We start from the raw sequence: 44,685 nt of genomic DNA, 5'->3' as shown, positions 1-44,685 counted from the left end.
TGTGCCTTTTGAGCGTTTGGTGGAGGTGTTGAATCCGACGCGTTCGCAGGCGCGTCATCCGTTGTTCCAGGTGATGCTCTCCTTCCAGAACCTGCAGCAGACCAGCCTGGAACTGCCGGGCCTCACGGTGCACGGCCTCGAATACGAGGACGACCTGGCGAAGTTCGACCTGCAGCTGATGGTGCAGGAAACGACGGACGCTGCGGGTGAACCCGCGGGAATGTCGGCTGCGTTCTCGTACTCGACGGATTTGTTCGATCGAGCCACGATCGCCGAGTTTGCGCGGCGGTTGGATCGGGTGCTGGCGGCTGTGGTCGCCGATGCCGAGGTAGCGGTGGGTGATATCGACCTGCTGGGTGCCGAGGAACGATCGCTGGTGCTGCATCGGTGGAATGCCACTGAGTACATGATTGATCCGGCGACGTTGGTGTCGTTGTTCGAGGCGCAGGTGGAGCGGACGCCGGATGCGGTCGCGGTCACCTTCGAGGGGACGAGTCTGTCCTATGCGGAGTTCGCGGTGCAGGCGCGGCGCCTCGCGCGCTGGTTGATCGCCGAAGGTGTGGGTCCGGAATCGCTTGTCGCGCTGGGTATGCGGCGTTCGACTGAGCTGGTTGTGGCGATGTATGCGGTGGTGGTTTCCGGTGGTGGGTATGTGCCGGTCGATCCGGATCATCCGGTCGAGCGCATCGCTCACGTTCTCGATACTGCGGCACCGGTGTGTGTGTTGACCACCTCCGGTGACGGGTTGGTGTTGCCGGAGTCGGTGCGTCGGGTGGAGATCGACACCCTGGATGTGTCGGGGTTCTCCGATGCTCCGGTGACGGATACGGACCGGCTCGCGCCGTTGCGCCCCGATAACACGGCCTACGTCATCTACACCTCCGGCTCGACCGGTCGCCCCAAAGGCGTTGCGGTATCGCATGCGGCGATCGTGAACCGGTTGGTGTGGATGCATGCCCAGTACGGTTTGACCGCCGGTGATGTGGTGTTGCAGAAGACGCCTGCCACCTTCGATGTGTCGGTGTGGGAGTTCTTCTGGCCGTTGCAGGTTGGTGCGCGGCTGGTGGTCGCCACCCCGGATGGTCATCGTGATCCGGCTTATCTGGCGCGGTTGATCACGGACGAGGGTGTCACGACGGCGCATTTCGTGCCGTCGATGCTGGCGGTGTTCGTTGCTGATCTGCGGGTCGGTGAATGTGGCGGTCTGCGTAATGTTTTCGCTTCTGGTGAGGCGTTGCCCGCGCCGACCGCGCAGCGGTTGCGTGAGTTGACCGGTGCGTTGTTGCACAACCTGTACGGGCCGACCGAGGCCGCGGTCGACGTGACCTTCCACGAGGTCGTCGACGCGGACACGGTGGTGGTGCCGATCGGTCGTCCGGTGTTCAACACCCAGGTGTATGTGCTCGACGCGCGGCTGCACCCGGTCGCGCCAGGCGTGCCCGGCGAGTTGTATCTGGCCGGTGAGCAGCTGGCGCGCGGCTACGTGCGGCAGCCGGAGCTGACTTCGGATCGGTTCGTGGCCAACCCGTTCGCCGACGGTGAGCGGATGTACCGCACCGGCGACCTGGTCCGCTGGCTTGCTCCGGTCGGCGAGGATTCGGGCGCCACTGGTGAGCTGGAGTACTTGGGCCGCACCGACTTCCAGGTGAAGGTGCGTGGTCTGCGCATCGAGCTCGGCGACATCGAATCCGCGCTCATTGCCCAGGAGTCGGTCGCCCAAGCGGTGGTGGTGGTGCGTGAGGACGAGCGCACCGGCGCGCAGCTGGTCGCCTACCTGGTCGCCGCCGATGCGGAGATCGACACCGACGCACTGCGGGCGACGCTGGCGGCGCTGCTGCCGAGCTACATGGTCCCATCGGCCTTCGTGACCTTGGCCGCGTTCCCGCTCAACGCCTCGGGCAAGCTGGATCGGAAAGCGTTGCCGCAGCCAGTGTTCGAGGTGCGCGGGTTCCGCGCGCCGGTGACGCCGGTGCAGGAGATCGTCGCCGGTGTGTTCGCCGACCTGCTCGGTGTCGACCGGGTCGGCCTCGATGACGATTTCTTCTCGCTCGGCGGCAATTCGCTCATCGCGACGCGGGTGACCGCGCGGCTCGGTGTGGCGCTGGACGCCGAGGTGCCGTTGCGGGCGTTGTTCGATGCCTCCACCGTGGAGGCGTTGGCCACCCGGCTCGAATCGCACACCGGTCAGGGCGCGCGTGCGCGGTTGGTGCCGCGGGCGCGGTCGGCGGATGAGCTGGTGCCGCTGTCGTTCGCGCAACAGCGCATGTGGTTCCTCAACCAGTTCGACAAGTCGTCCTCTGCTTACAATCTGCCGCTAGCGATCCGTCTGACGGGCGAACTCGACACCGCCGCACTGGAATCGGCGCTGTTCGACGTGGTGCGCAGGCACGAGTCGCTGCGCACCCGCTACCCCGAGCACGGCGGCACCCCGGTGCAGGTCGTGCAGTCGGCCGAGCAACTCGCCGTTGAACTGCCCGTCTATCCGATCTCGGAGGACCAGCTGGTTGCTGCGGCGACCGACTTTGTCGACAGCGGTTTCGACGTGGCCGAGCGAGTGCCGGTGCGAGCCAGGCTGTTCCAAATGCAGGCCGATCAGCACGTGCTGGTCGTTGTCGTGCATCACATTGCCGCTGACGGTTTCTCGATGCGTCCGCTGGCGCGTGATGTGATGACCGCCTATGTCGCGCGTACTCAGGGTGCGGCGCCGGAGTGGGTGCCGTTGCCGGTCCAGTACGCCGACTTCGCGGTGTGGCAGCGCGAGGTGCTCGGCACCGAGGACGATCCGGAATCGTTGCTGGCCAAGCAGGTTGCCTATTGGCAGCAGGCCATGGCGGGCAGCCCCGAGGAACTCACGCTGCCGACCGACCGGCCGCGTCCCGCGATCGCCTCGTACCGCGGTGCCACCGTGACGACCACATTGCCGGTCGAACTGATCAGCGCACTCGAGGGTGTCGCCCGCGCACAGGGCGTGTCGTTGTTCATGGTGACGCACGCTGCTTTGGCGGTGCTGCTCGGCCGTCTGGCGGGCACCGATGATGTCGCGGTCGGTACGCCGGTCGCGGGGCGTGGTGAGGCCGCACTTGACGATCTGGTCGGCATGTTCGTCAACACCCTGGTGCTGCGCACCAAGCTCGAACTCGCCGAGTCGTTCAGCACACTGCTCGCGCACGCACGCCACCAGGATCTCGAGGCATTCGGCCATGCTGATGTGCCGTTCGAGCGGCTGGTCGAGTTGCTGGCGCCGGAACGCTCGCAGGCGCGTAACCCTCTGTTCCAGGTGATGCTCGCGTTCCAGAACCTGGACCGCGCCAACCTGGAGCTGCCCGGATTGGCTGTCTCGGAGCTGGAAGTCGAGACCTCGACCTCGCGCTTCGACCTGCAGTTCACCCTCTCGGAAGTCCCAGCCGAGGATGCCGCCGCCGTCCGGTCCGCTGGCATGGCGGTCACCTTGACCTATGCCACCGACCTTTTCGACGAGTCCACCGCCGAAGCGATGCTGCGCCAGTGGACCCGGGTGCTGACCGCCGTCGCCGCCGACGCCGAGGTGACCGTCGGTGATATTCCGCTGCTCGATGCCGCAGAGACGGCGCGAGAACTGGTGGGCTGGAACGAATCGCGGCGTGAGCTGGGTCAGGGCGCCACCCTGGTGGAAGTGTTCGCCGATCAGGTGGAACGGACCCCGGACGCGATCGCGGTGACCTACGAGGGGACAAGTCTGTCCTATGCCGATCTTGCACGCCGGGTGCACCGTTTGGCGCACCGTTTGGTCGAGGCGGGTGTCGGCCCGGAAGTTCTTGTCGCAGTAGGCATTCCTAGGTCGCTTGACCTGTTGGTCGCGATCTACGCGGTCCTCGAGGCAGGCGGTGGGTATGTGCCGCTGGATCTGGAACAGCCTGCCGAACGGATCGAATACGTGCTGGCGACAGCGAATCCGGCGTGTGTGCTGACCACCTCGGCGGCTGCCGGAGCGTTGCCGCCGCGCGAGTCCGTGCTCGTCGTGGACACGCTCGATGTGTCGGCGTACCCGGCGACGCCGCTGACCGATGCGGATCGGCGTGCGCCGTTGCGTCCGTCGCACCCGGCGTATGCGATCTTCACCTCGGGCTCGACCGGTAGGCCGAAGGGTGTGCTGGTGCCGCACTCGGCGGTGGTGAACCAGATCCGGTGGATTACCGGCGAATACGGCATCGACGCCGCGGACATCGTCCTGTTCAAGACGCCGGTGACTTTCGATGTGTCGGTGTGGGAGTTGTTCGGCCCGTTGGTCGTTGGTGGTCGTGTGGTGGTTGCAGCGCCGGACGGTCATCGTGATCCGCAGTACCTGGCCACGGTGATCGCCGAGCAGCAGGTCACCATGACCTCGTTCGTGCCGTCGATGCTCGCGGTCTTCGCAGGCGCGGTCGAAGGTGCGGCGTTGTCGTCGCTGCGGGCGGTGCTGGTGGCTGGTGAGGCGTTCACCTCCGACACCGCCGCCGCGTTCGGCCGGGTGAGTTCTGCCGTGCTGTACAACCTGTATGGCCCGACGGAGTTCACCGTGCATGCCACGCATGCGCCCGCGGCCGGGGTTGTCGGCGCGGTTCCGATCGGTAAGCCGGTGTGGAACGCGCAAGCGTATGTGCTGGATGCGCGGTTGCACCCGGTGCCGATCGGTGTCGCTGGTGAGCTGTACCTGGCCGGTGACCAGCTGGCGCGTGGTTATCTCGGTCGTGCCGATTTGACCGCGGACCGGTTCGTGGCCGCCCCGTACGGCGACCAGGGTGCGCGGATGTACCGCACTGGCGACTTGGTGCGCCGCGGTCTCGATGGTGCGATCACTTATCTGGGTCGTACCGATTTCCAGGTGAAGCTGCGCGGTATGCGGATCGAGCTCGGTGAGATCGAATCCGCGCTCACCGCACACGAATCGGTGAAGCAAGCTGTTGTCGTCGTGGTCGCGCACGCGGGTACCGACCAGCTCGTCAGCTATGTCGTCCCGGCCGCCGAGCAGGTGGTGGATATCGCCGCGCTGCGTGCGTATCTGGCGGGTCGCTTGCAGTCGCACATGGTGCCTTCGGTGCTGATGGTGCTGGATGAGCTGCCGTTGAATGCGAACGGCAAGTTGGATCGTCGTGCGTTGCCGGAGCCGGTGTTCAGCACCGAGACGGCCTATCGCGCGCCGCGTAATCCGGTCGAGCAGCTGATCGCTGAACTGTTTGCCGAGGTGCTCGGTTCGGAGCGGGTGGGTGTCGATGATTCGTTCTTCGCGCTCGGCGGTGATTCGATCGTGTCGATTCAGCTGGTGTCGCGTGCGAAAGCGCGTGGTGTGCTGTTCTCGGCGCGTGACGTATTCGAGCAGCGCACCGTCGCCGGTTTGGCTGTCGTCGCGGAAACCGCTGCGGCACAGACGGACTCGGTGCCGGTACTTCAGGAACTGCCGGGTGGCGGCGTCGGCACCAGGCCGCTGACCCCGGTGGAACACTTCATGGTGGCGCGCCCGGGTTCCTACCGCCGGTTCCATCAGGCGGTGTCGCTGGGCCTGCCCGTCGGTATCGATCGGGCGGGGATCGCGGCGACGGTCGCGGCGGTCATTGATCGGCACGACATGCTGCGCGCGCAGCTCGTTCGACACGAGGGTTCCGCGTGGAGCGTTGAGACTGCGGCGGCCGGCGTGGTCGAGGTGGACGCGCTGATCGACCACACCGGATTCGACGCCGACACATCCGACGCCGAGCTGGTCGAGATCGCCGCTGCGGCATTGGATGCCACCCTGGATCGGTTGGATCCGGAAGCGGGCGTGGTGATCCGGTTCGTGTGGCTGGAACCGGTCACCGCGGCGGACGGCGAAGCCGGTGCCACGGATCGGGCCGGGTACTTGATCGTGGTCGCGCATCACCTGGTGGTGGATGGCGTGTCCTGGCGTGTGCTGGTGCCGGACTTCGTCGCGGCGTGGGGCCAGCTGACTGCCGGGCAGCACCCGCAGCTGGCGGCACCGGTGACGAGCATGCGCACCTGGGCGCATGCACTCGAGCAGGCGGCCGTCGACCGGGCCGGGGACCTGGAGTTCTGGCGCGGTGTGGTCGACGGGCCGGACCCGTTGCTGTCTGCGCGGGCATTCGACCCGGCCATCGACGTGGCGGGCGTGGTCGACACGGTTCGAGTCGAGGTGTCGGCGGAAGTCACTCAGTCCCTGTTGACCACGGTTCCCGCGCTGTTCCACGGCGGTGTCAACGATGGCCTGCTGACCGCATTGGCGGTGGCGGTCGCGTCGTGGCGTAACCAGTTGGGTATCGCCGAGGATTCCGCGCTGATCCGCCTCGAGGGCCACGGCCGCGAAGAAGCAGTGGTGCCCGGCGCCGATCTGTCGCGCACCGTCGGTTGGTTCACCGCGATCTTCCCCGTGCGATTCGACCTGGCGGGCATCGACATCGATGCCGCGCTGGCGGGCGGTGCCGAGATGGGCCGTGCTATCAAGGCGGTCAAGGAACAGTTGCTTGCCGTGCCCGATCGTGGTGTCGGCTACGGACTGTTGCGCTATGTGAACGCGGACACCGCGACATCGCTGCCAGACCGGATGCCGGGGCAGATCAGCTTCAACTACCTCGGCCGGTTCGCCGAGAGCGCGGTGCCGGAGGCGCTGCGTGGCTTCGGCTGGCTGCCCGCGCCCGAACTCGCGGACCTGGTCGGCGCGGATGACGCGGATATGCCTGCGATGGCGCCGCTGGACATCAACGCGGGTGTCGACAACGACCGGCTCGGTGCCAGGATCACTTATCCGACAACGCTGTTCGATGCCGAGCAGGTTGCCGAATTCGCCGGACTGTTCGTGCGAGCGCTGGAAGCGGTTGCGCGGCATGCGGATACGGTCGATGCGGGTGGTTACACGCCGTCGGACTTCCCGCTCGTACGCAGCACACAGGCCGATATCGACACCTGGGAGCGGCAATTCCCCGCACTCACCGACGCGTGGTCGTTGTCGCCGCTGCAGGCAGGTCTACTCTTCCACGCACAACTCGCCGCGACCTCGGTGGACGTGTACACCTCGCAGGCAGTGCTGACCCTGACCGGGCGGCTGTCCGCGACCAGACTGCGGTCGGCCGCACAGGCGCTGGTCGATCGGTACGACAACCTGCGCACCGCGTTCGTCACCGACGCGCACGGCAACCCGGTGCAGCTGGTCCTCGACGGCGTCCAGGTGGCCTGGTCCGAAATTGATCGCCGGTCGACCGGTGAAGCGGACGACCTGATCGAGGCCGATCGCTTGCAGCGGTTCGACCTGACCGCACCGCCGTTGATCCGGTTCACGCTGATCCAGGTCGGCGCGGCCGAGTGGTCGTTGGTGGTGTCGAACCATCACATCCTGCTCGACGGCTGGTCGATGCCGTTGCTCATGCGCGATCTGCTGGTGCTGTACGCCACTAACGCCGATGCCGCCGGACTGCCTCCGGTGCGGTCCTACCGGTACTTCCTGGATTGGGTGGCGCAGCAGGATCGTGCCGCCTCGCTAGAGGCGTGGACCCGTGCACTGCAAGGTGTTTCGGAGCCGACGCTGCTGGCGAATCCGCACACCGGGCGTGAGATCACCACGCTGTCCGACGAGTACCGGTTCGAGCTGGACGAGGCCGTAACCGGCGGCGTCACCGCGCTGGCCGCGGAGCTGGGTGTCACCGTGAATACGGTGCTGCAGGCGGCGTGGGGTCTGGTGCTGGGCCGGTCGACCGGCCAGCAGGAGGTTGTGTTCGGTACCACCGTTTCTGGCCGTCCGGCTGAGTTGAACGGTGTGGAGAACATGGTCGGTTTGTTCATCAACACCGTGCCGGTGCGGGTGGCCTTCGATCCGGCGGAGCCTGCGCGGGCGTTGCTCGCGCGCTTGCAGGGTGAGCAGGCTGATCTGTTGGACCACCATCACATCGGCTTGACCGAGATCCAGACCGCGACTGGTGTGGGTGGTCTGTTCGACACGTTGATGGTGTTCGAGTCGTATCCGGTTGACGCCGAAGGGATCCGGGCCCAAGCCGCCGACATCGACGGCATGGCAGTCGCCGGCCTCGAGGTCGCCGACGCCACCCACTATCCGCTGACACTGATCGCCTCGCTGGATTCGCAGCTGCGGGTGCGGGCCAGCTACCTCAGCGATCTGTTCGATGCGGACAGCGTGGCCAGGGTCGCCGAGCGGCTCGTTCGGGTCTTGACCGCGCTCGCCGCGGCATCGGACGCGCCCGTTGGGGACATCGACCTGCTCGGTGCGACTGAGCGTTCGAATGTGCTGGAGCACTGGGTGTCGTCCGGCAGTGATGGCGGCACGGGTCTGTTCGCTGAGCCGACCACCACGCTGTCGTCGCTGGTCGATGCGGCGGTGGCGGCGCACGGCGACCGGGTCGCGGTGCGGTTCGGCGACGACGGCTTGACCTATGCGCAGCTCGATCAGCGTGCAAATCAGTTGGCGCGCAAGCTGATCGCCAAGGGTGCGGGCCCGGGTCAGCTGGTCGCGGTGCTGCTGCCGCGATCGCTGGATCTGGTGGTGGCACTGCTCGCGGTGGTGAAGTCCGGTGCGGGTTATGTGCCGATCGATCCGTCCTATCCTGCGGATCGCATCACCTACGTGCTCTCGGACGCCGCGCCGTCGAGTGTGATCGTCGACGGCAGCGTGGACACCGCGCTGCTCGACGGTTTGACGGTCGTGTCGATGGATGGTTTCGGTGTGGAGACCGGTGATCTGGTGGATGCGGGCGAGGGCTCGATCACCGATGCCGATCGGATCGCGCCGCTGCGTGCCGGGAATACCGCTTACGTGATCTACACCTCGGGGTCGACGGGCCGTCCGAAGGGTGTTGTTGTGTCGCATCGGAATGTGGTGTCGCTGTTCGCCAACACCGATCGCGAGTTCGGTTTCGGGCCTGAGGATGTGTGGACGTTGTTCCACTCCAGTGCCTTCGACTTCTCCGTCTGGGAACTCTGGGGCGCGCTGTTGTACGGCGGTACTTCGGTGGTGGTGGACTATTTCGTGTCGCGTTCGCCCGAGCAGTTCCTCGAGCTGCTGCATCGCGAGCGGGTGACGGTGCTCAACCAGACCCCGTCGGCGTTCTATCAACTGGTGGAAGCCGACCGGAACGCCAGTATCGCAACACCTTTGGCATTGCGATACGTGGTATTCGGTGGTGAGGCCCTCGACCTGCGTCGCCTCAGCGACTGGATGGCCCGCCACGGCGACGGATCGCCCGGCGCGACCGGGCCGCGCCTGGTCAACATGTACGGCATCACCGAGACCACCGTGCATGTGACGCATCGCGTGCTCGACGTCGAAACGGTCGCTGCGGCAACCGGTTCGGTGATCGGGCGGGCGATCGCGGGCTTGTCGGTCTACGTGCTCGACACCCGCCTGCATCCGGTGCCGATCGGCGTCCCGGGCGAAATGTATGTGGCCGGGCCGCAAGTGACCGACGGCTATCTGGGGCGCCTGGACCTGATGGCGGCGCGGTTCGTCGCCAATCCGTTCGGCGAGCCGGGCAGCAGGCTGTACCGTTCCGGCGACCTGGGGCGCTGGAACGAGCAAGGCGAGCTGGAACACCTCGGCCGCGCCGACGATCAGGTGAAAGTCCGCGGTTTCCGCATCGAGCTCGGCGAGATCGAGGCCGCGCTGCTGGCGCTGGACGAGGTGGCGCAGGCCGCGGTCATTGTGCGCTCGGACAACCGGGTGAGCGATCAGCTGGTCGGCTACGTGGTGCCGGTCGATGGTGCGGTCGAAGCGGTCGATATCGAGCAGCTGCGAGCACGGTTGTCGGAGATGTTGCCGTCCTACATGATTCCGTCGGTGCTGATGGTGCTCACCGCGCTGCCGTTGACCGTCAACGGGAAGCTGGACCGGAAAGCGCTGCCCGCGCCGGTGCTCGAGGCCGCGGCCTTCCGTGCGCCCGTGACCGCTGCCGAGCAGATCGTGTCCGGTGTCTTCGCTGAGGTGCTCGGTGTCGAGCGGGCAGGCTTGGATGACGATTTCTTCGCACTTGGTGGCAACTCGCTGATCGCCACCCAGGTGGCAGCCAGGCTGTCCGCGGCGCTGGACACCCACATCGGGGTCAGGGAGATCTTCGAGGCCTCCACCGTGGCCGCGCTTGCCGCGCGGGCCGACGCCGGTGCCGGGGCAGGTGTGCGCCCGGCACTGGTGCCGCAGGAGCGCCCGCCGCTGGTGCCGTTGTCGCTGGCGCAGCAGCGGATGTGGTTCTTGAACCGGTTCGATCCGGAATCGTTCGTGGACAACATCCCGGTGGCCGTGCGGCTTTCGGGCCTGCTCGACCGGCAAGCGCTGCAGATCGCGGTGGCCGACGTCCTGGCCCGCCACGAATCACTGCGCACCCGCTACCCCGAGGTGGACGGGACCGCGCATCAGGAGATCGTGGCGACCGCCAAGGTCATTCCTGATCTGTCCCCGGTCGAGGTGGCTGAGGCTGAACTGCCGCAGCGGCTTTCGGAGCTGGTGCTGCGTGGTTTCGATGTCACTGCGCAGGTGCCGTTGCGGGCAAGGCTGTTCGAGGTCAGCCCCACCGAACACGTACTTGCCCTGGTGGTGCACCACATCGCGGGCGACGGTTTCTCGATGGGACCGCTGACCAGGGACGTGATGATCGCCTATGCGGCACGCGTGGCAGGCGGCGAGCCAGCGTGGGCGCCGCTCACGGTCCAGTACGCCGACTTCGCGCTCTGGCAGCGTCGGGTGCTCGGCCGTGAGGACGACCCGGAATCGGTGATCGCCCAGCAGGTTTCGTTCTGGCGGCAGACCCTGGCAGGGCTGCCTGAGCAGCTGGATCTGCCCTCGGATCGGCCACGTCCAGCGGTCGCGTCCGGACGCGGCGCGCGGGTGCGGTTCGAGATCGACGCCGACATCCACGCCGGCCTGGCCGAGCTGGCGCAGGCGCAAGGCGCGACCCTGTTCATGGTCGTGCACGCCGCACTCGCGGTGCTGCTCGCACGGCTGAGCGGCGAATCCGACATCGCGATCGGCACCCCGGTCGCGGGTCGTGGTGAACGCGCCCTCGATGATCTGGTGGGTATGTTCGTCAACACGCTGGTGTTGCGCACCGAGGTCGACGGTGGTGCCAGCTTCAGCGAGCTGCTGGCTGCGGTGCGGGCCAGCGATATCGCCGCGTTCGGGCACGCGGACCTGCCGTTCGAGCGGCTGGTGGAGATCATCAACCCGGCCCGTTCGCAGGCGCGTAACCCGTTGTTCCAGGTGATGCTGACGCTGCAGAACCTCGGCCAGACCGCGCTCGAACTGTCGGAGTTGACCGTCAGCGCCGTCGATCTGCCCAGTGACACCGCGAAGTTCGACTTGCAGCTGGTGCTCGCCGAAGAGCCCGGCGCGCAGGGCCGGATCGATGCCGAGTTCATCTACGCCACCGACCTGTTCGACGCCGAGACCATCACCGACGTCGTCCATCGGTTCACTCGGGTGCTGAAGGCGATCGTGGCTACGCCGGATCGGCCGGTCGGTGATCTGCCGTTGCTCGATGTCACCGAGCATGCGGTGCTGCTGCGGGATTGGAACGACACCGGTTACCCGATCGAGGTGCCGTTGGGTGATGCTGCGGGGACATTGATTTCGTTGTTCGAGGCGCAGGTCGCCGCGACACCGGATGCCATCGCGGTCACGTTCGAGGGGACAAGTTTGTCCTACGCCGAACTGGCCGATCGGGTTCGCCCGTTGGCTCGCTGGCTCATCGAGCATGGTGTCGGTGCGGAATCGCTTGTGGCGCTGGGTATGCAGCGTTCGATCGATCTGGTGGTCGGCATGTATGCGGTGCTGGCCGCGGGCGGTGGCTATCTGCCGTTGGATCCGGATCATCCGGCCGAGCGCACCGCCTATGTGCTCGAGACGGCGGATCCGGTGTGTGTGCTGACCAGTGGCGCTGATCTGCCGATCGATACCGCTCAGGTGCGCATCGATCTGCTCGAGCTGTCCACGTATACGGTCACCCCGATCACCGACGCGGATCGCCGTACGCCGGTGCGCCCGGAAAACACGGCGTATGTGATCTTTACCTCGGGTTCGACCGGTCGGCCCAAGGGTGTGGCGGTCTCGCATGCGGCGATCGTGAATCGCCTGGTGTGGATGCAGGCTGCCTACGGTCTCACCGCTGAGGATGTGGTGTTGCAGAAGACGCCTGCCACGTTCGATGTGTCGGTGTGGGAGTTCTTCTGGCCGTTGCAGGTTGGTGCGCGTCTGGTGGTCGCCAGGCCCGACGGGCATCGTGACCCGGCTTACTTGGCCGAGGTGATCGAGGCCGAGCAGGTCACCACCGCGCACTTCGTGCCGAGCATGATGGCGGTGTTCGTGGCCGAACTGGCTGCGGCACGCTCCGTGACGGCAGGAGGCGAAGCCGACGGGGTTGTTCAGCACAGCATTTCGCTGCGACAGGTGTTTGCCTCCGGTGAGGCGCTGCCCGCACCGACCGCGCAGAAGCTGCGGGAACTGACCGGGGCCAGGCTGCACAACCTGTATGGCCCGACCGAGGCCGCGGTGGATGTCACCTTCCACGAGGTGGTCGATGCCGACATCGTGTCGGTGCCGATTGGTGCTCCGGTCTTCAACACCCAGGTGTATGTGCTCGACGCCCGGCTCCGGCCGGTGCCGGTCGGGGTCGCCGGTGAGCTCTACCTGGCCGGTGCGCAGCTGGCGCGTGGCTATGTGGAGCGGCCCGACCTGAGTGCGGATCGGTTCGTGGCCAACCCCTTCACACCGGGCGAGCGGATGTATCGCACCGGCGACCTGGTCCGCTGGGTCAACACGACGGGTACCGGTGAGCTGGAGTATTTGGGCCGCACCGACTTCCAGGTGAAGTTGCGTGGTCTGCGGATCGAGCTCGGTGAGATCGAGGCCGCGCTGGTCGCACTGGATTCGGTCGCGCAGTCGGTCGTGGTGGTGCGCTCGGATGAGCGGCTCGGTGATCAGCTGGTCGGCTACCTCGTCGCGGCCGGCGAACACGCCATCGATATCGATGACGTGCGTGCGGATTTGGCGCTCGCGTTGCCCGCCTACATGGTCCCCTCGGTCTATGTGATCCTGGATGCGTTCCCGCTCAACGCGTCCGGCAAGCTCGACCGCCGCGCGCTGCCGAGCCCGGCGCCGACGGCACGAGTGTTCCGCAAGCCGACCACGACGATCGAGGCGATCGTCGCCGACACCTTCGCCGACGTGCTCGGAATCCATGGGGACGGAACGGAAGTCGGTCTGGACGACGACTTCTTCGCACTCGGTGGCAATTCGCTGGTCGCGACCCAGGTGATCGCCAGGCTCGGCGCGGCGTTGGACACCCGGATCCCGGTGCGCACGCTGTTCGATGCGCCGACGGTGGGTGCGCTGGCCGCGCGGATCTCGACGGAGGTCGGGACCGGCGGTCGCAGGGCCTTGACGGCCGGTCCGCGACCGAAGCAGATCCCGCTGTCGCTGGCACAGCAGCGCATGTGGTTCCTCAACCGGTTCGACACGGCGAGCGCGGTCAACAACCTGCCGTTGGCGATTCGGTTGACCGGTGACCTGGACGTCGACGCGCTGCGGCAGGCGGTGCGCGATGTGATCGACCGTCATGAAATCCTGCGCACCGTCTACCCGGAGACCGCTGAGGGTCAAGGCGTGCAGGTGATCATGCCCGCCGACGCGGTAGCCCCCGCGCTGGAACCTGCCGCGGTCACCGCGGCGGAACTGCACGAGCGCATCGCCGAGGTGGTGCTGACCGGATTCGATGTCACCACCGACGTTCCGGTGCGGGCCGAGCTGTTGCGCATCGCGTCCAACGACCACGTGCTCGTTGTCGTCGTGCACCACATCAGCGGCGACGGGTGGTCCATGCGGCCGCTGGCCCGCGACGTGATGTCCGCATACATCGCCCGCGCGGCCGGTGCGGCACCCGCCTGGGCGCCGCTGCCGGTGCAGTACGCCGATTACGCGCTGTGGCAGCGGGAAACGCTTGGCGCCGAGGACGATCCGGAATCGTTGATCGCCAAGCAGACCGCGTACTGGACGGCGCGGCTGATCGATCTGCCCATGCAGATCGACCTGCCCGCCGACCGCCCGCGTCCCGCCGTCGCCTCGAATCGCGGTGCCATGCACCCGTTCTCGGTCGAGGCCGAGCTGCAACAGCAGTTGGCGGAGCTCGCCCGTGCGAACGGCGCCAGCCTGTTCATGGTCGTGCACGCCGCGTTGGCCGTCTTGCTCGGCCGGTTGTCCGGTAGCGGCGACATCGCGATCGGCACTCCGGTCGCCGGTCGCGGCGAGGCCGAGCTGGACGATCTGATCGGCATGTTCGTCAACACCCTGGTGCTGCGGACCGCACTCGACTCGAGCGCGCCGTTCACCAGCCTGCTCGCGGACACCAAGGACACCGACCTGGCCGCGTACGCCAATGCCGATGTCCCGTTCGAGCGTCTGGTCGAGGTGCTCAGCCCGGAGCGGTCGCTGGCGCATCACCCGTTGTTCCAGGTGGCGCTGACCTTCGAGGCGACCGGCGCCGCCGATGCCGCACGGGTGTCGCTGCCAGGTCTCGATCTCGCCGCGGTCGATTTCGATCCGGCGATGGCGAAGTTCGACCTGCAGCTCGCCGTCGGCGAAGCCGCGGACGGCGGCCTCGAGCTGGCGTGGAACTACGCGACCGACTTGTTCGACGCACCGACGGTGGCGGCGTTCGCCGAGCGCCTGGTGCGGATCCTGCGGCGCGTTGTCGCGGATCCGGACGTGGTGGTCGGTGACATCGACCTGCTCGATGTAGCCGAGCGCGTCGATGTCACGCAACACTGGGTGTCGTCGGGAATCGACGAGGGCACAGGCCTTTTCGCGGATTCGGACGCGACGCTGCCCGATCTGTTCGATGCTGTGGTCGCCGCACACGGCGACCGCACGGCGGTCAAGTTCGGCCCCGACGCACTCAGCTACGCCGAGCTCGATCGACGAGTGAACCGGGTAGCCAGGGCGCTGATCGCGGCCGGTGCCGGCCCGGAGACGCTGGTCGCGGTCGTGCTGCCGCGGTCGGCGGAGCTGGTCGTCGCGCTGCTCGCGGTGATCAAGTCGGGCGCGGGCTACGTGCCGATCGACCCGACGTACCCGCCCGAGCGCATCGCCTACGTGCTCGCGGACGCACAACCGGCCGTCGTCCTGCTGGACGACGAGGTCGAGGTGACCATCCCCGCGGATCTGCCGATCCTCGAGATGGGCGAATTCGATACGGCCGCAACGGATGCCGCCGAAGGTTCGATCACCGCGGCCGAGCGGCGCGCGCCGCTGACCGCGGACAACATCGCCTACGTGATCTACACCTCCGGATCGACCGGGCGCCCCAAGGGTGTCGCGGTGCCGCACCGGAATGTGTTGCGGCTGTTGGCGAACACCGATCGGGAGTTCGGTTTCGGCCCGGACGACGTGTGGACGCTGTTCCATTCGTTCGCGTTCGACTTCTCGGTGTGGGAGCTGTGGGGCCCGCTGCTCTACGGCAGCACCCTGGTGGTCGTCGACTACTACACCTCGCGCACCCCGCAGGAGTTCCTGGAACTGCTGCGCCGGGAGCGGGTGACGGTGCTGAACCAGACGCCGTCGGCGTTCTATCAGCTGGTCGACGCCGATCGGATGGCAACGCCCGAGGACGCGGACGCCGCGCCGGAGGCACTGGCGCTGCGGTACGTCATCTTCGGCGGTGAAGCACTCGAACTGCGACGCCTGGCCGATTGGGTGGAGCGGCACGGTGATCAGTCGCCACGACTGGTCAACATGTACGGCATCACCGAGACGACGGTGCACGTCTCGCACCGGGTCATCGACGCGGAAACCATCGCTGCCACTACAGCTTCGGTGATCGGCGCCGCCATCGCCGGGCTGCGCGTGTACGTGCTCGACGAGCGGCTGCACCCGGCGCCGGTCGGCGTGGCAGGCGAAATGTATGTCGCGGGAACGCAGTTGGCGCGCGGCTATCTCGGTCGCGCGGATCTGTCGGCGGCCAGGTTCGTGGCGAGCCCGTTCGGGTCGGGGGAGCGGCTGTACCGCTCCGGCGACGTGGCGCGCTGGAACCGCGCAGGCGAACTGGAATACCTCGGCCGCGCCGATGATCAGGTGAAGGTGCGCGGTTTCCGGATCGAGCTCGGCGAGATCGAGGCCGCGCTCACCGCCGAGGACGCCATCGCGCAGGCCGTGGTGCTCGTCCGCGCCGACGACCATCTCGGCGATCAAATCGTCGGTTACCTGATCGCGGCCGAGGGCCACACCATCGATGTCGAGGCTGTGCGCAACGAGCTGACTCAGGCGTTGCCGGTGTACATGGTGCCGTCGGCGTTGGTTGTCCTCGACGCTTTCCCGCTCACCACCAACGGCAAGCTCGACCGCAAGGCGCTGCCCGCGCCGGTGTTCGAGGCCAAGACGTTCCGGGCGGCGACCACCCCGATCGAGGAGATCGTGGCAGGCACGTTCGCCGATGTGCTCGGGGTCGGCCGGGTCGGTCTCGACGACGACTTCTTCGCGCTCGGCGGTAACTCACTGGTGGCAACGCAGGTCACTGCGCGGTTGAGCGCCGCGCTCGACCGGCAGCTGTCGGTGCGTGATCTGTTCGAGGCCGCCACGGTGGCCGCGCTGTCGGCCAGGCTCGAACAGGGCGGCGCAGGCCGGGCCAGGCCGCGACTGGTGGCAGGGGTGCGGCCGGAACGGATTCCGCTCTCGCCTGCCCAGCAGCGCTACTGGTTCCTCAACCAGTTCGACACGACCTACTCCGCGGTGGACAACATCCCGCTGGCGGTGCGGTTGTCGGGCACGCTGGACGTGGCTGCGCTGGAACGGGCGATCGGCGATCTGCTCGCTCGGCACGAGTCGCTGCGCACGATCTACCCGCAGACGGTGGACGGCGCGCACCAGGTGATCCTGCCGTTCGGCGGCAGCGCATGGCGGTTGACGCCGGTGGCGGTGACCGAGGCCGAATTGGTCGGCAAGGTCATCGAATTCGCGTTGACCACCTTCGACGTCACCACCGAGGTGCCGTTGGCGATGGCGCTGTTCCAGGTGGTCGGCACGACCGACCATGTGCTGGCGTTCACCGTGCACCACATCTCGGCCGACGGTTTCTCGCTCGGCCCGCTGGCGCGCGACGTGATGGCGGCCTATGTGGCGCGGGTGGCAGGCGAGGCGCCGCAGTGGGCGGCGTTGCCGGTGCAGTACGCCGACTACGCGTTGTGGCAGCGTGCGGTGCTCGGTAGCGAGGACGATCCGGATTCGCTGGCGACGCAGCAGGTTTCCTACTGGAAGCGCGCGCTGGCCGGGCTGCCGGATCAGCTGGAGCTGCCCACGGACCGTTCGCGGCCGCAGTCGCAGTCGTTCCGGGGCAAGTCGGTCCGCTTCGAGATCGAGCCGGAGCGGCACGCGCGCCTGCACGAGCTGGCGCGGGCACACAACGCGTCGCTGTTCATGGTGGTGCATGCGGCGTTGGCGATCCTGCTCGCGCGGTTGTCGGGTACCGAGGACATCGCGGTCGGCACGCCGATCGCCGGGCGCGGTGAGCGGGAGCTCGACGACATGATCGGCATGTTCGTCAACACGCTGGTGTTCCGCACGCAGGTCGAGGGCGGCGCCTCCTTCGCCGAATTGCTTGCCGACGTGCGAGATCGGGACCTCGAGGCGTTCGCCAACGCCGACGTGCCGTTCGAGCGCCTGGTCGAGGTGCTCAACCCGGTGCGGTCCACCGCGCGCAATCCGCTGTTCCAGGTGGGTCTTTCGTTCCAGAACCTGTCCGAGACGGCCTTCGAGCTGCCCGGGCTGGCGGTGAGCACGGTCAGCTTCGACACGCAGCTGGCCAAGACCGATCTGCAGGTGACGATCAGCGATCACTACGAGGACGACGGCACGCCCGCCGAGGTGGTCGCCGAATTCGGTTACGCCGTAGACCTGTTCGACGACGTCACGGTGCAGGGGTTCGCGGACCGCTTCCTGCGGGTGCTCGACGCGGTGGTGGCCGACGGCTCGGTGCGGGTCGGCGATATCGACCTGCTCGACGTCGCCGAACGCGACCAGATCCTGCGGGGCTGGAACGACACCGGGCGCGCCGTGGACGGCACGGCGACGCTGGTGTCGCTGCTGGACGCGACGGTGGCCGCGAACCCGGACGCGATCGCGATCCTGGCCGACCTGGTGGTCGAGACGGAAACCGGTGCGGGACACCGGGTTCTCACCTATGCCGAGCTCGACGTCGAGGTGAACCGCCTGGCCCGCTACCTGCTCACCCGCGGCATCGGCGCGGAGGAACGGGTGGCCCTTGCCATCGGTCGCTCGGTGGATCTGGTCGTCGCCATGTACGCGGTGTCGCGCATCGGCGCGGCCTACGTGCCGCTGGATCCGACGCAACCGGCCGATCGCCTGGACTACATCCTCGCGACCGCCGCGCCGTCGTGCGTGTTGACCACGACGGCGGTGCGCGAGTCGCAGCCGGACAACGACTGGGTTGCCCTCGACGAGCTCGACCTGTCCGGCGTGCGCGGCCACGCCCTGGCTCCGGCCGAGTTGGTTCGCGAGTTCGGTGCGGCCAACACGGCGTACGTGATCTTCACGTCCGGTTCGACGGGCCGTCCGAAGGGTGTCGCGGTGCCGCACGGCGCGGTGGTGAATCAGTTGCTGTGGAAGACAGCGGAATTCGGTCTCGGACCCGAGGACGCGGTGCTGCTGAAGACGGCGGCCACGTTCGATCTCTCGGTGTGGGAGTTCTGGACCGCGGCCGCCAGTGGCGGCCGCTTGGTGATCGCCGCGCCGGAGGGGCATCGCGATCCGGCGTACTTGAACGAGCTGATGCGTGCCACGGACGTGACCACATTGCATGTGGTTCCGTCCATGCTCGACGCGCTGCTCATCGAGTCCGACGGTGTCCTGAGCTCTTCGCTGCGCCGGGTGCTTGCCATCGGTGAGGCGCTGCCCGCTGCGGTGGCACAGCGGTTCCGTCGTGGCAACACTGCCGAGCTGTACAACCTGTACGGCCCGACCGAAGCGGCGGTGTCGATCACCAATCATCGGGTCACCGATGCCGACCAGACGTCGGTGTCGATCGGTGCGCCGGAATGGAATTCGCGGGTCTATGTCCTCGACGCCAGGCTGCGGCCGGTGCCGGTGGGTGTGTCGGGTGAGTTGTATCTGGCGGGTGCGCAGTTGGCGCGCGGCTACTTCGGTCGTACGGATTTGACCGCGGATCGGTTCGTGGCCGATCCGTTCGAGGCGGGCGAGCGCATGTATCGCACCGGTGACCTGGCGGCGTGGAACGCTTCCGGTGAGCTGGAGTACCGCGGTCGCACCGACTTCCAGGTGAAGATCCGTGGTTTCCGGATCGAGCTCGGCGAGATCGAGGCCGCGTTGCTCGCCCTTCCGGCGATCGCACAGGTGGCGGTCCTCGCCATGGCGGACGAGCGGGCCGGCGATCGGCTGGTGGCCTACCTGGTGCCCGCCGCGGCTGAACTCGAGGTGGCACAGGTGAAGTCGGCGCTGGCCGAGACGCTGCCGTCGTACATGATCCCCGCCGCGTTCGTGGTGCTCGATCAGCTGCCGCGTAACGCGAACGGCAAGCTGGACCGCAAGGCGTTGCCCGCACCGGAATTCGAGACGGCCGCCTACCGGGCGCCGTCGACACTGATCGAGCAGATCGTCGCCGAGGTCGTCGCCGAGGTGCTCGGCATCGAGCGGGTCAGCGCGGACGACGACTTCTTCGCGCTCGGCGGTGACTCGATCCAGACGATTCAGCTGGTGTCGCGGGCCAAGGAACGCGGTGTGCGGTTCACGCCACGTGATGTGTTCGGGCGGCGAAGCGTTGCCGCGCTTGCCGAGGTCGCCACGGTGATCGAGGCTGCCGAACAGCACTGGCTGCCGGAACTGCCCGGCGGCGGTGTCGGCGAGATCCCGTTGTCGCCGTCGATGGCGGCGGCGCTGGCAGGCGGCACCTCGGTGCCGCGGTTCGCGAGCTCGATGGCGCTGCGGCTGCCCGACAGCATCGACCGGCCGACCCTGGTCGGCATGATCGGCGCTGTCGTCGATCACCACGATGCGCTGCGGGCCCGGTTGCGGCACACCGACGACGCGGGCCTGGTCTTCGAGACCCGAGGGCGCGGTGCGGTCGATGTCGATGCCATCGTGCATCGGGTCGAGGTGCCCGGCGGCATCGGCGCCGCCGGGTTGTCGCAGCTGGCGCGGGCCGAATACGACGCGGCGCTGGATCGTCTCGATCCGGCGAACGGGGTGCTGACCCAGTTCATCTGGTTCGCGGCCGACGGTGCACAGCCGGACGTGCTGCTGGTGGTCGGCCACCAGTTCGTGGTCGACGACGCGTCGTGGCACATCGTGCTCGAGGACCTGACGGCGGCCTGGTCGCTGCTCGCGGTCGGGCGCCCCGTGGTCCTGCCCGCCACCGGCACCTCGATGCGGCGCTGGGCGCACGCGCTGGCCGAGTCCGCGCACGAGCCGACTCGCGTCGCCGAACTGCCGTTCTGGCAGCGGGTTTCGGCTACGCCCGATCCGCTGCTCGGCGCAAGGGCGTTCGATCCGGCGCACGACACTGCGGCCACCGTCGAACGGCTGGAGGTGAGCGTGCCCGCGGGCGTGACCGAGGCAGTGCTCACCGCGATCCCGCAGTTGTACCGGGGCGAGGCCACCGACAGCCTGCTGTCGGCGCTCGCGCTCGCGGTGTCGCGCTGGCGCGGCGACGCCGAGGGCGGCGCGGCGCTCGTCCGGTTCGCGAACACCGGCCGGGCGGCGAACAGCGTTGCCGGCGCCGACCTTTCGCGCACCGTCGGCTGGTTCGCCGGTGAATCCCCGGTGCGGTTGGACCTGTCCGGCGCCGACCTCACCGAGGCGTTCACGGGCGGAAACGTGCTCGGCGGCATCGTGAAATCCATGAAGGAGCAGCTGCTCGCGGTGCCGGGCGCAGGCCTCGGCTACGGCCAGCTGCGCTACCTGAACGCGGACACCGCGGGCGAGCTCGGCGGCGTCGGATCCGGGATCGCGGGTCAGATCAGGTTCTGCTACGCGGGTCACCTGCCCACCGATGCCTCGCTGACCGGCGATTTCTCCGGTCAGCCCGACGAGATGGGCTGGCTGCCGGTGGCCGAACTCGGGCTGCCCGGCACCGACCGGGACCCGAGCCTGCCCGCGGCCGCGACGGTCGACATCAACGCGAGCGTCACCGACGGGGTGGAGGGGCCGCGCCTGCGCACCTCGTTCGCCTACCCGGCAGGCCTGCTCACCCGCGCGCGGGTGCAGGAGCTCGCCGAGCTGTGGGTGGCCGCGCTCACCGCGCTGGCTTCGCATGCGAACCAGCCGGGCGCGGGCGGCCGCACGCCGTCGGATCTGCCGCTGGTCTCGGTCGGGCAGTCCGACATCGAGGTGTGGGAACGCCAGTACCCGGGGCTGGACGAGGTGTGGCCGCTGTCGCCGCTGCAGTCCGGCCTGCTGTTCGACGCGATGAACAACCGCTCGGAGATCGACGGCTACACCTTGCATGCGGTCGTCGACCTCGACGGCACGGTCGACGCCGCGCGGTTGCGGGTGGCGGCCCAGGGCATCCTGGACCGTTACGCGAACCTGCGGGCCGCCTTCGTCGCCGATTCGACCGGCCAACCGGTCCAGGTGATCCAGGCGCGGGCCGAAGTCGCTTGGCGCGAAGTCGATTTGACGACACTGCCGGCGGATGAGCGGCTCGCGGAGTTGCAGCGTCTGGTGACGGTGGAGCGCGAGACCCGCTTCGACATGTCCACGGCGCCGCTGATCCGGTTCACCCTGTACCGGGTCAACGCGGACGAGGGCGCAGGCGCCTGGCAGCTGGCGGTGACGACCCACCACATCCTGCTCGACGGCTGGTCGATGCCGCTGCTGATGCGGGACCTGCTGGTGCTGTACGCCGTGCACGGCAACGTTGGTGCGTTGCCTGCGGTGACGCCGTATCGCGACTTCCTTTCCTGGATCGACGGGCGGGACCAGCAGGCGTCGTTGCAGGTCTGGCAGCAGGCCATGGCCGGTGTCGGCGAGCCGACCCAGCTGGCGCGGCAGCAGCGCACGGCCGGGGGCGACGGGGTCGGCAAGCTGGTCACCGAGCTCGACGCCGAGGAAACCAGCAGGATCACCAAGCGGGCCGCCGCGCTCGGCGTCACGGTGAACACGCTGTTCCAGGCGGCGTGGGGCCTGGTGCTCGGCCGCATGACCGGTCGCTCGGACGTGGTCTTCGGCGCCACGGTGTCCGGTCGCCCCGCCGAACTGGCCGGCGTGGAGTCCATGGTCGGTCTGTTCATCAACACGCTGCCGGTGCGCGTCCGCGTCGACGACAACGGGACGGTCGGCGACTACCTGCGCGGTCTGCAGGGCGAGCAGGCCGATCTGCTGGAGCACCACTACGTCGGCTTGACCGATATTCAGCAGATCGTCGGTGCCGGAGCACAATTCGACACCCTGCTGGTGTTCGAGTCGTACCCGGTGGACAAGGCGGCGATCGCCGCGGCCAACGCGATCGACGGCATGTCGATCACCGGCATCGGCGTCGCCGACACCGCGACCAACTACCCGCTGGCGCTGGTGGTGAGTGCGGAGTCGACCACGGAATTGGCCTGGACCTACTGGAACAGCTGGTTCACCGCCGACGAGGTGGCGACATTGGCCGCGCGCATGCAGCGGGTGTTGGCGGCGCTGCTGGGTGACCCGGCGGCGTCCGTCGCCGACATCGATATTCTCGATGCTGGGGAGCGTGCCGCCCTGCTCACCGAATCCGGCTCCGCCGCAACCGAATCCGCGTTGCCTACCGGCTATGCGGCGGCGTCGCCCGACGCGGGCCCGCGTACAGTTGCCGACGTGCTCGATTCGGTCGCCGGGGCGGACCCCTTCGCCGCGGCGTTGCTCGTCGGTGACAGCGAGGTGCTGTACTCCGAGTTGGATTCGCAGTCCTCGCAATTGGCGCGGGTGCTGATCGGCCGTGACGTCGGCCCCGGCGACACCGTCGCCGTGGCGCTGCCGCATTCGGTCGAGCAGGTTGTCGCGCTGTGGGCGGTGCAAAAGGCGGGTGCCGCAGCGTTGTTCGCCGACGGACTGGCCGTGGGAGACATCCTCGCGGTCGGCGCCGAGGTGACCGTCACGGCGGAGCCGATCGACGGATCGGCCCGCGAGATTGCCCTCGCGGAGCCCGCGCTGCAGAAGGAGGTGGCCGCCGCGGCGGCGCATCCGGTGTCCGATGCCGAGCGGGTCCGCCCGCTTGACCAGGACCACCCGGCCTTCGTGCTCGCGACGGCCGACTCGTCGACGGTCTTCACCCAGGCCCAAGCGCTCGACCGCGCGCGGGCGCTGTGTGCGGAGAACGAGATCGACTACGAGGCGGTGACCTACACCACGGCGGCAGCAGGGCCAGCGGCGTTCGCCGAATTCCTGGCGGCCGCCACCGTCGGCGCCCTCTCGGTGCTGCCGACCGGCGACAAGGCGGCTGATCTCGCCGGTGGCGAGGTCACCCACTGGTTCGTCACGGCGGTCGACGAGCACGAGGAGGTGGTCGTCGATGACGCGGTGCGCATCGTCACCACCTAGTACGGTCACCCTCAGCGGTGACGAAATCACACCGGCCGGTCGCGGAAGCTGTAGCGAAGTTCGACGCTGGAGCGATGGACACGGCGGGCCGGACAATCGTGGGCGGGCCCGGCCGCAGCCAACTAAGGGAGTCGACTGTTCGATGAAGCGTTCCGTACTAAACAGGGTCAACCTGCGCCGCACCATGGTGGCCGCGCTTGCCGCGATGGTGTCCGTCACGGCGTTCGCTGGCACCGGCGTGGCGGAGCCAGACAAGACGCCTGCCGTTACCTCCGTCGTCAAAGACGGGCGCACCTGGCACCTGAAGGTGTACTCGGTGGCGATGGGCAGTGAGATCACCGTCGACGTGCAGCGTCCGGTCGACGAATCCAAGCCTGCGCCGAACCTGTACCTGCTGAGCGGGCTCGATGCCGGTTTGAGCTCCGCAAGCTGGAAAGACCAGACCAGTGTGCTGCAGTGGCTGACCGACAAGCAGGTCAATGTCATCCAGCCGATCGGCGGTAAAGGCAGCTACTACACCGACTGGATCAAGCCGGATCCGAAGCTCGGTGTGAACAAGTGGAAGACCTTCTTCACCGAGGAACTGCCGCCGCTGCTGGACAAGACGCTGCAGTCCACCGGCCTCAACTCGCTGGCCGGGGTTTCGACCTCCGGCACCTCCGTGTTGCAACTGGCCGAGGCCAAGCCCGGTCTGTGGAAGGGCGTCGCCGCCTACAGCGGTTGCGCGCAGATCGCCGACCCGGTCGGCAGGCAGTACCTCAAGCTGGCCACCGAAACGTGGGCAGGCGGAAATGTGGACAACATGTACGGCCCCGCCGACAGCCCGATGTGGGCGGCCAACGACCCGGTGATCAACGCGGAGAAGTTGCGCGGCACCGAACTGTTCATCTCCAGCGGTAGCGGCCTCCCTGTGCCTGCGGATTTGCAGTGGTACCAGGAGGATTCGCCAGGCTTCGACGGCTTGACCAATCTCGGCGTCGGCTCGGTGATCGAAGCGGCCGTCAACGCGTGCACGCACAATTTGAAGAACAAGCTCGATTCGCTCAATATCCCGGCCGCGTACGACTTCTACCCGATCGGGACGCATCGCTGGTCGTACTGGGACGACACCTTCCGTGGCTCCTGGCCGATGCTCGCGAAGAGCATGGGATTGCCGGCGAAATGACTCATCCTTGCGGCGTGCCGCACAGGATGGACTGATGGACTCGGGCGCGATGACTGTGGCAGGCAGTCATCGCGCCTGTGCCGCTTAGACGGCTGAACGAAACGAAAACGGGCTGCCACCCGTGCGGTGGATCGGCCTGCGGCGGCGCTGCGGTCGGTGCGGATGCGTGGTGGTCGCTCCGAAGGTCCGGATGGATGCCGTCCGGACAGTGAGGATGTCGAATGAACGTGCGTCGGGAAGGGCGCTCCGGTCGTCGTCGGGCGTCGTCGGTTCCGCTGTTCGTGGATTTGCTGACGTCAGCGGTGAAGACGGCCGCGGATCGGGTGGCGATTCGGTTCGAAGATCGTGAGCTCACCTACCGGGAGTTCGACGAGCGTTCGGCACAGTTGGCACGGGAATTGATCGGTCGCGGGCTCGGTCCTGGGGATATCGTCGCGATCGCGATTGCGCGCAGCCTCGAGTCGGTGCTCGCGGTGTGGGCAGTCGCCAGGACCGGTGCGGCGTTCGTTCCCGTCGATCCGTTGTATCCGAAGGACCGGATCGAGTTCATGCTTGCCGATTCCGGCTCGGTGCTCGGGCTGACCGTGTCGTCGCACCGTGCGGGGTTGGGCGAGGGCATCGAGTGGCTGGAATTGGACGACCCGGCTGTGCTGGCACGCGTGGCTGCGCAGCCGACGCACCCGTTCTGGTACGGCGATCGCGTCCGGCCGTTGACCGTGCAGCATCCGGCCTATTTCGTCTACACCTCGGGTTCCACCGGTCGGCCGAAGGCCGTGGTGAACAACAGCGAAGGTTTCGCCAGGGTGGTGGCGAGTGCCGCGCAGTGGGGGATGACTGCGGATTCTCGCGTGGCGCACCTGAGTTCGCCGAGTTTCGACTTTTCGATCATGGAGTTTCTGCCCGCCTTCGTGGCCGGTTCGACGGTAGTGGTCGTGCCGCCGACCGACTTCGGTGGGGAGGCACTCGGTGCGTTGCTGGAGAAGGAGCGCGTCACCCACTTGTTGATCACGCCGGGTGCACTGGAGTCGGTGCCCGCGGGTGAGTACCCCGATCTGGCGGTTGTGGTCTGCGGTGCGGACACCTTGAACCCCAGGCTGGTGGATCGGTGGACCGCGGACCATCGGGTGGTGTTCAACGCCTACGGCCCGACCGAGACGACGGTCTTCCTCGCGACCGGTCCGATGACGCCGGGCGCTCCGGTAACCCTGGGCCGGGTCACCGAGGGATCCACTCCGCTCATCCTGGATTCGCGGCTGCGGATGGTGCCGCGTGGGGTGGCCGGTGAATTGTATTTGGGCGGAGTGGGTTTGGCGCAGGGGTACCTGGGGCGTCCGGCATTGAGCGCCGGGCGTTTCGTGGCCAATCCGTTCGCCGCCGAGCTCGGACTGTCCGGGGTACGGATGTACCGCACCGGCGACCTGGTGCGCTGGAACGACGACGGTGAACTGGAATTCCTGGGTCGCTCGGATTTCCAGGTCAAGATCCGTGGTCTGCGCATCGAGCTCGGCGAAATCGATAGCGCCTTGTCCGCGCATCCGGACGTCGACTTCGCGGTCACCCTCGGCAGGGAGCTGTCCTCGGGCGCGACCGCGTTGGTGTCGTATGTGACGGCGCGTCCAGGAGCCACCCCCGATCCGTCGGAGCTGGCGACGTTCGTCTCGAATTCGTTGCCCGCCTACATGGTTCCGGCCGCGATCACGGTGCTCGACGAGATCCCGCTGACCCCGGTCGGCAAGCTGGATCGGGCGGCACTGCCCGAACCCGTCTTCGCCACCAGGGAGTTCCGGGCACCGGTGACCCGGGCCGAGAAGATCGTGGCCGAGGTTTTCGCGGGCGTGCTGCGGCCGGACGAGGACGAGCCGGTCGGCGCCGACGACGACTTCTTCGAGCTCGGCGGCAACTCGCTGCTCGCCACCCAGGTGGCGGCCCGGCTCGGTGCCGCGCTCGGCACTCGGGTCCCGCTGCATCTGGTGTTCGAGTCGAGCAGCGTGACCGCGTTGGCTGAGCAGGTGGACCAGTTGGGCGGATCCGCTGGTGAGGACGTCGACTTGCCGTTGCAGCCGATGCCGCGGCCGGAGCGCGTTCCGTTGTCCTATGCCCAGCAGCGGATGTGGTTCCTGAACCAGTTCAACCCCGACAGCGTGGTGGACAACATCCCGATGGCGGTGCGGTTGACCGGTGCACTGGATCTGGATGCCTTGCGTGCCGCAGTCCGTGATCTGGTCGAGCGACACGAAGTGTTGCGCACCATCTACCCCGCGGCCGACGGTGCGGGCTACCAAGTGGTCCTCCCGCTCGACGATCCGCGGGTGCTACCTGAATTTGCCACTGTGGCAGCGGATCCCGAGCGGATCCGAGAGTTGGTCATCGAGACCGTCGCTGTGGGATTCGATGTCACCGCGGCGCCACCAGTTCGGCTGCGGGCCTTGCAGATCAGCGAGACCGACCACGTGCTGGTGTGCGTGGTGCACCACATCGCCGGTGATGGTTGGTCGCTCGGGCCTCTGGCGCGCGATCTGATGACCGCCTACGCCGTACGCGCGGCGGGCGAGGCCCCCGTCCTTGCGCCGCTGCCGGTCCAATACGCCGATTTCAGCATCTGGCAGCGCACTGTGCTCGGCTCGGAAGATGATCCGCAGAGCCGTATTTCGGCCCAAGCTCAATACTGGCGTACGACCTTGGCCGGTATGCCGGACGAGTTGCCGCTGCCGTTCGACCGGCCGCGGCCGGCTATCCGATCGTTTTCCGGTGCCCGCGTGGCGTTCTCGATCGGGGCCGAGCTGCACCAGCGGTTGCAGCAGGTGGCCAAGGAGCAGCAGGGCTCGCTGTTCATGGTGCTGCACGCCGGGCTGGCAGTGACGCTGGCCGGGCTGTCCGGCACCGACGACATCGCGATCGGCACCCCGGTGGCCGGGCGTGGTGAGGCCGCGCTCGACGATCTGATCGGCATGTTCGTCAATACGCTGGTGTTGCGCACGCAGATCCGCGCCGAACGCACCGTCGCCGAGTTGCTGGCGGCGACTCGGGACACCGACTTGCAGGCGTTCGCGCACGCCGATATTCCGTTCGAGCGACTGGTCGACCTGCTCGCCCCCGAGCGCACTGCCAGCCGCAATCCGTTGTTCCAGGTGTCGCTGTCGTTGCAGAACCTGGCCGAGACAACCCTCGAACTGCCGGGGTTGCAGGTCTCCGGCGTCGGACTCGACAACCCGACCGTGAAATTCGACCTGACGCTGACCATCGGCGAAGCCGCCGCGGACACCGACGGTGGGCCTGCCGGTTTGCTGGCCGAATTCGGTTATGCCACTGACTTGTTCGACGAGGCGACGGTGTCGGGCTTCGTCGATCGCTATGTGCGGGTGCTGGAGTCGATCGCGGCGGATCCACAGCGGCGGGTCGGCGACATCGATCTGCTCGATGACGCCGAGCGCGCAGTGGTGCTGCGGGACTGGAACCAGACCGCGCACGCGGTGCCTGAGCTGGTTTCGGTGCTGGAGCGGTTCGAGGACCAGGTGCGGTCGCGGCCGGATGCTGTTGCGCTGGTGTTCGATCCCGACAACGGTGCCGCGCCGCAGCCCGTCACCTACGCGGAGTTCGCCACGCGGGTGAACCGGTTGGCCCGCGAACTGATCGAGATCGGCGTCGGCCCAGAGGTTTTGGTTGCGGTCGGTATTCGCCGTTCGGTGGACATGCTGGTCGCGATCTATGCGGTGCTGACCGCCGGTGGTGCGTACGTGCCGGTCGATCCGGATCATCCGGCCGAGCGGATCGACTACGTGCTGGCCGGTGCCGCGCCCGCGTGTGTGCTGACCACCCGCCGTGACGAAATCGCCTCCGGCGGTGCAGGTGTGGGATCTGCCAGCGAATTGCCGATGCTGTACATCGACGAGCTGGACCTGGCACGGCATTCCGGTGCGCCGCTCGCCGTCGGTGAGCGGCGTGGGGTGCTGCGCGCGGGCAATACCGCCTATGTGCTCTACACCTCCGGTTCCACCGGCAAGCCGAAGGGTGTGGCCGTCACGCATGCTGCGCTGGTCAACCAGATGAGCTGGCTGACCGACATCGTCGGGCTCGACGAGACCTCCGTCGTGCTGCACAAGACCCCGTTCACGTTCGACCCATCGGTCCGGGAGATTTTCGCCCCCTTGATGGTCGGCGCCCGCATGATTGTCGCCGCCCACGACGGACATCGCGACCCGAAGTATCTGTCCGAGCTCATCCAACGGCACGAGGTCACCGACACCTCGTTCGTGCCTTCCCTGCTCTCGGTCTTCACCACTACCGCCTCGTATGATGAAAACCGTTCCCTGCGAACCGTTTTCGCCGGTGGTGAGGTATTGCCGCCCGCGACGGTCGCCGCGTTCCGGCAGATCTCGGATGCGGCGTTGTACAACTCGTACGGCCCTACCGAATTCACCATCAACTCGAGCCTGGGACTGGTGGGAGACACCGAGTCGGCGTCGGTGCCGATCGGTAGCCCGGTGTGGAATTCGCAGGCGTACGTGCTGGATTCGGCGTTGCGGCCGGTGCCGGTCGGCGTGCGCGGCGAACTGTACATGGCAGGCGTGCAGCTGGCCCGTGGCTACCACAGCCGGGTCGATCTGACCGCCGACCGGTTCGTCGCGAATCCGTTCGGCGCAGCAGGTGAACGGATGTACCGCACCGGTGACCTGGTGCGCTGGAACACCGCCGGGGTGCTGGAGTACCTCGGCCGCAGCGATTTCCAGGTCAAGTTCCGCGGCCAGCGCATCGAGCTCGGTGAGATCGAGACCGCGTTGCTCGGCTGCCCCGGCGTGCGGCAGGCCGTGGTGCAGGTCGTGGCGACGGTGGCAGGCGATCAGCTGGTCGGTTACCTGGTCGGCACCGAGGACGTGGATGCGGTGCGAACGGCGCTGAGCCGTCAGCTGCCGTCGTACATGGTGCCATCGGCCCTGCTGGTGCTGGCGGACTTCCCGCTCAATGCCTCCGGCAAGCTGGATCGAAAGGCCTTGCCCGCGCCGGTGTTCGAGGCGCGGGAGTTCCGTGCGCCGGTGACGCTGGTGCAGGAGATCGTGGCTGCTGTGTTCGCCGATCTGCTCGGCGTCGAGCGGGTCGGGCTCGACGACGACTTCTTCGCCCTCGGCGGCAATTCGCTGTTGGCCACCCGGGTGGCGGCGCGCATCGGCGAGGCCATCGAGGGTCGAGTGGCGGTGCGGGTGCTGTTCGAGGCATCCACCGTCGCCGCGCTGGCCGAACGCCTCGAGTCGGACGCCATCGCGAACGCGCGACCGAAGCTCGTCGCCCAGGAACGGCCGGACCAGATACCGCTGTCGCTGGCTCAGCAGATGATGTGGACGCTGAACCAGCTCGATCCCGCCTCGACCGCGTTCAATATCCCACTGGCGCTACGGCTTACCGGCACCTTGGATGTGGCGGCGCTGCGCGCGGCCGTCGGTGACGTGCTGGAGCGGCACGAGTCGCTGCGCACCAGGTACCCGACCGACGGCGCCACCGGACTGCCCTATCAGCAGATTCTTTCGGCGGCAGAGGTGCTGCCCAGCGGGCTCGAGGTGCGGGCGACCGCCGACCCGCTGACCGACGCCCTCGCCGTGATGTCGCTCGGATTCGATGTGACACAGCAGGTTCCGATGCGTGCGGTGCTGTTCACCCTCGGTGCCGCCGAGCCTGGTGGTGACCAGGAGTACCTGTTCGCGATGGTGGTGCACCACATTGCGAGCGACGGGTCATCGAAGGCACCGCTGGCGCGGGACCTCATGACGGCCTATTTCGCGCGCAGCACCGGCAGCGCCCCCGCCTGGGCCCCGCTGGAAATCCAGTATGCCGACTATGCGCTGTGGCAGCGACAGGTGCTCGGCGCGGAGAACGACGAAAATTCGCTGGCCGCAAGCCAATTGGCCTACTGGCGCGGTCAGTTGGCCGGGTTGACCGCGCTGCCTGGGCTGCCGCAGGATCGCCCGCATCCGCCGACGGCATCCCACCGCGGCGCGGTGTCCATGCTCACGGTGCCCGCGGAGGTGCACCGAGCGCTGGAACACCTTGCGCGGGAACGAAATGCCACGCTGTTCATGGTCGTGCACGCCACACTCGCGGTGCTGCTCGCCCGGTTGTCCGGCCGCACCGACGTGGCGATCGGCACGCCGGTCGCGGGCCGCGGCGAACGTGCGCTCGACGATCTGGTCGGCATGTTCGTCAACACGCTGACCTTGCGTACCGAGGTGGATGGCGCGCTCGACTTCGCCACGCTGGTCGATCAGGTTCGGGAGACCGACCTGGCCGCCTTCGACAATGCCGACATCCCGTTCGAACGAATCGTGGACGAGGTCGCGCCCGATCGTGGGCGCAATCAGAATCCGCTGTTCCAGGTGCTGCTGGCCTTCGAGAACACCGAGTCCGCTCAGCTGGAGCTGCCCGGGCTGACCATCGCGGGTGTGCAGGAGGCCGAGGTGGCGGCGAAGGTCGACTTGACGATCGGCGTCGAGCCGATCGTGCACGCAGACCGCACGCTCGGTGAGCTGGTCATCGGCTTCAACTACGCGACCGACATCTTCGACGCGGAGACGGTGGCGGGTTTCGCGGACCGCTATCTGCGGGTGCTGGAGTCGATCGCGGCGGATCCGCAGCGGCGGGTGTCCGACATCGAGCTGCTCGACGACGCCGAGCGGGCAATGGTGCTGCGGCAGTGGAACTCGACTGCGCACGTGGTGCCGGAGCTGGTGAGCGTACTGGACCGGTTCGAGGACACCGTGCGGTCGCGGCCGGATGCGCTTGCGGTGGTGTCGGATCCAGGAGACGGTGCGGCGCTGGAGTTTACGTACGCGGAGTTCTCCGCGCGGGTGAACCGGTTGGCGCGCAAGCTGATCGAGGCCGGGGTCGGTCCCGAGGTTTTGGTCGCGGTCGGCATCCGTCGTTCGGTCGATACCGTGGCTGCGGTCTACGCGGTGCTGGCTGCCGGTGGCGCGTACGTGCCGATCGATCCGGATCATCCGGCCGAGCGCATCGCCCATATTCTCGATACCGCGGCGCCGGCGTGTGTGTTGACCACGTCCCGCGATGAGCTGGCGTTGCCGGAGACGGTGCAGCGGCTGGAGATCGACACCGTGGATGTGTCCGGCTTCTCCGATGCTGTAGTGACGGATGCGGATCGGCTGGCGCCGTTGCGGTCGGACAACACGGCCTACGTCATCTACACCTCCGGTTCGACCGGTCGTCCGAAGGGCGTCGCGGTCAGCCACGCCGCGTTGGTCAACCAGATGAGTTGGATGATCGGCGAATTCGGTTTCGCCGAGACCGATGTGATGCTGCAGAAGACGGCGTTCACCTTCGACCCGTCGGTATGGGAGATGTTCACACCGCTGATGACGGGCGCGCGTCTGATCATCGGCGGCCACGACAGCCACCGTGACCCGAGGCAGCAGGCGGAACTGATCGAGCGGCACGGCGTGACCGTGCTCGATGTGGTCCCCTCGCTGCTCTCGGTGCTTGCCACCACCTCCTCGCCCGCCGAATGCCGTTCGCTGCGTGCGGTTTTCCCGGGTGGCGAGGTACTGCCGCCCGCGACCGTGACCGCGTTCCGCAAGGTGTCGGATGCGGCGGTGTACAACACGTACGGACCTACCGAATTCACCATCATCGCCACCTCCTGGCTGGCGGACGAGACGGCGTCGAGTTCGGTGGTGCCGATCGGTGGTCCGGTGTGGAACTCTCAGGCGTACGTACTGGATTCGGAGTTGCGACCGGTTCCGATCGGCGTGCGCGGCGAGTTGTATCTGGCCGGAACGCAGTTGGCACGTGGTTACCAAGGCCGAGTGGATCTGACCGCTGATCGCTTCGTCGCCGATCCGTTCGGTGGCGACGGTGCGCGGATGTACCGCACCGGTGACCTGGTGCGCTGGAATACCGCTGGCGCGCTGGAGTACATCGGTCGCAGTGACTTCCAGGTGAAGCTGCGTGGTCAGCGTATCGAGCTGGGCGAGATCGAGACCGTGTTGCTCGCACATCCGGCGGTCAGCCAGGCGGTCGTGCTGGTGGCCGACAGCGCGACCGGTCAGCAGCTGGTGGCGTATGTAGTTGCGGTGCCGGATCTTTCAGTTGAAGCGGCAGAGCTGACCAAGTTCGCCGCGGAGCGGTTGCCTGCCTACATGGTGCCCGCGGCGGCGGTGGTGCTTGCGGAGCTTCCGCTCAACAGCTCGGGCAAGCTGGATCGGAATGCCTTGCCCGCACCGGTCTTCAAGGTGCGCGAGTACCGCGCGCCGGAGACGCCGGTGCAGGAGACCGTGGCCGGTGTGTTCGCGGAACTGCTCGAGGTCGAGCGGGTGGGTCTGGACGACTCGTTCTTCGAACTCGGTGGCAACTCGCTGCTGGCCGCCCGCGCGGCGGCCCGTCTGGGTGCCGAACTGCGGGAAAAGGTTCCGATGGTGTGGTTGTTCACCGCACCGACGCCGGGCGAGCTGGCGGAGGCACTGGAGAACCGCCGATCGGGCCGGGTCGACCTGGACGCTGCCTTCGATGTCCTCCTGCCGCTGCGTACTTCCGGTGCGGGGGCGCCACTGTTCTGTGTGCATCCCTTCGGTGGCATCGCCTGGTCGTTCGCCGGATTGGCCGCGCACCTCGACGATCGTCCGATCTACGGGTTGCAGTCGCCTGCACTCTCGGATCCGTCGTCCTTGCCGGAGTCGATCGACGAGTGGGCGCAGCGCTACGTCAAGGAAATTCGATCGGTGCAGCCCACGGGCCCGTACCACCTGCTCGGCTGGTCGCTCGGCGGTGTGCTCGCCCATGCCATGGCTGTTCAGCTGCAGGAAGAGGGCGAACAGGTCGCCCTGCTGGCGATGATGGACAGCCACCTGCAGGCGGAGCGAGTGACGATCGACGAGAACACCGCGGTCGGCGCCTTCCCGCTCCAGGAACTGCTCGGTGGCCTGCTCGGCGGCAACGCGGTCGAGCTGCAACTCGACGAGACGTCAGACGTGTCGGCCATCGCCGAACAGCTGGCCGGTTTGCCGGAGCCGTTCGCCTCGCTCGGCGTCGAGCGGATTACCCGGTTCGTGCAGGCGAACGTCGAGATGACGGCGTTGACGGTCGGGTATCAGGCCGCGAAGTTCCATGGTGATGTCGTGTACTTCACCGCGACCGAGACCGCTCCAGCCGGTCTGGCGGGGGCCGCTACCTGGGCGGGCGCGGTGGACGGCACGGTGCACGATTACCCGGTTCCGGTGACGCATTGGCGGATGAGCGACCAGGCCGCCCTGGCGCGGATCGGATCGGTGCTGACGGAGTCGCTGGCGTCATCGCGGGCGTAACTTTTTGTGAACTTTGTCCGATGGTCTAGACGGACATGGGATGACTTTCGAGGTGAACGGTCCGCCTGCGGCCCTCAGACCTGGGAAGACTAGCGAAACTCTGGTGCGATGGGCCGGAGTGGGCCACATTTCCGGCGTTTAGGTGGTCTAGGGACAGCCAGGCTATACGACCTGAGCGTGGCTCGTCCCGTCCTTCCGCTGTGGTCGGCATGGGGGTGGTGCGTCCGTTGTTCGTGACGTGTGGTTCGAAAAGTGAGGGTTTGGCATGAACGCGCGTCGAGAGGTGCGCTCTGGTCGTCGTCGTAAGGCGGTTGTTCCGTTGTTCGGCGATGTGTTGACTGGGGCGGGGGAGTCGGCTGCCGAGCGGGTGGCGGTGCGGTTTCAGGATCGTGAGCTCACCTACCGGCAGCTCGATGAGCGTTCGGCGCAGTTGGCTCGTGAGTTGATCGCTCGTGGTCTCGGTCCCGGTGACATGGTGGCGATCGCGATTGCCCGCAGTATCGAGTCGGTGCTTGCGGTGTGGGCGGTCGCTCGGACCGGCGCGGCCTTCGTGCCCGTCGACCCGGTGTATCCGCGCGACCGGATCGAGTTCATGCTGGCCGATTCCGGGTCGGTGCTCGGGCTCACCACCTCGGCGCACAGGTCTGGGCTCGGGGACGATGTCGAGTGGCTGGTATTGGATGATCCGGCTGTGCTGCAACAGGTTTCGGCGCAGCCGAGGCACGAGTTCTGGTACGGCGACCGGGTTCGGCCGTTGACCGCGCAGCACCCGGCCTACCTCATCTACACCTCCGGTTCCACCGGACGACCGAAAGCGGTGGTGGTCACCAGCGAGGGTATTGCTCGGGTGGCCAGTGCGCAGTACGGCATTACGGCAACGTCGCGCGTGACGCACCTGAGCTCGCCCAGCTTCGACTTTTCGATCCTGGAGTTCGTGCACACCTTCGCGGCGGGCGCCACGCTGGTTGTCGTGTCGCCGACGGTCTTCGGCGGCGATGAGCTGGCGGCGCTGCTGAAGCAGGAGCGGATCACCCATCTGACGATCACCCCCGGTGCACTGGAGTCGGTTCCGCTGGAGGCGTTTCCGGAGCTCCGGACCGTGATCTGCGCGGGTGACACCTTGAACCCCGCGCTGGTGCAGCGGTGGACCACGGCCGACCGGGTGGTGTTCAACGCCTATGGTCCCACCGAGACGACGGTGATCGTCACCACCGGGCCGATGACGGCGGGTGCGTCCGTCACCCTTGGCCGGGATACCGAGGGCTCCCGTCTGCTCGTTCTGGATTCGCGGATGCGGATGGTGCCGCGTGGGATGGCCGGCGAGCTGTATATCGCGGGATCTGGCTTGGCGCAAGGGTATTCGGGGCGGTCCGGGTTGACCGCGGAACGGTTCGTTGCCAATCCGTTCGCGGCCGAACTCGGTGTGTCCGGGGCGCGCATGTATCGCACCGGTGATCTGGTGCGCCGCACCGACGGCGGCCAGTTGGAGCATTTGGGTCGGGCCGATTTTCAGGTGAAGATCCGTGGGTTGCGGATCGAACTGGGTGAGATCGACAGCGCTCTGTCCGCGCATGCTGATGTGGCGTTCGCGGTCACCGTGGGTCGTGCGTTGCCTTCGGGCGCCCTCGCGTTGGTGTCGTACGTGCTCGCGTGTCCCGGCGTCACTCTCGAGCCGTCCGAACTGGCGCAGTTCCTGTCGAAGTCGGTGCCTGCGTACATGATTCCGGCGTCGATCATGGTGCTCGACGAGCTGCCGCTCACCCCGGTCGGCAAGGTGGATCGGGCTCGATTACCCGAGCCGGTGTTCACGGCGCGGGAGTTCCGAGCGCCTGCCACGCGGACCGAGGAGATCGTGGCCGAGGTTTTCGCGGCAGTGCTGCGGCCGGACGAGGGTCAGCCGGTCGGTGCGGACGACGACTTCTTCGCGCTCGGCGGCAACTCGTTGCTGGCAACCCAGGTTGCGGCACGGTTGGGTGCCGCGCTCGGTACTCGGATTCCGCTGCACCTGGTGTTCGAGTCGAGCAGCGTGGCCGGGTTGGCTGAACAGGTGGAGCGGCACGCCTGGTTGGCCGGAGGTGACGGGGTGTTGCCGTTGCGGCCGATGCCGCGGCCGGAGCGGATTCCGTTGTCGTACGCCCAGCAACGGATGTGGTTCCTCAATCGGTTCGATCCCGAGAGCGTCGTGGACAACATCCCGATGGCCGTCCGGTTGTCCGGTGCGCTGGATCTGGACGCGTTGCGTGCTGCGGTGGGCGATGTGGTGGAGCGGCACGAGGTATTGCGCACCATCTATCCTTCCCACGACGGCGAGGGCTATCAGGTGGTGCTCGCCGCCGACGATCCGCGGGCAACACCAGAGCTCGGGGTAGTGGCTGCTGACGACGATCCGAGGGCGGGATCGGAGTCTGTGGTCACCTCCGTGGATCTGGAGCCGGTTCGCGGGTTGATCGTGGAGACTTTTGCCACGGCGTTCGATGTGACCGCGGCGCCGCCGCTGCGGCTGCGGGTGTTGCGGGTGAGCGAGACCGAGCATGTGCTGGTGTGCGTGGTGCATCACATCGCCGGTGACGGTTGGTCTCTGGGCCCGTTGGCGCGCGATCTGATGCTCGCCTACGCCGCGCGCGCCGCAGGCGAGGTACCTGTGTGGTCGCCGTTGCCGGTCCAGTACGCGGATTTCAGTATGTGGCAGCGCAGCGTGCTCGGCTCGGAAGATGATGCGCGGAGCGTGATTTCGGCTCAGGCGCAGTATTGGCGTTCGTCCTTGGCCGGTGTGCCGGACGAGTTGCCGCTGCCGTTCGATCGGCCGCGCCCGGCCACCCGGTCGTTCTCCGGTGCGCACGTGCGGTTCTCGATCGGAGCGGAGCTGCACGAGCGGCTGCAAGTCGTGGCCCGCGAACATCATGGCTCGCTGTTCATGGTGTTGCACGCGGGGCTTGCGGTGTTGTTGGCGGGTGTGTCGGGTACCGATGACATCGCGATCGGCACTCCGGTGGCCGGGCGCGGTGAGGCCGCGCTCGACGATCTGATCGGCATGTTCGTCAACACGTTGGTGCTGCGTACGCAGGTTCGTGGTGAGCTGACAGTCGCGGACTTGTTGGCTGCGACCCGTGACACCGATCTGCACGCCTTCGCGCATGCCGATATTCCGTTCGAGCGGCTGGTCGATCTGCTCGCTCCGGATCGTTCGCTGAACCGGAACCCGTTGTTCCAGGTGATGTTGTCGTTCCAGAACCTGCCCGAGCGCACGTTCGAGCTGCCGGGGCTGCGGGCCTCGGGTGTCGAATTCGAGAAGGTCACCGAGAAGTTCGACCTGTCGCTGACCCTCGGTGAGTCGGGTGGTGGCGGCCTGTCGGCTGAGTTCTCTTATGCCACTGATCTGTTCGACGGCGCGACGGTGGCCGGGCTCGCTGAGCGGTACGTGCGGGTGTTGGAGTCGTTGGTGGGCGATCCGCGGCGACGGGTGCGTGACATCGATCTGCTCGATGACCGTGAGCGAGCGATGATGGTGCGGGACTGGAACCGGACTGCGCATGCGCTGCGGAAGATGGTCACGGTGCTGGACCGGTTCGAGGCGCATGTGGGGTCGCGGCCGGATGCTGTTGCGTTGGTGTCGGATCCGGGAGAGGGTGCGGCGCTGGAGCGCGTGACGCTCTCTTACGGGGAGTTCGCCGCGCGGGTGAATCGGCTGGCGCGCGGGCTGATCGAGATCGGCGTCGGCCCAGAGGTTTTGGTTGCGGTCGGAATTCGTCGCTCGGTGGACATGCTGGTCGCGGTGTACGCGGTGCTGACCGCCGGTGGTGCCTATGTGCCGGTTGATCCGGATCATCCCGGCGAGCGGATCGCCCATATTCTCGACACCGCGTCGCCGGTGTGTGTATTGACCACGTCAGGTGATGAGTTGGCGTTGCCGGAGACGGTGCGTCGGCTGGAGATCGACACGCTGGACAGGTCCGGCTATTCCGATGCCGCGGTGACGGATGCGGATCGGTTGGCGCCGTTGCGTGCTTCGAACACGGCGTATGTGATGTTCACGTCGGGCTCGACGGGCCGCCCCAAGGGTGTCGCGGTCAGCCACGCCGCCCTGGTCAACCAGTTGGGTTGGCTGATCAGTGCACTCGGGTTGGACAGTACCGACGTCGTGTTGCACAAGACGCCGTTCACCTTCGATCCCTCGGTTCGAGAGCTGTTCTTCCCGTTGATGATCGGAGCGCGCACGATTATTGCCGCGCACGATGGTCACCGTGATCCGCGGTATCTGGCCGAGGTGATCGAGCGGTACGGGGTAACGGTGACCTCGTTCGTGCCGTCGCTGCTTTCGGTGTTCGCCGCGTCGGCATCACCCGAGGAATGCCGTTCGCTGCGCCTGGTTTTCGTTGGCGGTGAGGTGTTGCCACCTTCCTTGGTTACGGCCTTCGGTCAGGTGTCCGATGCCGTGGTGTGCAACTCGTACGGCCCTACTGAGTTCACCATTACCGCGAGCTTGTGGCGGGTGGATGAGGTGGCGTCCGGTTCGGTGCCGATCGGCACACCGGTGTGGAATTGCCGGGCGTATGTGTTGGATGCGTCGTTGCGACCGGTGCCGGTCGGCGTGCGTGGTGAGTTGTATTTGACCGGTGCACAGTTGGCGCGCGGTTACCAAGGGCGAGTGGATCTGACCGCTGAGCGGTTTGTCGCTGATCCGTTCGGCGCGGCCGGTGCGCGGATGTATCGGACCGGTGACTTGGTGCGCTGGAATGCCTCTGGTGTTCTGGAGTACGTCGGTCGCAGCGATTTCCAGGTGAAGTTACGTGGTCAACGCATCGAGCTCGGTGAGATCGAGGCTGCACTACTCGCGCATCCGGCGGTCGGTCAAGCGGTCGTGTCGGTGGTCGACGGCGCCACCGGTCCGCAGTTGGTGGCGTATGTGGTTGCGGTGTCGGATCTTTCGGTCGACGCCGCGGAGCTGGCAAAGTTCACGGCCGAGCGGCTGCCTGGCTATATGGTGCCGTCGGCATGGGTGATGTTGGCGGAGTTGCCGCTCAACGCCTCGGGCAAGCTGGATCGGAAGGCGTTGCCGGATCCGGTGTTCCAGGTGCGTGAGTACCGCGCGCCGGAAACACCCGTGCAGGAGGCCGTGGCCAGTGTGTTCGCGGACCTGCTCGGCGTGGAGCGGGTCGGGTTGGATGATGATTTCTTCGAACTCGGCGGCAACTCGTTGGTCGCGACGCGGGTTACCGCGCGGATCGGCGCCGCGTTGGATGTGCGTGTTGCGGTGCGTGCGGTGTTCGAGGCTTCGACGGTTGCCGCGCTGGCTGCGTGGGTCCAACAGTATGCGCGGTCGGGCCGGGTGGCGTTGGTGGCTGGTCCGCGGCCGGAGCGTGTTCCGTTGTCGTTGGCTCAGCAGCGGATGTGGTTTCTGAATCGGTTCGATCCGGCTTCGGCGGCTTACAACATTCCGGTGGCACTGCGGTTGATCGGTGAGCTCGATGTTGCCGCTTTGCGGTCGGCTGTGGCCGATGTGGTTGCCCGCCATGAGGTTTTGCGCACGATCTATCCGCAGACCGAGTCGGATCCGGTGCAGGTGATTCTGCCGGCGTCGGAAACGGTGCTGGACTTCGTCTCGGAATCGGTTGCCGTCGATGAGCTTCCGGTGCGGATCGCGGAAATCGTGTCGGCTGGCTTCGATGTCACCACCGAGGTGCCGCTGCGTGCAGCCCTCTTCGACGTTGTCGGCGCCGACGCGGCGACCGTGACTTCCGAAGGCGCTGAGTACGTCCTTGTGGTGGTCGCGCATCATATTGCCGCCGACGGTTGGTCGGGTGGCCCGCTGACTCGTGATGTGATGACCGCCTACGTTGCCCGCTGCGCGGGCGAGGCACCTTTGTGGGCGCCGTTGCCGATGCAGTACGCGGACTTCAGCCTGTGGCAGCGAAAAGCGCTCGGGTCCGAGGATGATCCGGACAGTGTGCTCTCGGAGCAGGCGCGGTTCTGGCGGGCAACATTGGCCGGTGCGCCGGATGAATTGACGCTGCCGGTGGATCGGCCGCGGCCTGCGGTGCCGTCCTCGATCGGCGGGCAGGTGCGGTTCGAGGTCGGGCCTGAGGTGTATCAGGGCTTGCAGGCTATCGCGCGTGCGGAGAACGCGACGCTGTTCATGGTGGTCCATGCCGCGCTGGCGGTGTTCTTGGCGCGCATGTCCGGCACCGACGACATCTCCATCGGCACTCCGGTGGCCGGACGTGGCGAGGCCGAACTCGATGATGTGATCGGCATGTTCGTCAATACGCTGGTGCTGCGCACGCGGATTCGTGGTGAGCTGACCATCGCCGAGTTACTCGCCGCTACCCGTGACAGCGATCTGCAGGCGTTCGCGCACAGTGATATTCCGTTCGAGCGTCTGGTCGATCTCCTCGCTCCGGAGCGCTCGCTGAACCGCAACCCGTTGTTCCAGGTGATGTTGACGGTGCGGAACCTGCCCGAGGGTGGGTTCGAGCTGCCGGGGCTGCGGATCTCCGGAGTCGAATTCGCGAAGGTCACCGAGAAGTTCGACCTGTCGCTGACCATCGGCGAGGCCGTCGGTGTTGGCGGCGAGCCGGGTGCGGTCGGTCTCTCCGTCGAATTCTCTTATGCCACTGATTTGTTCGACGCCGCGACAGTTGCCGGTTTCGCTGATCGCTATCTGCGGGTGTTGACGGCCATCGCGAAGCATCCGCAGCGACGGGTGCGTGATATCGATCTGCTCGACGATGCCGAGCGGGCGGTGGTGTTGCGCGAATGGAATCAGACCGCGCACGTGGCGCCCGACTCGGTGAGTGTGCTGGATTGGTTCGAGGCCCACGTGCTGGCGCGCCCGGATGCCGTTGCGGTTGTCTTCGATCCGGGTGCCGAGGCGCTGGCCCGGCAGACACTCACTTATGCGGAGTTTTCCGCGAGAGTGAACCGGTTGGCGCGCGAGCTGATCGAGATCGGTGTCGGCCCAGAGGTTTTGGTTGCGGTCGGTATTCGCCGCTCGGTCGACATGCTTGTCGCGGTCTTTGCGGTGCTTACCGCTGGTGGTGGTTATGTGCCGGTGGATCCGGAGCATCCCGCCGAGCGGATCGAGTATGTGCTGGCCGGTGCGAAGCCGGTGTGTGTGCTGACCACCCGCCGTGACGAGAGTGCGTCGGGTGGCGTCGGTGTGGGATCTGCCGGTGTCTTGCCGGTGCGCTACGTCGACGAAGTGGACCTGGCGCGACATTCCGGTGCGCCGGTGGCGGCAGGCGAGCGGCGCGGGGTGTTGCGTGCGGGCAATACCGCCTATGTGCTGTACACCTCCGGTTCGACTGGTCGTCCGAAGGGCGTGGCCGTCAGCCATGCAGGGCTGGTCAATCAGATGGGCTGGATGGTCGATGTGCTCGGGTTGGACGAGACCGATGTGATGTTGCAGCGGACGCCGTTCACCTTCGATCCGTCGGTGTGGGAGATGTTCGGCCCCTTGATGGTCGGCGGAAGTACCGTCATGATCACGCACGACGGCTATCGCGATCCGGCGTATCAAGCCGAGGTCATCGAGCGGCACGGAGTGACCGTGCTGGAAGTGGTCCCGTCCTTGCTCGCGGTCTTCGCCGCTGCGCCGTCACCTGCCGAATACCGTTCGCTACGGGTAGTTTTCGCCGGTGGTGAGGTGTTGTCGCCTGCGACGGTTGCTGCTTTCCGTCAGGTGTCGGATGCGGCGGTGTACAACGGCTACGGCCCCACCGAGTTCACCATCACTGCGACCGCGTGGCGAGTTGGCGAGGTGCTGCCCGTGTCGTTGCCGATCGGTGCTCCCGTATGGAATTCGCGGGCGTATGTGTTGGATTCGGCGTTGCGGCCGGTACCGGTCGGGGTGCGTGGCGAGTTGTACCTCGCGGGGACACAGCTGGCGCGTGGTTATCAGGGCCGGGTGGATTTGACCGCTGATCGGTTTGTCGCTGATCCGTTCGGTGCGGCCGGCGAGCGGATGTATCGCACCGGTGACCTGGTGCGCTGGCACGCTTCTGGTGTTCTGGAGTATGTCGGTCGTACCGACTTCCAGGTGAAGTTCCGTGGTCAGCGGATCGAATTGGGTGAGATCGAGGCCGCGCTGCTTGCGTGCTCGACCGCGCGCCAGGCGGTAGCGCAGGTCGTGACGACGGCGGCGGGCGATCAGCTGGTCGGTTACCTGGTTGGGGCCGACCAGGCTGATGTCGAGGCGGTGCGGGCGGCGCTGGGCCGTCGGTTGCCGCCCTACATGGTGCCGTCGGCATTGGTGATGCTGGCGGAGTTGCCGCTCAACGCTTCGGGCAAGCTGGATCGGAAGGCGTTGCCCGATCCGGTGTTCCAGGTGCGTGAGTACCGTGCGCCGGAGACTCCCCTGCAGGAGGCCGTGGCCGGCGTGTTCGCCGACCTGCTCAGTGTAGAGCGGGTCGGGCTCGACGACGACTTCTTCGAACTCGGCGGCAACTCGCTCGTTGCCACCCAGTTGACTGCACGATTGGGTGCTGCGTTGGGTGTGCGTGTTGCGGTGCGTGCGGTGTTCGAGGCTTCGACGGTTGCGGCATTGGCTGCGTGGGTCGAACAGCATGCGCGGTCGGGCCGGGTGGCGTTGGTGGCAGGTGCACGGCCGGAGCGTGTTCCGTTGTCGTTGGCTCAGCAGCGGATGTGGTTCCTCAATCGGTTCGATCCCGCTTCTGCGGCTTACAACATTCCGGCCGCACTGCGGTTGACCGGTGAGCTCAATGTTGCCGCTTTGCGGTCGGCGGTAGTCGATGTGGTTGCCCGCCATGAGGTTTTGCGCACGATCTATCCGCAGACCGAGGCGGATCCGGTGCAGGTGATTCTGCCGGTGACGGAAGCGGCGCTGAACTTCGTCTCGGAATCGGTTGCCGTCGAAGTACTTCCGGCGCGAATCACCGAAATGATATCGGCTGGCTTCGACGTGACCACCGAAGTACCGCTGCGTGCAGCGCTCTTCGAAGTCGCCGCCGCTGACGTGACTTCCGAAGTCGCCGAGTATGTCCTGGTGGTGGTCGCGCATCATATTGCCGCCGACGGGTGGTCGATCGGTCCGCTGACTCGCGACGTGATGGCGGCGTACGCGTCACGATTGGCGGGCGAGGCTCCGGCATGGGCGCCGTTGCCGGTGCAGTACGCGGACTTCAGCCTGTGGCAGCGAAAGGTACTAGGGTCCGAGGATGATCCGGACAGTGTGCTCTCGGAGCAGATGCGGTTCTGGCGGGCGGCATTGGCCGGTGCGCCGGATGAATTGAGGCTACCGGCAGATCGACCGCGGCCTCTGGTGCAGTCCTCGGCCGGCGGGCACGTGGTCTTCCAGGTCGAGCCCGAGGTGCACGAGGGCTTGCTGGCCATCGCGCGTGCGGAGAACGCGACGCTGTTCATGGTGGTCCATGCCGCGCTGGCGGTGTTCCTGGCGCGCATGTCCGGCACCGACGACATCTCGATCGGTACCGCGATATCGGGTCGCGGCGAGGCCGAACTCGATGATGTGATCGGCATGTTCGTCAACACGCTGGTGCTGCGGACCCAGGTGCCTGGTGAGCTCGGTTTCACCGAATTGGTGGCGCGCACCAAGGAAGTGGATCTTGCCGCGTTCGCGCACGCCGACGTTCCGTTCGAACGCCTGGTGGAGCTGTTGAATCCGGCGCGGTCGATGGCGCGCCATCCGCTGTTCCAGGTGATGTTGTCGTTCCAGAATCTGCCGGATGCCGATTTCGAGTTGCCCGGGTTGCGGATCGGCGCGGTCGATTACGAGGCGGGCACCGAGCAGTTCGATCTGTCGCTGACGATCCGTGCGGCCGGCGACGGAGCTGCCGGCATGGTCGGCGTCTTGTCGTTCTCGCGTGATCTGTTCGACGAAGCCACCGTGCAAGGGTTCGCCGAGCGATTCACGCGGTTGTTGTCGGCGATGGTCGACCAACCGGAGTCGGCGGTCGGCGATCTGCTGCTGTTGGCCGAGGACGAGCGCAGGCAGCTCACGCAGATGGCTGGCGGTGCGCCCGCGGATGTCGTGTTGCTGCCGGATCTGCTGTTGCGCGGCATGGCGTTCGGCGCGGATCGGGTCGCGGTGCGCGATCGTGGCCGGTCGGTCACCTATCGGGAACTCGATGAGTATTCGTCGCGGTTGGCGCGAGTATTGATCGGGCAGGGGATCGGCCCGGAATCGTATGTGGCACTTGCATTGCCGCGGTCCTATGAGATGATCGCGGCGATCTGGGCGGTGGCCAAGTCGGGTGCGGCATATGTGCCGGTCGATCCGAATTATCCGGTGGATCGGTTGCGGCACATAGTGGTTGATTCAGATGCGGTGATCGGTGTGACCGCGGCGGAGTTGGTCGATGAGCTACCTGGCGACGTGGCGTGGTTGGTGCTCGACGATGCGCTGACGCAGCAGCGGTGTGCCGCGGCGTCCGCGGCTCCGGTCGGTGCTGCCGATCGGATCAGGCGGTTGTCCGTGGCGCATCCCGCGTATCTGATCTATACCTCTGGTTCGACGGGTCTGCCCAAAGGCGTCGTCACCACCCATGCCGGTTTGGCTCCGCTGATCGAGTACTCGACCGGCATGAACCGGATCGAGCCACAGCATCGGGTGCTGCATGTCTGTTCGCCGAGCTTCGATCAATCGGTGGAGGAGTTGTTGTGCGCCTTCGCCAATGGGGCCACGTCGGTGGTGGTGCCGCCGTCGCTGCTCGGTGGGCACG

General features: G+C 67.0%; 4 protein-coding genes (1 of these 4 running past the window's edge). All 4 read left to right on the top strand.

Annotation, left to right across the window (positions count from 1 at the left end; genetic code table 11):
• On the top strand, window positions 1-23,524 hold a 23,524-nt coding region (locus ACGFNJ_RS10900), incomplete at its 5' end, for a non-ribosomal peptide synthase/polyketide synthase (protein ID WP_393445867.1).
• A gap of 142 nt (window positions 23,525-23,666) precedes the next feature.
• Window positions 23,667-24,689 carry an alpha/beta hydrolase gene (locus ACGFNJ_RS10895; protein WP_393445865.1) on the top strand — a complete coding sequence of 341 codons (1,023 nt, stop codon included), beginning with the start codon at window positions 23,667-23,669 and terminating at the stop codon, window positions 24,687-24,689.
• Window positions 24,690-24,910: 221 nt separating this feature from the next.
• Window positions 24,911-33,988: an amino acid adenylation domain-containing protein gene (locus ACGFNJ_RS10890; protein WP_393445863.1), complete on the top strand. Its 9,078-nt coding sequence runs from the start codon at window positions 24,911-24,913 to the stop codon at window positions 33,986-33,988.
• 265 nt (window positions 33,989-34,253) lie between these two features.
• Window positions 34,254-44,685 carry the 5' portion of an amino acid adenylation domain-containing protein gene (locus tag ACGFNJ_RS10885; RefSeq protein ID WP_393445861.1) on the top strand. It continues 2,321 nt past the right edge of the window, so only the first 10,432 of its 12,753 coding nucleotides appear in the window; it begins with the start codon at window positions 34,254-34,256; the stop codon falls past the right edge of the window.

Source organism: Nocardia sp. NPDC049149, from assembly GCF_043197455.1.
Classification (GTDB): domain Bacteria; phylum Actinomycetota; class Actinomycetes; order Mycobacteriales; family Mycobacteriaceae; genus Nocardia.
Note: the sequence above shows the minus strand (reverse complement) of the source record. Positions and strands in the feature narration are given on the sequence as shown.

What these genes read in the sequence shown, in the direction of transcription:
- ACGFNJ_RS10895 (WP_393445865.1), top strand. Translation starts at nt 23,667, where the DNA reads ATGAAGCGTTCCGTACTAAACAGGGTCAACCTGCGCCGCACCATGGTG.
- ACGFNJ_RS10890 (WP_393445863.1), top strand. Translation starts at nt 24,911, where the DNA reads ATGAACGTGCGTCGGGAAGGGCGCTCCGGTCGTCGTCGGGCGTCGTCG.